Consider the following 56,677-nt stretch of genomic DNA (forward strand, 5'->3'; position numbering starts at 1 on the left):
GCAAGCGCCTGGCGCTGCCGAACGCGCGCATCCTGATCCACCAGCCCGCCGTGGGCGAGGCCGGCCACGGCCAGGCGTCGGACATCGAGATCCAGGCGGCCGAGATCCTGCGCATGCGCACGTGGCTCGAGGAGACGCTGTCGAAGCACTCCAACCGCTCGGTCGAGCAGGTCAACAAGGACATCGACCGCGACAAGATCCTCGGCGCGGTCGACGCGGTCGAGTACGGCCTCGTCGACCAGGTGCTCACGACCCGCAAGCGCCAGGCGATCGCCAAGTAGTCGCCGACCTCCGTCGGCCCGACGCCCCGGATCCCGCGTGGGATCCGGGGCGTCGTCGTATCTCCGCGGTAACGTCCTCGAAACCCCGGCCCGGGACCATGGGCCGCGACGGAGCGGATCGAAGGGGGGAGCATGACGAGCGTTCAGACCAGGGGCGGGCGCCGCGACGGCGTGTTCGTGAAGGCGATGGGATCGGTCGACGCGCTGTTCGTCGGCTTCGGCGCCATGATCGGCTTCGGCTGGATCACGCTGACCAGCGGCTGGCTCACCTCCGCGGGCACGTGGGGAGCCATGCTCGCGTTCATCGTCGGCGGGGCCATCATGGTCCTCGTCGGCCTGGTGTACTCGGAGCTCGTGTCGGCCATGCCGCACGCGGGCGGCGAGCACAACTACCTCATGCGGGGCATGGGACCGCGCTGGTCGATGCTCGGGTCGTGGGCCATCACGGGCGGCTACATCACGGTCATCCTGTTCGAGGCCGTCGCGACGCCGCGCACGTTCGACTACCTGTTCCCGGGCCTCGCCTCGCTCATGCCGATGTACACCGTCGCGGGCTTCGAGGTCGGGCTGCCGTGGGCGCTCGTCGGCGTCGTGGCCGCGGTCGTCGTGACGTGGATCAACATCCGCGGCGTGAAGATCACGTCGCTCGTGCAGACCTTCGTGGTGTCTTTCCTCCTCCTGGTCGCGGCGCTCCTGGTCTTCGGAGGGTTCGCGGGCGGCGACGTCGCCAACACCGAGCCGCACTTCGTCGGCGGCGTCGCGGGGTTCGCGATCGTGCTCGGCGCCGTGCCGTTCCTGTTCGTCGGCTTCGACGTGATCCCGCAGGCGGCCGAGGAGATCGACCTGCCGCCGAAACGGATCGGACGGGTGCTCATCCTGTCCGTCGCGATGGCCGTGGCGTTCTACCTCGTGGTGATCTACGTCACCTCGCTGGCCATGCCGGCGAGCGAGCTGGCCTCGTTCGACCTCGTGACCGCCGACGCGCTGGCCATCATGCTGGGCGCGGACTTCTGGGGACGGGTCGTGATCGCGGGGGGCCTGGCCGGCATCCTGACCTCGTGGATCGGCTTCCTGCTGGGAGCGTCGCGCCTGCTGTGGGCGATGTCGGTCTCGGGCATGATCCCGGAGTGGTTCGGGAAGGTGCACCCGAAGTACCGCACGCCGTCGAACGCGCTGCTCTTCATCGGCGCGCTGTCGGTGCTCGCCCCCTTCGGCGGCACCGCGGTGCTGGGCTGGGCCGTCGACGGCGGCTCGCCGATGATCGTGCTCGCGTACGCGCTCGTCGCGCTGTCGTTCTGCCTGCTGCGCGTCAAGGACCCGGGGATGTCGCGCCCGTTCCGCGTGGGGCGCGGGCGCACGACCGGGATGGTCGTGGGCGTCGCGGCGACCGTGCTGTGCGTGCTGCTGTTCCTGCTCTACATCCCCGGTCTCACACCCATCAGCATCACGCTCGCCTGGCAGTCGTACCTGATCTTCGCGGTCTGGATGGTCGTCGGCGTGGTGTTCGCGCTCCGGCTCCCGAGCGGCATCAAGGCCGGGCCCGACACCGAGGCGATCCTGATCGCGGAGATCGCCGCTCGCCGCGGGCGCTCGGCGAAGGGCTGACCCGAGTCCGTGCGACGGACCGTGACAGGACTGTCACCGAATACGTCGCGCGTCGCGGCCCGGTGTCGGCGGCAGCGGTTAGGCTCGTGGAAGCTCGAACGGAAAGGCCCGAGGAGGACACATGGCTCGCATCGGTGAGAGCGCCGACCTGTTCAAGTGCTCCTTCTGCGGGAAGAGCCAGAAGCAGGTCCAGCAGCTGATCGCCGGCCCCGGCGTCTACATCTGCGACGAGTGCGTCGAGCTCTGCAACGAGATCATCGAAGAGCGGATGGCCGAGTCCCAGGGCGGGGGAGAGGTCGCGGAGTTCGACTTGCCGAAGCCGCGCGAGATCTTCCAGTTCCTCGAGGAGTACGTCGTCGGCCAGGAGCCCGCCAAGCGCGCGCTCGCGGTCGCGGTCTACAACCACTACAAGCGCGTCCGCGCGCGCGGCGAGCTGAAGCCCGCCGACCAGAAGGCCGAGGACGTCGAGGTCGCCAAGAGCAACATCCTGATGCTCGGCCCGACCGGCTGCGGCAAGACCTATCTCGCCCAGACCCTCGCGAAGCGCCTGAACGTGCCGTTCGCCGTGGCCGACGCGACGGCCCTCACCGAGGCCGGGTACGTGGGCGAGGACGTCGAGAACATCCTGCTCAAGCTGCTCCAGGCCGCGGACTTCGACGTCAAGCGCGCCGAGACCGGCATCATCTACATCGACGAGGTCGACAAGATCGCCCGCAAGGCCGAGAACCCGTCGATCACGCGCGACGTCTCGGGCGAGGGCGTGCAGCAGGCGCTGCTGAAGATCCTCGAGGGCACGGTCGCCTCGGTGCCGCCGCAGGGCGGCCGCAAGCACCCGCACCAGGAGTTCATCCAGATCGACACGACGAACGTCCTGTTCATCGTCGCGGGGGCGTTCGCCGGACTCGAGGACATCATCTCGTCGCGCGTCGGCAAGCACGGCGTCGGCTTCGGCGCCCCGCTGCACGACAAGAGCGACGACAGCGCGCTGTTCGGCGAGGTGCTGCCGGAGGACCTGCACAAGTTCGGCCTGATCCCCGAGTTCATCGGACGCCTGCCCGTGATCGCCTCGGTGCAGCCGCTCGACCAGCACGCGCTCATGGAGATCCTGACCGCGCCGCGCAACGCGCTGGTCAAGCAGTACCAGCGCATGTTCGAGCTCGACGGCGTGCAGCTCGAGTTCGAGGAGGAGGCGCTCCGTGCGATCGCCGACCTCGCGGTGCTGCGCAAGACCGGCGCGCGCGGCCTGCGTGCGATCCTGGAGGACGTGCTCGGCCCGATCATGTTCGAGATCCCCTCGAGCGACGACGTGGCCAAGGTCGTCATCACGCGCGCCGCGGTCGAGGACGGCGCCGAGCCGACCCTCGTCCTGGCCCAGAAGAAGAAGAGCGCCTGACGCGTCAGGGCTTGCCGACGGCGAGCCGCGAGCGCACCTCGGCGTCCTCGTCGAGGAACTCCGGCTCGGCCTCCGCGCCGACCGCGTCGAAGTAGCGGCTCAGGAAGCATCGGAACGCGGCCGCGTACGCGATGTCGGCGATCTCGAGGTCGCTGAAGCCCACCTCACGCAGCCGCGTGATGTCGCTCTCGCGGATCCGGGAGGCGTCGACCGCGATCTGCTCCGCGTAGTCCAGCATCGCGACGTCCCGCTCGCTGAGGCCCGCGCTGCGGTGGTCCGCCTGGATGGCCAGGGCGCGATCGCGGCCGACGAAGCGCGTGAGGCCGCGGAAGTACACGTGGCTGCAGTAGCTGGACGGCACGTGCTTGGCGACCACCAGCGTGATCATGCGGAAGGCCTCCAGACCCAGCGAGAAGCCGTCGCGCATCTGGTGGAGGAGGCGCTCCACGGGAGCGATGAGGTCCGGTCTGGCCGAGAGGCTCCGGGTCGCGTTCATGACGGATCCCATGGCCTCCCGCTCCGCCGCGTAGACCTCCGCGATCTCTCCGTCCGCCTCTTCGTCAGACACGGTCCTCAGGTACATGGCGCCTCCCGTCGGCCCCCCTGCGCGAAGCGTAGACCCGGCGGGGGCGCCGCCGACAGGCCTCAGCCCGTGAGGCCCCGCCGCCTCAGCAGCGGCGCGATCTCGGCGTCTCGCCCGCGGAAGTCGCGGTAGGCCTCGAGCGGATCCTTCGAACCGCCGACGCCGAGCAGGCGCCGGCGGAACCGGTCGCCGCTCCCGCGCGCGAGGCCGCCGTTCTCGCGGAACCACTCGACCGTGTCAGCGTCGAGCACCTCGGCCCAGATGTACGAGTAGTAGCCGGCGCTGTACCCGCCCGAGAACACGTGGGCGAAGTACGTCGACGAGTAGCGCGGGGGGACCGCGGGGTCGTCCAGGCCGATCTCGGCCAGCGCCGCGGCCTCGAACGCCGCGACGTCGGTCACGGACTCGGCCTCCTCCGGCGACAGCGAGTGCCATGCCTGATCCAGCCAGGCGGCGGCGAGGTACTCGCTGGTCGCGAAGCCCTGGTTGAACGACTCCGTGGCCCGCAGCCTCTCGACCACGTCGCCAGGGAGCGGCTCCCCGGTCTCGTGGTGCACGGCGTAGTTCGCGAGCACCTCCGGCCAGAGGATCCACATCTCGTTGACCTGGCTGGGGAACTCGACGAAGTCGCGATGCACGGCCGTGGCCGCGAAGTGCGGGTAGGTCACGGTCGCGAACAGGCCGTGCAGCGCGTGCCCGAACTCGTGGAAGAGCGTGGTGACCTGATCCAGCGTCAGCAGCGTCGGCTCTCCGGGGGCGGGCTTGGGGACGTTGAGGTTGTTGACCACCACGGGCTGGGTGCCGCGCAGCCGGGACTGCTTCACGATCGAGTTCATCCATGCGCCGCCGTGCTTCGAGTCGCGCGTGTAGAGGTCGAGCACGTAGAGCCCGAGCGGCGAGCCGTCCTCGTTCACGACCTCGAACGTGCGCGCATCCGGGTGGTAGGCCGGGATGTCCGCCCGCTCGCGGAAGGTCACGCCGTACAGCAGGGTCGCGGCGTGGAACACGCCGTCGCGCAGCACGCGCTCTGCCTCGAACCACGGGCGCAGCGCGGTCGTGTCGAGGTCGTACTCGGCGGCCCGGACCCGCTCGGTCCAGAAGTCCCAGTCGTGCGCGGCGAGCTCATACGGCTCCGGCTCGGTCTCGTCGACCAGCCGCTGCAGCGCGGCCTTCTCTGCCCGCGCGTTGCGGGCCGCCGGCGCCGCGAGGTCGAGCAGCAGGCCGCGGACCGCCTCCGGTGTGCCGGCCGTCTGATCGGCGGTCACGTAGGCCGCGTGCGACGCGTAGCCGAGCAGCCGCGCGCGCTGCGCGCGCAGACGCACGATCTCGAGGAGCACGGGGCCGTTGTCATGCGCGTCGCCGCGCGAGCCGCGGGCGAGCGAGGCGGCCATGATCCGCTCGCGCGCCGCGCGGTCCGTGAGCTGCGCCAGGTAGGGGTGGCCGGAGAAGAGCGTGAGGGTGACCAGCAGCCGGCCGTCCAGACCGCGGTCGCGCGCCGCCTGCTTCGCGGCGGACAGCTCGCCCGGCGTCAGCCCGTCGAGCGCCGCGGCGTCGTCGAAGACGACCGCGAGGTCGTTGGTGTCGGCGAGCAGGTTCTTCTCGAACTGGTTGGTGAGCTCCGACAGGCGCCGGTTCAGCTCGGTGAGGCGCGCTTTCGTGTCGTCATCGAGCGCGGCTCCCGCGTGGGTCATCTCGCGGAAGTGCCGCTCGACCAGGCGGCGCTCCTCGGGCTCCAGGCCGAGCTCCTCGATGCGGTCGTGCAGGGCGCGGATGCGCGCGTACAGGCGGGCATCGAGCTCGATGGCGTCGGTGTGGGCCGACATCAGGGGCGCGAGCCGCTCGTCGACGTCCTGGATCGCGGGCGTCGCGTCGGCCGCGCTCACCGTGTAGAAGGCGAGCAGCACGCGCTCCAGCAGGGCGCCGGCCCGCTCCAGCGCGACCATCGTATTGTCGAACGTCGGCTCGTCCTCGCGGGTGGCGATCGCCTCGATCTCGGCGCGATGCTCGGCGAAGGCTGCCTCGAATGCCGGGAGGTAGTGCTCCGGCCGGATCGCGGCGTAGTCGGGCACCCCGTACGGCAGGGGCGAGGGGGCGAGCAGGGGGTTGAACTCGGGCGCCTCGGTCATGCGTCCCACCCTACGACGCGGTGCCGCCGAGTCTCTGCAAAGAAATGCTTGCAAAGAACGCTTTGCAACTGTACGGTCGATGCCATGGACGACAAGAGCGAGACCACCGAGGCGCGAGAGCATCGCGTGCTCGGCGTCGCCGCGCTGCGTGCGCTGGCCCATCCGCTGCGGATGCGGATCCTCGACATCCTGAGTCAGAACGGCCCCCAGACCTCCAGCACCCTCGCGGAGCTCACGGGCGAGTCGTCCGGCTCGACGAGCTACCACCTGCGGATCCTCGCGCGCCAGGACCTCATCCGCGAGATCCCCGAGCGCAGCACGGGGCGCGAGCGCTGGTGGGAGCGTCCGCACGAGTCGCTCGCGTTCGGCGACACGGAGGAGACCCGCTCGCCCGCCGGCCGCGCCGCGCTGCAGGCCGCGACCGCCGAGTTCCATCGCCGCCGCGCGCAGGAGCTGGAGGAGTTCTTCACGAGCCGCATCGATCGCGAGCCGGAGGCCTGGCGGGAGGTCAGCGCGTCGTTCACGACCACGACCCGGATGAACCCGGATCAGCTCGCGGCCCTGGGAAAGCAGATCGAGGAGCTCGTGCGCGAGGCCGGGGCGCGCTATCGGGATCAGCAGGGCGACGACGTGCGGGCCGTGAGCATCCGTGCCGACCTGTTCCCCCTGCCCGAGATCGGAGGCACCGCATGACCGCCGTCTCCTTCCCCAAGCCGACCGCCGCGATGCCCTCGCTGCGGATCACGACGGCGGAGCGCCTCGCCCTGCGTGCGGCCGACGCGCTGGCGGCGCACATCCACCGGCAGGCGATGCGCCGCGGCGCGCGGCTGATGGCCGACCTCGAGCGCGAGCGGCTGCTCGGCGAGGCGCGCATGGCCGCCGCGCACGCGTCGGCGCGCACGCTGCCGCGGCTTTGAGGGAGTGACGACGAAGGCGCCGCGGATCGATGATCCCCGGCGCCTTCGTCACGAGCGGTCTAGCGCTCCTCGTCGTCCATGCCGTCGATGTGGCCCACGACCGGCAGTCCCTGAGCGTCCAGCGTCACGGTGACGCCGGTGTCGAGCTCGGCGATCGGGCGGCCCTCCAGCCAGGTGAGCGTCCACCCGGGCTTCGGCCCCTCCGGCAGGTGCTGCTCGACCTGCGCGATCGTCTCGTGCAGGTCGGCCGGCACCGAGGCGGGCGGCGTCGATCCTGCGGTCCAACGGGTTCCCAGCTGCATCATGCCTCCGTCTCCGCGAGGTCGATCCGCGTCACCGCGAACTCCTCGCCCTCCGTGATCTCGAGCTCCGCGATCCGGCCCACGGCCTTGAGGTCGTCGGCGGCGAGACGCAGCGCGGAGGCCTTGTCCGCCGGCGCGGTGATGGCCGCGAAGGCGACGGGCGTCTTCTGGGATGCCTTGGCCTCTGTCTTGGCGCGGCGGACGCCGATCAGCGCCTCGCTCGCGGCCGCGAGCACGGCCGGGTCGCCCGCGGCGCCGGTGGCGGTCGGCCAGGGAGCGGTGTGGATCGAGCCCTCCTGGAACCAGCTCCACGACTCCTCGGTCGCGAACGTGAGGACCGGCGCGAGCAGGCGCAGCAGCGCCTCCAGCGCGGTGCGCAGCGCGACGGCCGCCGAGCGGCCGGCGTCGCCGCCCGCGTAGGCGCGCTCCTTGACCAGCTCGAGGTAGTCGTCGCAGAACGTCCAGAAGAACGACTCCGACAGCTCGAGCGCGCGGGCGTGGTCGTACGCCTCCAGCGCGTCGGTCGCCTTCGCGATCACGTCGTCGAGCGTCGCGAGCATCGACAGGTCGAGCGGCTCGGTGACCTCGGCGCCCGGCGCGCCCAGCGCACCCGGGGCCTCGAAGCCCAGCACGAACTTCGCGGCGTTGAGCACCTTGATCGCGAGGCGGCGGCCGATCTTGATCTGCGTCGGGTTCTGCGGGTCGAACGCCGCGTCGGTGCCGAGGCGGCTCGACGCCGCCCAGTACCGCACGGCGTCGGAGCCGTGCTGGTCGAGGATGTCCGCGGGCGTGACGACGTTGCCCTTCGACTTCGACATCTTCTTCCGGTCGGGGTCGACGATGAAGCCCGAGATGGCCGCGTTGGCCCACGGGGCGCGGTCGTCCTCGAGGGCGCTGCGCAGCAGCGTCGAGAACAGCCACGTGCGGATGATGTCCTGGCCCTGCGGGCGCACGTCGAACGGCGCGACGAGCTGCCACAGCTCCTCGTCGCGCTGCCAGCCGCCGGCCAGCTGCGGGGTGAGCGACGACGTGGCCCACGTGTCGAGCACGTCGGTCTCGGCGTCGAACCCGCCCGGCACGCCGCGCTGATCCTCGGTGAAGCCCGGCGGCACATCCGTCGACGGGTCGACCGGCAGCTGCGCGGCGTCCGGCACCAGCACACGGTCATAGTCACGCTCGCCGTTCTCGTCGAGCGCGTACCAGACGGGGATCGGCACGCCGAAGAAGCGCTGGCGCGAGACCAGCCAGTCGCCGGTGAGGCCGTTCACCCAGTTCTCGTAGCGCACGCGCATGAACTCGGGGTGCCACTCGATCTCGCGACCCAGCTCGAGCAGGCGGTCGCGGAGCTCCTCGTTGCGGGCGCCGTTGCGGATGTACCACTGGCGGGTCGACACGATCTCGAGCGGGCGGTCGCCCTTCTCGTAGAACTTCACGGGGTGCGTGAACGGGCGAGGCTCGCCGATCAGCTCGCCGGACTCGGCGAGCAGCTCGACGACGCGCTTCTTGGCGCTGAACACCGTCTTGCCGGCCAGCTCGGCGTAGTGCGCCTTGGCCTGCTCGGTCGCGATCACGTCGGGGGCGTCGGCCACGATGCGGCCGTCCTGGCCGATGATCGTGCGGTTCGGCAGATCCAGCTCGCGCCACCAGATGATGTCGGTCACGTCGCCGAACGTGCAGATCATGGCGATGCCCGATCCCTTGTCCGGCTGCGCGAGCGGGTGAGGCAGCACGGGCACCTCGACGTCGAACAGCGGCGTGCGCACGGTGGATCCGAACATCGGCTGGTAGCGCTCGTCGTCCGGGTGGGCGACCAGGGCCACGCACGCGGCGAGCAGCTCGGGACGGGTCGTCTCGATCTCGATGTCGCCCGATCCGTCGGACTTGTGGAACGCGAGACGGTGGAACGCCGCGGGCTGCTCGCGGTCCTCGAGCTCGGCCTGCGCGATCGCGGAGCGGAAGTCGATGTCCCACAGGGTCGGGGCGAGCGCCTGGAACGCCTCGCCGCGCTCGACGTTGCGCAGGAAGGCCAGCTGGCTCGAGCGGATGGTCTCGTCCGAGATCGTGCGGTAGGTCTGGGTCCAGTCCACCGACAGGCCGAGCTTGCGCCACAGGTCCTCGAACGACTTCTCGTCCTCGACCGTGAGCTTCTCGCACAGCTCGGTGAAGTTGCGGCGGCTGATCGGCACCTGGTCGGCGGCCTTGAGGTTCTTGGTCGTGCCCTCGAACGGCGGCGTGAAGTCCGGGTCGTACGGTAGCGACGGGTCGCAGCGCACGCCGTAGTAGTTCTGCACACGGCGCTCGGTCGGCAGGCCGTTGTCATCCCACCCGATCGGGTAGAACACGGTCTTGCCGCGCATGCGCTCGAAGCGCGCCTTCACGTCCGTGTGCGTGTAGGAGAACACGTGGCCGATGTGCAGCGATCCCGACGCGGTCGGCGGGGGAGTGTCGACCGAGAAGACGCCCGCGCGGCCCTGGCTCTGCGCGGCGGCGCGGTCGAACAGGTACGTGCCCTGCTGCTCCCACGCGGCGCCCCACTTGTCTTCGAGACCCTCGAGGGCGGGCTTGTCGGGGATGGCGGCCATAGAGGATCTCCTGAAGCTATATGCGGCACGGTGTCTGCGTGCCTGAGTGTGGGTTGCCCGGCCAGTCTACCGGGGACCGCAGCCGCGGTATCCCCGGACGCCCGCGTCCGCGTAGAATCGGAGGACCAGCATCGATCCGGCCATCACCGGGGAGCTCGCGGAAGAACAGGCCTCGGCCCCAGTAGAACCGCGCGGGGCAGGCCCGTCACAGCCGCAGTGAGAGTGGTGGCGTCCCGTCGGCGCCGCAACGCGGGGTGGTACCGCGGCCGCATGGTCGTCCTCGCAGTCCCATATCGGAGCTGCTGGAGAGACATGACCTACCCCAAGTCCTCGTTCGGACCCGCCGCCGACGCCGTCACGCCGAGCCCGCGCTTCCCCGACATCGAGCGCGAGATCCTCGACTTCTGGGCGCAGGACGACACCTTCCGTGCGTCGATCGCGCAGCGGGACGGCTCCGAGGAGTGGGTGTTCTACGACGGCCCGCCGTTCGCCAACGGCCTGCCGCACTACGGCCACCTGCTGACCGGCTATGCCAAGGACCTCTTCCCGCGCTTCCAGACCATGCGCGGCAAGAAGGTCGACCGCGTGTTCGGATGGGACACGCACGGCCTCCCGGCCGAGCTCGAGGCGATGAAGCAGCTCGGGATCACCGAGAAGAGCGAGATCGAGGAGATGGGCATCGCCGCGTTCAACGGCAAGGCCCGCGAGTCGGTGCTCGCCTACACGCGCGAGTGGCAGGACTACGTCACGCGCCAGGCCCGCTGGGTCGACTTCGAGAACGGGTACAAGACGCTCGACACCACGTTCATGGAGAGCGTGCTGTGGGCGTTCAAGACGCTCCACGACCGCGGACTCGCGTACGAGGGCTACCGCGTGCTCCCGTACTGCTGGCGCGACCAGACCCCGCTGTCCAACCACGAGCTGCGGATGGACGACGACGTCTACAAGAACCGCCAGGATCCGTCGGTGACGGTGAGCTTCCCGCTGGTCGGCGAGAAGGCCGCGGCGCTCGGCGTCGAGGGCGTGCGGGCGCTCGCCTGGACGACCACGCCCTGGACCCTGCCCACGAACATGTCGCTCGCGGTCGGCCCGCAGATCGTCTACGCGGTCGTCCCGGTCGGCCCGAACGGGCTGAAGGAGGGCGCGCAGGGGGACGAGTTCCTGCTCGCCGAGGACCTCCTGGGCGGCTACGCCAAGGACCTCGGCTACGAGTCGGCGGACGACGCGAAGGCCGCCGTCCGCGTGCGCGTCACGGGCGAGGACCTGCGCGACGTGCGCTTCGAGCGGCTGTTCGACTACTTCGCCGACACCGAGAAGTGGGGCACGCAGAACGCGTGGCGCATCCTCGTCGACGACTACGTCACGACCGGCGACGGCACCGGCATCGTCCACCAGGCCCCGGCCTACGGTGAGGACGACAAGCGCCTGAACGACGCCGCCGGCATCCCGACCATCGTGTCGCTCGGCGACGACGGCCGGTTCCTCGACATGGTGACCGACGTGGCGGGCGAGCTGTGGCTCGACGCGAACATGAAGCTCGTGCGCCTGCTGCGCGAGCACGGTCGCCTGCTGCGCCTGCAGTCCTACGAGCACTCGTACCCGCACTGCTGGCGCTGCCGGAACCCCCTGATCTACAAGGCCGTGTCGAGCTGGTTCGTGCGCGTCACGGAGTTCAAGGACCGTCTGCTCGAGCTGAACGAGCAGATCACGTGGGCGCCCGAGAACGTCAAGCACGGCCAGTTCGGCAAGTGGCTCGAGGGCGCGCGCGACTGGTCGATCAGCCGCAACCGGTTCTGGGGATCGCCGATCCCGGTGTGGAAGTCGGACGACCCGAACCACCCGCGCGTCGACGTGTACGGCTCGCTCGAGGAGCTCGAGCGCGACTTCGGCGCGCTGCCCCGCAACGAGCAGGGCGAGGTCGACCTGCACCGTCCGTACATCGACGACCTGACGCGCCCGAACCCCGACGACCCGACCGGCAAGAGCACGATGCGCCGCATCGAGGACGTCTTCGACGTCTGGTTCGACTCGGGCTCCATGCCGTTCGCGCAGGTGCACTACCCGTTCGAGAACCGCGACTGGTTCGACACGCACGCGCCCGCCGACTTCATCGTCGAGTACATCGGGCAGACGCGCGGCTGGTTCTACGTGATGCACGTGCTGTCGGGCGCGCTGTTCGACCGCCCGGCCTTCACGGGCGTCTCGTGCCACGGCATCGTGCTGGGCAACGACGGGCAGAAGATGTCCAAGTCGCTGCGCAACTACCCGGATGTCAGCGAGGTGTTCGAACGCGACGGCTCCGACGCCATGCGCTGGTTCCTGATGTCGTCGAGCGTGCTGCGCGGCGGCAACCTCATCGTGACCGAGGAGGGCATCCGCTCGGGCGTGCGCGAGTTCCTGCTGCCGCTGTGGAACTCGTGGTACTTCTTCTCGACCTATGCCAACGCGGCGGGCGGCCCCGACGGCGCCGGCTACGAGGCCACGTGGCGCACGGACTCGACGGATGTGCTCGACCGGTACATCCTGGCGCTCACGGGCGACCTGATCCGGGACGTGGCCGCCGACCTCGAGCAGCTGGACTCCACGACCGCGGCCGCGCGCCTGCGCGACTTCGCGGAGGTGCTGACCAACTGGTACATCCGCCGCTCGCGCGACCGGTTCTGGACGGGCGTGACGGAGGATCCGCGGTCCCGCGAGGCATTCGACACGCTGTACACGGTGCTCGAGACCGTCACGCGCGTCGCGGCGCCCCTCGTGCCGCTGATCGCGGAGCGGGTGTGGCAGGGCCTCACGGGCGGTCGCAGCGTGCACCTGACCGACTGGCCGGATGCCGCCGCCTTCGCCGACGCGGCGGACATCCGCGAGGCCATGGACGCCGTGCGCGAGGCCTCCAGCGTCGCGAACGCGCTGCGCAAGAAGGAGGGCCTGCGGGTGCGCCTTCCGCTCGCGAAGCTCACCGTCGTGACGGCGCACGCGGGCGCGCTGTCGCAGTTCGAGGACATCCTGCGCGACGAGCTGAACGTCAAGGCCGTCGAGCTGGTCGAGCTGGGCGAGGGCACCGCCGCCGAGTACGGCATCTCCCACCGCCTGACGATCAACGCGCGCGTGGCCGGACCGCGCCTGGGCAAGCAGGTGCAGCAGGCGATCCGCGCCGCGAAGGACGGCTTCTGGACCGAGCAGGACGGCGTTGTGACGGTCGACGGCCTGGCGCTCGAGCCGGGGGAGTACGAGCTGGTGCTCGAGACGACCGGCCGCCCGGAGGGCGAGGCGCTCGCGCTGCTGCCGGGCGGGGGCTTCGTGCTCCTCGACACGACCACGACCCCCGAGCTCGAGGCCGAGGGGCTGGCGCGCGACGTCATCCGCGCCGTGCAGGACACGCGCAAGGCCGCCGGCTTCGACGTCAGCGACCGCATCCGCCTGACGCTCGCGTTCGCGCACGCGGACGACGCCGCGGCGGTGGAGAGCGCGTTCGACGTGGCCGACATCGCCGGGGAGACCCTGGCCGTCGAGCACGCCCTCGTCAGCGGCTCGGACGCGGGCGAGGCCGAGCACTCGGCCGTGATCGGCAAGGGCACCTACGCCAACGCGGGCGACTTCGTCGTCGCGGTGAGCCGGATCGGAGCGGGACAGTGAGCGACGCAGACGACATCGTCGAGGGCACGCCGGAGGACCGGCGCCGCGCCGACGCCGTGTACGAGGCGCTGCTGCAGCGCGCCGGCGAGCGCTGGGTGCAGCCGCGCGTGGAGCGCACGCGGCGCGTGCTCGAGCTGCTGGACGACCCGCAGCGCACGTACCGCGTGATCCACGTCACGGGCACGAACGGCAAGACGTCGACGAGCCGGATCATCGAGAGCCTGGTCCGCGCGCACGGGCTGCGCACGGGGCTGTTCACGAGCCCGCACCTTGAGCGGTTCACGGAGCGGATCCTGATCGACGGCCGCCCGATCGCGGATGCGGCGGTCGCGGACGCGTGGGACGAGATCGAGCCGTTCGTCGACATCGTCGACGCGGAGCTCGAGGCGGGCGGCGAGGAGCCGCTGACGTTCTTCGAGCTGCTCACCGTCCTCGCATTCGTCGCCTGCGCCGACGCGCCGATCGACGTGCTCGTGCTCGAGGTCGGCATGGGCGGCGCCTGGGATTCGACCAACACGGCCGACGGCGACGTCGCGGTCTTCGCGCCGATCGACCTGGATCACGCCGACCGCCTCGGCGACACGATCGCCGAGATCGCGACCGTCAAGGCGGGGATCATCAAGGACGGCGCGCGCGTCGTCTCGGCCCGCCAGGCGCCCGATGCCGAGCGCGTGCTGCGCCGTGTGGCGGCCGAGAAGGGCGCCGAGATCGCGTTCGAGGGCGCGGAGTTCGCCCTCACGGACGACCGGCTCGCGGTGGGCGGCCAGCTCATCACGGTGAAGGGCCTGGCGGGGGAGTACCCCGAGGAGTACCTGCCGCTGTACGGCCGCCACCAGGGGGCCAACGCGGCGCTCGCGATCGCCGCGGTCGAGTCGCTCATCGGCGACGCGTCGCAGCCGATCGCCGGCGAGGTCCTCACGGAGGGGCTCGCGGAGGCGACCTCCCCCGGCCGCCTGCAGCTCGTGGGCGTCGAGCCGACCGTGGTCGTGGACGCCGCGCACAACCCGCACGGCGCCGCCGCGCTCGCGACCGCGCTGCGCGAGGCGTTCGACTTCGACGAATGGGGCCTCGTGCTGGGCGTGCTCGGCGACAAGGACGCGATCGGCATCCTGCGCGAGCTCGCGCCCATCGCCGCGCACGTGTTCGTCACGGCGCCCGACTCCGACCGCGCGACGGACCCCGACGGGCTCGCCGACCTGGCGGAGAGCGCCGGCCTGCGCGTGACCGTGCACCCGAACCTGCCCGAGGCGGCCGACGCCGCGCGCGAATGGGCCGCCTCGGCGGAGCGCCGCGCGGTCGCAATCGCCGGATCCGTGGTGCTGGCGGGTGAGGCCCTCACGCTGTCCGAGGCCGAGGACTGGAAGTCCGGATGGCGGAGCTGACCCCCGAGGGCGCGCCGCGCCGCGCGCCGCGCTACCGGTCGCTCCCCGAGAAGCTCGGCCAGGTCGTGCTGGGCTTCGAGGCGATCGTCGTTTTCCTCGCCGGCCTGGTGATCTACGGCCTGCGCGCGCTGCCCGAGGGCGTCGCCCCGTGGTGGGGCATCGTCGCCGGCGTGGTCGTGGCCGTGGCGATGCTGCTCACGACGGGGCTGCTGCGGCACTCGTGGGGCTTCGGCATCGGATGGGCCCTGCAGGCGGTGGTCGCTCTCGGCGCGTTCGCCGTGCCGGCCATCCTGGTCGTCGCGCTCGTCTTCGGCGGCATGTGGGCGTATGCGACGATCGGAGGGGCACGGATCGAGCAGCGAGTGATCGAGCAGCGTGTCCAGAGCGAACGAGACAGCAAGGGATAAGACATGGCCACCGAAGAGACCCTCGTCCTGATCAAGCCGGACGGCGTCGCGCGCGGACTGACCGGAGCGATCCTCGCCCGCATCGAGGCGAAGGGCTACTCGCTCGTCGACATCCGCCTCGTCGAGCCCAGCCGCGACCTGCTCGCGCAGCACTACGCCGAGCACGAGGGCAAGCCGTTCTACGAGCCGCTCCTCGAGTTCATGATGTCGGGCCCGGCCGTCGCGATCCGCGTCGCCGGCAACCGCGTGATCGAGGGCTTCCGCTCGCTCGCCGGCACGACCGACCCCACCACCGCGGCGCCCGGCACCATCCGCGGCGACTTCGGCCGCGACTGGGGGGTCGCCGTGCAGCAGAACCTCGTGCACGGCTCGGACTCGCCCGAGTCCGCGCAGCGCGAGCTCGGCATCTGGTTCCCCTGAGCCCCGGCATCGGAACGGCCCCGGAGCGATCCGGGGCCGTTCCGCGTCTCAGAACAGGGCGTCCAGCACCTCGAGCCGCAGCTCGGCCAGCACCGCGATCGCCGCATAGCTGAGCACGGCCATCAGCGGCAGCCAGCCCATCAGCCGGTCCGCCGCGGCGCGCATGCGCGCGGGTGCCGGGAGGGCGCCGATTCGCACCGCGTGCAGCAGCACCGCGTAGAAGGACGGGATGGTCACGACCCAGGTCACCATGCACCACGGGCACAGCGTGCCGAGCACGTACACGCTCTGACCGATCAGCCACACGACGAAGCCGAACGCGGACGCCATCCCGAGCAGGAACACGGCCCAGAACCACCGGGCGAAACGCGCCCCGGCCAGGATCGCCGCGCCGACGACGACCGGGGCGATCCATCCGGCCAGGCCGAGGATCGGGTTCGGGAAGCCGAAGACCGCTCCCTGCCAGGACTCCAGGTTGCGCCCGCACTGCACGAGCGGGCTGAAGTCGCACGACGCGGACGCGCCCGGGTTCTCGAGGAGGTGCAGGCGCTCCATCGTGAGCGAGAAGGCGGCCCACCATCCGACGGCGCCCGCGATCACGAGCCAGACGGCGAGGGCCACGGGACGGTTTCGCGGTGCGGTCATCGGCTCATTCTCACCCCGCCGGGCTGTGGGGCCGCCGACACGAGGCGCGGCCGGCGCCGCCGAATGCGCGATCCGGGCCCGTGGTGCGATAATGACTCCTGACGCACACCGCGGCCGCGCCGCGACCCGCGTCGAATGAAGACTTCGGGGCAAGGGATGCTCCGCGCGACCAGAGCCGAGAGCCGGTCGCAGGCCGAGTGAGAGTTCGCGGGGCCGCCCAGGGGCGGCGCCGCCAGAGATTTCCGGGCGACGCGCGGATGTCCGCCCGCAGGGAGTACGCCAGCGATGGCTGAACAGAACAATGAGCACAGCGACGACAGCACCTTCGACGAGCCCTCGAGCGCGATAGCGCCCGAGACGGCCGCGGAGGCCCCCGAGGCGGAGCCGGCCGAGCAGACGCCCACCGAGGAGACGCCCGCCGAGCAGGAGCAGCCGGCTGAGCAGCCCGCCGATGCGGAGGCGCCCGCCGAGCCGGAGGCGGCCGAGCAGCCTGCCGAGCAGGCCGCGCCCGCAGCCGAGGACGCCCCCGCCGATGAGCCCGCGGCGGAGCCGGCCCGCGCTGAGGACACCGCGCCCGAGGAGACCGCGCCCGCGCCCGAGGAGCCGGCCGAGCCGGAGCTCCCGACCGCCGTCAGCCTGGGCCTCCTGCCCGAGAACTTCGTGTCGCAGGTGTCGACCGCGCTGCACTTCCACGCACCCGACGTCCAGCCGCTTCCCGCGCTGCCGGAGCCGGAGGAGCCCGCCCTGAGCGGCCGCTCCTCGCGTCGCCGTCGCCGTCGCGGCGGCGGGGACGCCGGCGAGGAGCAGCAGCAGGCCGAGCCGCGCGCGGAGGAGCCGCGTCGTCGCCAGCGCGTGGTCGAGGTCATCACCGAGCCGCAGCGCATCAAGGGCTCCACGCGCCTGGAGGCCAAGAAGCAGCGCCGTCGTGACGGACGCGAGGCGGGCCGCCGTCGCCCCGTCGTGACCGAGGCGGAGTTCCTGGCCCGCCGCGAGGCCGTCGACCGCCAGATGATCGTCCGCTCCAAGAACGGCCGCGTGCAGATCGCGGTGCTCGAGGACAACGTGCTCGTCGAGCACTACGTCGCCCGCAGTCAGGACGCGTCGCTGATCGGCAACGTGTACCTCGGTCGCGTCCAGAACGTCCTGCCCAGCATGGAGGCCGCGTTCGTCGACATCGGCCGCGGTCGCAACGCCGTGCTGTACTCGGGCGAGGTGGACTGGGACTCGGTCGAGACCGGCAACCAGCCGCGCCGCATCGAGCTCGCGCTCAAGCCGGGCGACAAGGTGCTCGTCCAGGTCACCAAGGACCCCGTGGGCCACAAGGGTGCGCGTCTGACCAGCCAGATCTCCCTGCCCGGCCGCTACCTCGTCTACGTGCCCGGCGGCGCCATGAACGGCATCTCGCGCAAGCTGCCCGACACCGAGCGCGCGCGCCTGAAGAAGATCCTCAAGGAGGTGCTTCCCGAGTCGTCCGGCGTGATCGTGCGCACGGCCGCCGAGGGCGCCACGGAGGAGCAGCTGACGCGCGACGTGAACCGCCTCACGTCGCAGTGGGCCCACATCAACGCCATGGTCGAGAAGGGCAACGCGCCCAGCCTGCTTCACAGCGAGCCCGACCTGCTGGTCAAGATCGTCCGGGACGTCTTCAACGAGGACTTCTCGAAGATGCTGATCCAGGGCGACGACGCGCAGCAGACCATCACGAGCTACCTCGAGGGCGTGGCCCCCGACCTGCTCGACCGCATCGAGAAGTACGAGGGCGACCGCGACCCGTTCGACGCGTTCCGCATCACGGAGCAGATCGAGAAGGCCCTCGACCGCAAGGTCTGGCTGCCCTCCGGCGGCTCGCTCGTGATCGACCGCACCGAGGCCATGACCGTGGTCGACGTCAACACCGGCAAGTTCGTCGGATCGGGCGGCAACCTCGAGGAGACGGTCACCAAGAACAACCTCGAGGCCGCCGAGGAGATCGTCCGCCAGCTGCGCCTGCGCGACATCGGCGGCATCATCGTGGTCGACTTCATCGACATGGTGCTCGAGTCCAACCGCGACCTCGTGCTGCGCCGCCTGGTGGAGTGCCTGAGCCGCGACCGCACGAAGCACCAGGTCGCCGAGGTCACGTCGCTCGGCCTCGTGCAGATGACGCGCAAGAAGCTCGGCCTGGGCCTGCTTGAGACGTTCAGCGAGCCCTGCGAGGTGTGCGCGGGCCGCGGTGTCATCGTGCACCACGACCCGGTCGTCAAGCACCGCCCGGCCGGCGGCAACGGCGGCAGCGGGGGTGGATCCGGCTCGGGTCGGCGCTCGCGCGGCGGCAGCGGCTCGTCCGGCGGGGGCTCCGCGGCCTCCCAGGGCGGCGGCAGCCCGGCCGCGAGCAACGGCGGCACGCACGTCATCACCGAGGGCGTGAAGTCGGCGCTCGCGCAGATCGCCGCCTCGACGATCGCCCACCCGCCCGAGAAGGCCGAGCCGCAGCAGCCTCAGATCCAGATCGAGCTTCCCGAGGGGCCGCGCACTCCCGCCGCGCCCGAGGGCCAGCCCGACCGCCCGAAGAAGTCGCGCCGCAAGCGCGGCGGCGGCGAGGCCCCCGCGGCGCCGAAGACCGAGACCGAGCAGCTGCTCGACTCGGTGCTGAACGCGCTGCCCGAGCCGAAGGCGCCCGGACAGGGGCGCAGCCGCAGCCGCCGGGTCACGACCGCCGCCCTCACCGGCACGGCCGTCTCGGTCACGCCGGTGCAGGTCACCGAGGACTGACTCCCAGGTCATCCGTTCGCCGCCCGTGGGTCCGCCCGCGGGCGGCGAACCGCGTTCCGGGCCGCGCCGGGTTAGAGTCCGCGGCGCTCGCGCGCGGTGACGCGCAGGCCCGAGGCGATCAGCGCGCGCACGAGGTGCTTGCCGTCGACGTGGCGGGCGCCGCCGGCGACCAGCCGCGGGATCATGTCGGCGGGCACGTCGTAGTGGTCCCGGTCGAACGCCCGCGCGGGCACGTCGTGCGCGGCCGCGAAGGCGTGGAGCTCCTCGAGGTCGGCGTCGCTGACGAGGTGCGCCCACAGCCGGCCGTGCGCCGGCCAGATCGGGTCGTCGACGAGAATGGCCACGCGGTCGAGCCTAATGACCGGCTGCGGCGCAGGGCGCGGGAACGGCGGCGACGCGCCGGTCGCGTGCTTTTGCCGGATGCGTCCGGAATCGGGTAGAGTAGACCTTTGGTGCGTCCCCTGTGTCGCGCGCCCTCGACGGCGGCGCGGCGAAAGTCTTGCAGACGCCCCCCGCGGCCAGCGGCAGCAAGCGAAGTCTTTCCGTGAGATCCGGAAGCCCCGGGGCTTCCCCAATGAAAACAAGGTGTGAAGTGGTTTACGCAGTTGTGCGCGCCGGCGGCCGGCAGGAGAAGGTCGAGGTCGGCACCATCGTTCAGCTCGACCGTGTGCAGGCTGCCGCGGGCGAGACCATCGAGCTGCCCGCCGTGCTCTACGTCGACGGCGACACCGTGACGACCGACGCCGAGAAGCTCGCCAAGGTCAAGGTCACCGCCGAGGTCGTCGGCAACCTGCGCGGCCCGAAGATCGTCATCCAGAAGTTCAAGAACAAGACCGGCTACAAGAAGCGCCAGGGCCACCGTCAGGACCTCACGCGCGTCAAGATCACCGGCATCAAGTAAGCGCGGAGGGTTCACCGAAATGGCACACAAAAAGGGCGCAAGCTCCACTCGTAACGGTCGCGACTCCAACGCCCAGCGACTGGGCGTGAAGCGCTTCGGCGGCCAGGTCGTCAGCGCGGGCGAGATCCTCGTCCGTCAGCGCGGCACGCACTTCCACCCCGGCGCGAACGTCGGCCGCGGTGGCGACGACACGCTCTTCGCCCTCGCCGCCGGTGCGGTCGAGTTCGGCAACAAGGGCGGCCGCAAGGTCGTCAACATCGTCGCCGGCGAGTAACACTCCCGGTGGGCTTCACGGACGGGGCGGGCTTCGGCCCGCCCCGTCCTGTCATTTCCCGGATGCCCGGCATCCACATCCAGAAGAGCGGTAGGGATCATGGTCACGTTCGTCGATGAGGTGACGCTTCATCTGCGTGCCGGCAAGGGCGGCAACGGCTGCGTCTCGGTGCACCGCGAGAAGTTCAAGCCGCTCGGGGGCCCGGACGGCGGCAACGGCGGCAACGGCGGCGACATCGTGCTGGTCGCCGACCCGCAGACCACCACGCTGCTGAGCTACCACCACTCGCCCCACCGCTCCGCCGGCAACGGCGGCTTCGGCATGGGCGACCACCGCTCGGGCGCCGTCGGCGAGACCCTCGAGCTGCCCGTCCCCGTCGGCACCGTGGTGAAGGACCCCTCCGGCGAGGTGCTCGCCGACATGATCGAGCCCGGCATGCGCTTCGTCGCCGCGCCGGGCGGACGCGGCGGCCTCGGCAACGCCGCTCTCGCTTCGCCCAAGCGCAAGGCGCCCGGCTTCGCGCTGCTCGGCACCCCCGGCTGGGAGGGCGACGTCGTCCTCGAGCTCAAGACCGTCGCGGATGTGGCCCTCGTAGGCTTCCCGTCGGCCGGCAAGTCGAGCCTGATCGCGGCGATCTCGGCCGCGCGGCCCAAGATCGCGGACTACCCGTTCACGACCCTGCACCCCAACCTGGGCGTCGTGCAGGCCGGCGACGTGCGCTTCACGGTGGCCGACGTGCCCGGCCTGATCGAGGGCGCCAGCGAGGGGCGGGGCCTCGGCCTCGAGTTCCTCCGCCACGTGGAGCGCTGCACCGCGCTCGTGCACGTGCTCGACTGCGCCACGCTCGAGCCCGGCCGCGACCCGCTCAGCGACCTCGAGGTCATCCGCGCCGAGCTCGGCGCCTACCCCGTTCCCGAGGGTCAGGTGCCCCTTCTCGAGCGCCCGCAGATCGTCGTGCTGAACAAGATCGACGTGCCCGAGGCCGAGGAGCTCGCGTCGTTCGTGCGCCCCGACCTCGAGGCGCTCGGCTACCGCGTGTTCGAGATCTCGACCGTCGCCCGCCGCGGCCTCCGCGAGCTGACCTTCGCGCTCGGCGAGATCATCGAGGAGCACCGCAGGACGCAGCCGGTCGCCGCCCCCAAGGAGCGCATCATCATCCGCCCCAAGGGCTCCGAGAAGGAGTTCAGCGTGCGCGTCGAGGGCGGCACGTACGGCCCGGTGTACCGCATCCTGGGCGAGAAGCCCGTCCGGTGGGTGCAGCAGACCGACTTCCAGAACGAGGAGGCCGTGGGCTTCCTGGCGGACCGGCTGGAGAAGCTGGGCGTCGAGGACGAGCTGTTCCGCGCCGGTGCCGTTCCCGGATCGACCGTGGTGATCGGCGAGGGCGAGTCGATCGTCTTCGACTGGGAGCCGTCGATCAGCTCTGCCGGCGAGCTCATCCAGGCACCGCGCGGCACCGATCCGCGCCTGCTGCAGGACACGCGCCGCACGAACGTCGAGCGCCGCGCGAAGTACCGCGAGCGGATGGACGCCCGCGCGGCCGCCCGGGCCGAGGCCGAGGAGCTGCGTCGATCGCGTCGGGAGGACGTCGAGGAGGACGAGCTGCTGTGACCGCGCGCGACCGATCCGAGCTCGCCACCGCGCAGCGCATCGTCGTCAAGGTCGGCTCGTCGTCGATCAGCGGCGAGTCCTCGTGGCGCATCCCGATGCTCGTCAAGGCGCTCGCCGACGCGCACCGGCGCGGCGCCGAGGTGCTGCTGGTCTCGTCCGGCGCCATCGCGACGGGCATGCCGTTCCTGAACCTCGAGACGCGCCCCACCGACCTCGCCACGCAGCAGGCCGCCGCGGCCGTGGGGCAGAACGTGCTCGTGTTCCGGTACCAGGAGGCGCTGCGCCCGTTCGGCATCGTCGCGGGCCAGGTGCTGCTGACCGCGGGCGACTTCGACAACCACACGCACCGCAGCAACGCGCAGCGCGCGATCGAGCGCCTGCTCGGGCTGCGCATCCTGCCCATCGTGAACGAGAACGACACGGTCGCGACGCACGAGATCCGCTTCGGCGACAACGACCGGCTCGCGGCCCTCGTGGCGCAGCTCGTGGAGGCCGACGCCCTCGTGCTGCTCAGCGACATCGCCTCGCTGTACACGCGTCCGCCGAGCGAGCCCGGCGCCGAGCCGCTCGACGTGATCGCGCACGACGCGGACCTCAGCGATCTCGAGTTCGGATCCACGGTCGTCAACAGCGTCGGCACCGGGGGAGCGGCGACCAAGGTGTCGGCCGCGCGTCTCGCCGCGAGCGCCGGGATCGGCGTGCTCGTCACGAGCGCCGACCTCGTCTCCGAGGCGCTGTCGGGCGGCCCGGTCGGCACGTGGTTCGAGCCCTCGCCGTCCCCGACCGTGCGGCCGCTCGGTACACTCGCGGAATAGCCCCACCGCGTCTTCCGACCACCCTGGAGATCCCGAAATGAGCACCGTCGACGTCCCCGAGGTCACGATCGACACCCCCCAGGACCGGCTGCGTCTCGCGAAGGACGCCGCCCGCGTCACCGCGCGCCTGACGAGCGGTCAGAAGGCCGATGCGCTCCACGCGATCGCCGACGCCCTCCTCGCGCACGCGGACGAGATCAACGCCGCGAACGCGGACGACCTCGCCCGCGGAGAGCGCGACGGGATCGGCGCGGGGCTGCTGGACCGGCTGCGCCTCGACTCGGCGCGCGTGGAGGGCCTCGCGTCCGCGGTGCGCGACATCGCCGCGCTGCCGGATCCGGTCGGCCAGGTCGTGCGCGGGCACCGGATGCCCAACGGCGTGAACCTCGAGCAGGTCCGCGTGCCGTTCGGCGTGGTGGGCGCCATCTACGAGGCCCGGCCCAACGTGACGGTCGACATCGCCGCCCTGGCCCTGCGGTCGGGCAACGCGGTCGTGCTGCGCGGCGGCAGCGCCGCGGCGTCCTCCAACGCCGTGCTCGTCTCCGTGATGCGGGACGCGCTCGAGCAGCAGGGGATCGCGCCCGACGCCATCCAGACGGTCGATCCCTTCGGGCGCGACGGCGCCAAGGCGCTCATGCACGGTCGCGGCTTCATCGACGTGCTCGTTCCGCGCGGCAGCGCGGGACTCATCGAGGCGGTCGTGACGGAGTCGACCGTCCCGGTGATCGAGACCGGCGCGGGCAACGTCCACATCGTGCTGGACGAGAGCGCGCCCGACGAGTGGGCGCGCGACATCGTCGTGAACGCCAAGGTGCAGCGTCCCAGCGTGTGCAACGCGGTCGAGACGGTCCTCGTGGTCCGCGGCGCGGCGGAGCGCCTCGTGCCGCAGGTCGCGTCGGCGCTGCAGGAGCGCGGCGTGACCGTGCACGGCGACGACGACGTGCAGCGGCTGGCACCGGGCGCCGTGGCGGCGACCGAGGAGGACTGGGCGACCGAGTACGGCACGCTCGATGTCGCCTTCGGCGTCGTCGACAGCCTCGACGACGCGATCGCGCACATCCGCCGATACTCGACGGGTCACACCGAGTCGATCATCACGACCGACATGCGCAACGCCGAGCGCTTCCTGGCCGAGGTCGACTCGGCCGTCGTGCTCGTGAACGCGTCGACCCGCTTCACGGACGGCGGGGAGTTCGGCTTCGGCGCCGAGGTCGGCATCTCGACGCAGAAGCTCCACGCGCGCGGCCCGATGGGCCTTCCGGAGCTGACCAGCACGAAGTGGCTCGGCCGTGGCGCCGGGCAGGTGCGCGCCTGAGCGATAAGCTGTAACGACACGATCCACGACGCGTGTCACAACCCGAACGGAGCACGAATGGACTTCGCCGCAGCGCTTGCGGTCGCCGCCGCTGAGACCGAACATCACGGCAACCCGATGCTGACGACCCTGCCCTTCGGGATCACCGCGGCGGTCGTGTTCGCGCTCCTGGCGATCGTCACGGCGTCGTATCGGAACGTGTCCAACCGTCACGCCCACAAGGTCGAGGCGCACGTCGAGCACGAGACGGGTCACGGCCACTAGGTCGTCCGGGTGACGGTGCAGCCGAGGCCTCCGCGGATCGGGGTGATGGGCGGGACGTTCGATCCCATCCACCATGGTCACCTCGTGGCCGCGAGCGAGGTCGCGCAGTCCTTCGACCTCGACGAGGTCGTCTTCGTGCCGACGGGTCACCCGTGGCAGAAGGAGGACGTCTCGCCGGCCGAGAGCCGGTACGAGATGACCGTGATCGCGACCGCCTCGAACCCCCGGTTCACCGTCAGCCGCGTGGACGTCGACCGCGACGGCCCCACCTACACGGTCGACACGCTGCGCGACCTCAAGGCGCAGCGGCCGGACGCCGAGCTCTTCTTCATCACGGGCGCGGACGCCGTGGCGCAGATTCTCAGCTGGAGAGACCACGATGAGCTGTGGGATCTCGCCCATTTCGTCGCGGTCTCGCGTCCGGGGCACATCCTGGACATCGAGGGACTGCCGAGCACCGACGTGAGCCAGCTGGAGATCCCCGCGCTGGCGATCTCGTCGACCGACTGCCGCGACCGAGTGCGCCGCGGATTCCCCGTCTGGTACCTCGTGCCCGACGGCGTCGTGCAGTACATCGCGAAGCATCATCTGTATCGGAGCAAGGCATGAGCACACCGGACCAGCCTTCGCAGCCGCTCACTCGTCGCAGGCTGCGCGAGTTGAAGATGACCGGACAGACCCCGGTGATCACCCCCGAGGACATCGCGCGCGCCGCGGTGCAGCCGGAGCCCGAGGCTCCGGTCGCCGAGACCGCGCCCGCCGCCGAGGCTCCCGAGACCGCGGAGACGCCCGAGGCGGAGCCCGCGGACGCAGACAAGCCCTTCGCCCTGCCGGAGACGTCCGTCGAGTACCCGGTGCTCGCCGCCCAGGCGGACGAGCCCGTGGACCGGCCCGAGACCGCCAAGGCCGAGGAGGCCGCCGCGTTCGAGCGCGCCGCGCAGGAGTCGACCGCGCCGGGCACGGGCGGGCGGCCGCTCACGCGGCGGGAGATCCGCGAGCAGGAGCGCCTCCGCACCGCACAGCTCCAGGTCGTGCTGCCGCCCGTCGAGGGCGTGCCGGCCATCCCCGTGCAGGGACCCGAGGAGCGGCCCGCCGAGGACGCGACCCCCGAGCCCGAGGGTGCGGAAGCGCAGGAGGCGCAGCTCGCCGCGATCGAGACCGTCGTCGTCGGTGAGAACGAGACCTCCGTGGTGTACGAGGTCGTCGAGGTCCCGTTCGCCGACGAGCCGCGCGGCGACGGCGAGGTCACGCAGGACGAAGAGCCGGCCACCGCGGACGAGGTCCACGAGCTCGTCTACGAGGAAGAGGCTGACGAGCAGGATCGAGCCGAGGACCCGGACGGCGGCGACGTCGAGGCGGCCGAGCCGGCGCACCGGGCGGACGAGGAGTTCGCCGACCGCGCGGTCGAGACCGTGTTCGTCGTCGAGGACGCGCCGACCGGGGAGGTCCGCGCCGCCGAGGAGAAGCAGCAGGGGGCCGCGCCGACGTTCGGCCAGCGGCTGTTCGCTCCCGAGCCCCGTGAGGACCAGCCGGAGTCGTTCGAGCAGATCCTCACGCACGCGGCCGACTCGAGCGGCTCGTCCACGGCCGGCAGCACCCTCATCCTGGCATCCGACCCGAGCACGATCCCGCTCTCGGCGCCGATCACGGCGACCGGCGAGCTGATCGTCACGAGCTCGCACACGCTGCCCGAGGGCTTCGGCTCGCGCGGTCACGCGCAGGGCGCGCAGGACGGCAAGGAAGTGGATGTCGTGCTTCTCGACGGCGAGCTCCCGCTCGCGTCGTCGCCGATGCCGCTCTCCGCGAGTGACGCGGTGAGCACATCGAAGAGCCCGTCGGAGGTGATCCGCCCGCCGGCACCGGAGAAGACCCACCGCCTGACTCTGCTGCTCGGCATCACGGCGGGCGTCCTGGGCATCGCACTCACCGGCGTGGTGGTCGCCGCCTTCACGACGGGAGTTCTGGGCTGATGGCCTCTGCCGAATCGATCGACATGCTGAAGATCGCCGCGGACGCGGCGTCGTCGAAGGGCGGCGAGGACCTCGTCGCCCTCGACGTGTCGGAGCCGCTGCCGCTGGTGGACGTGTTCCTCCTCGTCACCGGCCGCAGCGAGCGCAACGTCGCCGCCATCGCGGACGAGATCGAGGACAAGCTGCACGAGGCCGGCGTCCGCCGCCTGCGCCGCGAGGGCCGCGCCGAGTCGCGCTGGGTGCTCCTCGACTTCGGCGACCTCGTCGTTCACGTGTTCCACCAGGAGGAGCGCGCCTTCTACGCGCTCGAGCGCCTGTGGAAGGACTGCCCGGTGCTGCCGGTCGAGGTCGACACGACGCGCCCGGCGGAGTGAGCCGATTTCACGTGCGCGTCGACGTGTTGTAAGCTGAATGAGTTGCCCGGGGCTTCTACCGGGCAGCATCTGGGCCTGTGGCGCAGCTGGTAGCGCACCTGCATGGCATGCAGGGGGTCAGGGGTTCGAGTCCCCTCAGGTCCACCAAGAACCCCCGGTCTTCCGGGGGTTTTTCGCATCCCCGGCCGACCCGGGGACCGTCCATCCCCCTCGCCTCCCCGGACTCCGCATGGCCTCCACTCTCACCACGGGCAGCCCGTGGCGCGTCATCCTGTCGTTCACCGTGCCCCTGCTGCTCGGAAACGTCGCGCAGCAGCTGTATCAGTTCGCCGACACCGTGGTGGTGGGGCGCTGGCTGGGTGTCGACGCGCTGGCCGCCGTCGGCGCGACCGGACCGCTGCTGTTCCTCCTGCTCGGCTTCGCATGGGGCCTCACGTCGGGGTTCGCGATCCCGACCGCCCAGGCGTATGGCGCGCGGGACGACGACGCCGTGCGACGGTCGGTCGCATCCGGTGCGATCCTCACCGGCATCGCGAGCGTCGTGATCACCCTGGTGGCCCCGCTCGTGGCGCGGCCCGGGCTGGAGCTGCTGCAGACGCCACCCGAGCTGCTGGAGGCCGCGACGGTGTTCACCCAGGTGAGCTTCCTCGGCGCGGGCGCGACGATGTTCTTCAACCAGCTGTCGGGCATCATCCGCGCGATCGGAGACAGCCGCACGCCGCTGCTGTTCCTCGCTCTCGCGTGCGGGCTCAACGTCGTGCTCGTGATCCTCATGGTCGGCCCGCTCGGGTGGGGCGTCGCCGGAGCGGCGCTCGCGACCGTGCTGTCGCAGGCCGTGTCGGTCGCGCTGTGCCTGCTGTACGTGTGGCGGCGCATGCCCGTGCTGATCGTGCGACGAGCGCAGTGGCGGGTCTCGCGTGCCGACCTCGCCGAGCACCTGCGGCTCGGACTGCCGATGGGCTTCCAGGCGTCGATCATCGCGATCGGCATCCTCACCGTGCAGGTCGCGCTGAACACGCTCGGGTCCGAGGCGGTGGCCGCGTACACGACCGCATCGCGCGTGGACAGCCTCGCTCTCGCGTTCCTGCAGTCGCTCGGCCTCGCGGTGTCGATGTACACGGCGCAGAACCTCGGCGGCGGGCGGCCCGACCGGATCCGCCGCGGCGTCGTGCAGGCCGTGCGGATGGCGCTCGTGGGATCCGTGCTGCTCGGCGTCGTGCTCGTCGCGTTCGGCGCCTCGATCATCCGGGTGTTCGTGGGCGACGGCGCAGACGAGGTCGTCGAGCTCGCGCACCTGATGCTCGTGATCAACGGGGTCACGTACTCGTTCCTCGGAGTGCTGTTCGTACTGCGCGGGGCCCTGCAGGGGCTGGGGCAGGCGATGGTGCCCACCGTGACCGGCGTGATCGAGCTCGTGGCGCGCATGTTCGCCGCGATCGCTCTCGGCGGGGTGCTCGGGTTCTTCGGCGTCGCGGCGAGCAACCCGCTGGCGTGGCTCGCGGCGCTGTTCATCCTCGTGCCGGCCTACGTGCGCGCGCACCGCCGCCTGGCGGCCATGCCGATCACCGCCGAGGTGACCACGGCCACGACGCCGATCGCCGTGATCGGCCCCACGGACGGGTCCATGGTCGTCGACGCCGTGCTCACCGCGCCGGTTCCGGTGGTCGTGCCGCGGCGGATGCCGTTCGCGCGGTCCGGGCGCTGAGCGGCTGATCTCGGGCTGACCGTCGGGTCAGACGGGCGTCTCCACCTCGCCGTCGCCCCGCTCTGCCGCGCGACGGCGCCGCGTCCGGTCCAGCACGGCCATCGCGGGAGTCGCCGCGACCCCGTGGATCAGGACCGATCCCAGGATGACGAGCGACACGACGGCCCACAGGCGCTCGGCTCCCGGGAACTCGCCGTTCTGCAGCGCATAGGCGATGTAGAACAGCGACCCCACGCCGCGCACGCCGAAGACGGCGATCACGCCGCGTTCGCGCGGACCGGTCTTGCCGGGGGTGAGGCCGAGCCACCCCGTGACGGGCCGGATCACCAGGAGGAGGACGGCGGCGAAGAGGACGTCGGGGACGGTGATCGACTCGAGCAGTCCGCGCGCCACGGCTCCGCTCAGCAGGATGAGCACGACGACCGTGAGCAGACGCTCGATCTGCTCCACGAACGTGTGGAGCACCGAGTGGAGACCGTGCGCGTGCTCGCCGGCCCGGATCGTGCAGGCGCATACGAACACGGCGATGAAGCCGTAGCCCTCCGCCACCTCGGCGACGCCATAGGCGAGGAACGTCGCGCCGAGCGCGATGAAGCCGTCGGCGCGATCCGCGAAGCCGAGGCGCTCGGAGATCGACGAGAAGAACATCCGCCGCAGCGCCCATCCGACCGCGAGGCCTGCCACGAGGCCGATGCCGATCCGCCAGACCACATCGATCAGCAGCCACTCGCCGAGCCAGCCCGAGGGCGCGAGGCCGGCCATGCTGACCGCGATCGCGGCGTAGGTGAAGGGGAACGCCAGCCCGTCGTTGAGGCCCGCCTCGGACGTGACGGCGAAGCGCGCCTCGTCGTCGTCGCTGCCCTCCTCGGTGAGGGGCTCGCTGACCTGCACCTCGCTCGCCAGCACCGGATCGGTCGGTGCGAGCGCCGCGGCCAGCAGCAGGGCGGCGGCCGCGCCCAGCCCGAGGCCCCACCAGCCGACGATGGCCACAGCGACGATCGAGAGGGGCACGTGATTCCCAGCAGCCGCCACGTGGTCGACCACGTGCGCCACGCGAATCTCCTGTTGATCGCCAGCCCGGCGCCCATCAGTGACACGATCACGCAGACCTCGGTGATGTGCAGCGCGAGCTCGGGGTGTGCGATCGGATCGGGGTCCGGAAGGCCGGGGAAGAGCGCGAAGGCGCCCATGCCGGCCGCGACGAACACCATGGGCATGGATACGGGCACCCTGCCCAGCAGGCGCGGCAGGAGCGCCGCCACCAAGGTCGCGATGCTCGCCGCGAGGTACAGCAGGCCCACCGGATCCAACGCCATCCCGCCATCCTCGTCGCGGTGGCGTGCAGGCGCGAGCACTGGCGACGTCGCCTGCGTGTGTGCTAGCCGGGTCGGGTTCGGACGGCTCGCATCCGCTCGAACGCTCCGGCGCGACCGACACAGCGCTGACAGATGTGAACGCATCGCGCTGACAGGCGTCACGCGCTCGGTGGTGACCAATCTCTCGGCCCCTGCGCGGGCTTGATCGGTTCGACCCAGCCCGCTTTCGAGAGACGAATGGCTGATCTCGGTTCGGACGGCCAGACGCCGCCGCGGTGCATATTCACACCAGACCGGGCGGCGGCGTGCGAATAATCGGATCGGGCCCGACGCTCATTCTGGCGCTCGGTCAGCCGCAGCACGATTTCCGCGTGATAGGCCAACCGTGCGTCGGGGCGGAGCCAGAGGAACGACTTCGCCCATTGCCGGTCCCAATCGGCCGCGCAGAGGCAGGCGAGCACGAGGGGCCCGAAGATCAGGGACAGTCGCACCTGCTGTTCAGCCTCGGGAGGAAATGCGCCCGCGATCGCATTGATGGTCAGGCTCAGCGCGTCCAAGGCGTTGCGAATAAATTCGACCATTTCCGCCATTTCCTCGATCGCGCAAGCCGTCCCGCACATTGTGGCACGAAGGTCGAAGCAGTTGGGAAGACAGTATGTGAGCCGCCCCCCCGAATTCACGTGGGTCCGAAAGGATTCGTACGTCGGCGTCGGCCTCGCCGGAATCGCATAGGCGCATCATGGTGTCGACGGTCACTGGGAGCATCGACGCCGGCTGCGCCGCCTCGCTCGTCCTGAGGGTCGACACGGCGACCGCGCCCGGCGCTGACGTCCTCTGGCAGCGGACCGGACGTCGGCGGTCCTCGTCTCAGTCGCTCATTGCCGTTCCCCACAGGCTGCGCGACATTCGAACGAATGTCCGAGGGTGGTGGGATGATGGGGGCATGCCACGGTTCACGGATGCGGATGCCTCGGGGTGGGAGTTCACGCCCGGTGAGTTGGCGCGGACGCGGGCGATCGTGGAGCGGTTGAAGGCGATCCGGGGGGAGCGGGCGGGGCTGGATGCCGAGGAGGCGGCGCTGCAGGCGGAGGCGATGGGCATCGCGATCGACCAGATGGGGCGGATGCCGGATGCGAGCGTGTACGAGTTCCCGGTCCGGTCCATGGCCGCCGAGCTCGCGCTGGCGACGAAGGAGTCGCCGCGGGCGATGCAGGGCCGGATGGACCGCGCGCACACGCTGGTGACCCGGTTCCCGGCGACGCACGCGGCGCTCGGGGAGGGACGGATCACCTCCCGGCACGCGCAGGTCATCGCAGAGGCCGGTGCGGACCTCGATGAGGATGCGGTGCGGGCGGCGTTCGAGTCGGAGATCCTCCCGCTGGCGGAGAAGGCGACCCCGTATCGCACCAAGGCGCTGGCTGCGCGGGTGGCGGAGAGGCATCAGCCGGTGTCGGCGACGGTGCGGCATGAGGAGGCGCGGGAGCGGCGGGGCGTGTGGGTGGAGGACCAGCCGGACGGGCAGGCGGTGCTGTGCATCAGCGGCCCCGCGTACGTGATCCACGCGGCCCATGATCGGCTGACCGCGCAGGCCCGGGTGGTGAAGCGCGCCCGTGGCGGGTCGGAGGATCCGGCGGTCGCGGCGGACGAGCGGGGCCTGAGGCGGCTGCGGGCGGATCTCGCACTGGACCTGCTGCTGTCGGGCATGCCGTCCGGTCACCCGGTCGAGGCGCACATCGCCGCGAGCATCGAGGTCACGATCCCGGTCACCACCCTCGCCGGTCTCGACGACGAGGCGGCGCTGCTGGCGGGGTATGGGCCGATCGATGCGGACACCGCCCGCCGCCTCGCGGCGGGTGCGGTGGGGTGGGAGCGGCTGTTCCTACACCCCGACACCGGGGCCCTCCTCACGGTCGATCACCGCACCCCGACGGCGGCGCAGCGGCGGTACCTGCTGGCGCGGGATGGGACGTGCCGGGTCCCGGGGTGCGCCACCAAGGCGAAGAACTGCGACATCGACCACACGATCCCGTGGTCCAAGGACGGCCCCACCAGCGTGGACAACACGGCCCACCTGTGCGAGCCGCATCACATGATGAAGCACTACTCGCCCTGGGACGTCGACCAGGTCGGGAGGGGGATCCTGCGGTACCGGTCCCCGGCCGGGTACGAGTACTACGACACCCCTTACCGCATCGAGTACGTCGGTGGCGGCGCACCACCCTTCTGACGTGCGGGGCGGCTGAGTGCCGAGCGTCAGCACCCAGTGCCGGCGGGCGCTCGGGCGCCTGACCGCCACCCGTCGCCGTCACGTCCACGGGTGGTCCCACCGTCCGTCCGCCTGCGCCGCCGCGACCTCGGCGAGCCCGCCGGGGCGCATCCGGCCGTCGGCGATCAGCCGCTCGACCTTCGAGATGTTGAGGCGGGACCCACTTCGACGCCGGGCGCCGCCGCGCGTATCGCTGCAGGTAGGTCTCCTCGTCGCCGCCGCGGCGGACGGCGGAGACCCATCCGAAGCAGAGCCCCACGTCCACCAGCTCGTCCGAGCTGAGCGAGGCGGGCACGACGCCCTTCCGCGTCAGCCGGAGCCACACGACCCGGGTCTCGGGCCCGGCCTGCTCCAAGAACGCCTCCACGTCGGCCACCGACGGGCGGTCGAGAACGGGTTCGCCGTCGATCTCCGTCATGGCGGCACGCTACTGCGCACATCGGACATCGCCGGGAGCGCGGCGGGCAGGATGGACGCATGAGCCTCCCCGAGCCGCTGTCGCGCAGCAAGCCGGTGTTCGCCGCCCCGATGGCGGGCGGCCCGAGCACGCCGGCGCTGGTGATCGCGGCGGCGCGCGCCGGCCACTTCGCGCAGCTCGCCGCCGGATACAAGGCCGTCGACGCGCTGCGCACGGACATCGGGGCGGTGCGCGAGGCGGGAGTCGACCTGTTCGGCGTGAACCTCTTCGTGCCGAACATCCATCGCATCGACGACGCGGCGTACGCCCGCTACTGGGAGCGCATCGCGCCGAGCGGGACGTCGATGCCCGCGAAGACCGAGGACGACGACGCCTGGGGCGCGAAGGTCGAGCTGCTGCTGGCCGACCCCGTGCCCGCCGTCAGCTTCACATTCGGCCTTCCCGAGCGCACGGTGATCGACGCCTTCCGCGACGCCGGCACGCTGGTCCTGCAGACCGTCACGTCGGCCGCCGAGGCGCGGAGCGCGATCGACGCCCGCATCGATGTGCTCGTCGTCCAGGGATACGGGGCCGGCGGCCACTCCGGCGTGTGGGAGGCCGGGGTGCTCCCGGCAGCGGTCCCGCTTGTCGACCTCGTGCGGGGCACCCGGGAGGCCGTGGCCGCTCCCATCGTCGCGACAGGAGCGGTGTCGCGCCGCGATCAGGTCGCCGAACTGCTCGATGGGGGCGCTGACGCCGTGGCGGTGGGCACGGCGCTGCTCCGGGCGCGCGAGAGCGGCACGTCGAGCGTGCACCGGTCCGCCCTCGCGGATCCCGCGTTCGCGCGCACCGAGCTCACCCGCGCGTTCACGGGGCGGCCCGCGCGGGCGCTCGTGAACCGATTCGCCGAGGCCCACTCGGCGCACGCGCCCTCGGGCTATCCTGCGATCCACCACCTGACCCGGGCGATGCGGGCGGACGCCGCGGCGCGCGGCGACAGCGGAGGGGTGCACCTGTGGGCGGGGGAGGGCTGGCGGGACGCCAGGGAAGCGCCTGCGGCGGAGATCCTCCGTGACCTGACGCCGTGAGCGGTGGCGCGATCGGCCGGCCGACGGGGCCGTCGATCGCGCCGCGCGCAGGGCCTACAGGGTCGCGGCGTCGATCACGAAGCGGTAGCGGACGTCGCTCGAGAGCACGCGCTCATACGCGTCGTTGATCTGCGTCGCCTCGATGAGCTCGATCTCGGGCGCGATCCCGTGCTCCGCGCAGAAGTCGAGCATCTGCTGCGTCTCGGCGATCGACCCGATCGTCGAGCCGGAGAACGAGCGGCGGTTCGCGAACAGCGTGAAGAGGGTGACGGGCAGCGGCTCCGGCGGGGCGCCCACGTTCACCATGGTGCCGTCGAGCGCGAGCAGCGACAGGTAGCGGTCGACGTCGAGGGGCGCGCTGACCGTGTTCACGATGAGGTCGAACCGGTTGGCGAGCCGCTCGAAGGTCTCGGGGTCCTCGGTCGCGAAGCACTCGGATGCGCCGAACGCGATCGCGTCGTCCTGCTTGGCGAGCGACCGGGACAGCACCGCGACTTCGGCGCCCATCGCCGCGGCGATCTTGACGGCCATGTGGCCGAGGCCGCCCAAGCCGACCACCGCGACGCGCTTGCCCGGTCCCGCGTTCCAGTGCGCGAGCGGCGAGTACGTGGTGATCCCCGCGCAGAGCAGGGGAGCGGCGGCCTCGTACGGGATCGCCTCCGGCACCTTCAGCACGAAGTCGGCGTCGACGACGATGTGCGTCGCGTAGCCGCCCTGCGTGATCGTGCCGTCGACGTCCATCCCCGCGTAGGTCTGGATGTTGCCCTTGAGGCAGTAGTTCTCCATGCCGGCCCGGCAGTTCTCGCACTCGCGGCACGAGTTGACCATGCAGCCGACGCCGACCCGGTCGCCGACTGCGTGCCGCGTGACCTCCGGGCCGACCTCGACGACCTCGCCCACGATCTCGTGCCCGACGACCTGCGGGTAGGCGATCGGCCCCCACTCGCCGCGGACCGTGTGGATGTCGCTGTGGCAGATTCCGGCGTAGCGGATGGCGATCAGCACGTCGTTCGCGCCGACGTCGCGCCGCTCGATCGTGATCGGCACGAGCGGCTCGGTGGCGGACGGGGCGGCATAGGCGTTCACGGTGAGCATGTGGTCCACGTTAGGCCGCTCATCGGGCCACGGGCTCCGATCGCGTCGGCATCGGCCCCGTGCCCCGGCATCAGCGGGGTTCGATCGCGAGGATCCGGTCGTCGCCCTCGGTCGGCGTGCCGCGGCCGTCCGTGTTGTTCGTCAGGATCCAGAGCTCGCCGGACGGCGCGACCGCGACGTCGCGCAGGCGGCCGTACTCGCCCGCGAAGAGCTCGGAGGAGGTCGACGGGTCGGCGACCGGCACCGTCCGCAGCACCGCGCCGCGGAGGTTCGCGATGTAGACCGTGCCGCCGGCGATCGCGATGCCGCTCGGGCTGGCCTCGGACGGGGCCCACTGCTGCACGGGGTCGACGAAGCGCTCGTCGCCGCCGATGCCCTCGACCTCGGGCCAGCCGTAGTTCGCGCCCGCCTCGATGACGTTGAGCTCGTCCCACGTGTCCTGGCCGAACTCCGACGCGAACATCGTCCCGTCGTCGGCCCACGCGATGCCCTGCGGGTTGCGGTGCCCGAAGCTGTAGACGAGGGAGCCGCCGAAGGGATTGTCGTCCGGGACGTCGCCGTCGGGCGTCATGCGGAGGATCTTGCCCGCGAGGCTCTCGAGATCCTGCGCGGCCGCGCGGTCGCCCGCGTCTCCGACCGTGGCGTAGAGCATGCCGTCGGGCCCGAACGCGATCCGGCCGCCCGAGTGGACGCTCGCGGAGGGCAGCCGGTCGACGATCGTCTCGCCCCCGCCGAGGCGCAGCGATCCCGGGTCGCCGTCGATCGCGTACCGCTGGATCCGGTTCCCGTCGGCGGCGGTGGAGTACACGTAGAGGCGGTCGCGGTCGTCGACCGCGACCCCCAGCAGCCCGGACTCGCCGAACGCGGTGACGTCATCGATCGTGCCCACGACCCGTGCGCCGGCGCCCGTCAGCTCCAGGATCTCGCCGGTGTCGCGGGCGCTGATGAGCGCCGTGTCTCCGAGGAACGCGATCGACCACGGGGCGTCGAGACCCTCGGCGATCACCCGCGGCGAGGCGGGCTCCGCCGGCGTCGTCGAGCCGCGAGGGACGGATGCGGTCGCCGACGGCGCCGGCGTCTTGGCTGCGTCGGGGCCGCACCCGGCGAGTGCGAGCGATGCGGCGACGCCGATCAGCGCCAGGAGCGCTCGTCGCGAGGTGCTCATGCCCCGACGCTAGGCGATCCGCGCGCCGGCGGCACCCGTCTCACGCCAACCGCCCGCGGCTCGCGTCCTGGGCGGCGAGCGGCCGCGCGCAGGACCCGCCCTCGGTGTCCGCTCCCGGGCGTAGCCTGCAGGGGTGACGACGGGGGCTGCGACCACGGATGACGGCACGCGCGTGCGCCGCCGGGTGCTCGCGATCGCGATCCTGGCCTCGTCCGTCGCGTTCCTCGACTCGAGCATCGTCAACGTCGCCCTGCCGGCGATTCGCGGGGAGCTGGGCGGGGGGCTCGCGGGACAGCAGTGGGTGGTCAACGCCTACCTGGTCACGCTCGGCGCGCTCATCCTGGTCGCCGGCTCGCTCAGCGACCTGTACGGGCGCCTGCCGGTCCTGCGCATCGGACTGATCGGGTTCCTCGTGGCATCGCTCGCGATCGCGGCGGCGCCGTCCATCGAGTTCCTCGTCGTGGCGCGCGCCGTGCAGGGCGTCGCCGGCGCCCTGCTCGTGCCGAGCTCGCTCGCGCTGATCACCTCCCAGTTCGACGAGGCGGCCCGGGGTCGCGCGATCGGCGCGTGGACGGCCGCCACCAGCGCCGCGATGCTCGTGGCGCCGCTCCTGGGCGGACTCTCGATCGACCTCGCCTCCTGGCGCTGGGCCTTCCTGATCAACGTGCTGCCGATCGGGGCGACGCTCTGGCTGCTCGCGGGGCTCCGGATCGCGGATACGCGGCGGCCCGGGGTGCGGGTCGACCTCGCCGCGTGCGCGCTGTGCGCGCTCGGGCTCGGCGGCATCGTGTTCGCCCTCATCGAGGGTCCGCGTCTCGGATGGGACCAGCCGGCGGTCCTCGCAGCGGCCGCCGCGGGCGTCGTTCTGTTCGCCGGCTTCCTGTTGCGGCAGGCGCGGGCGGCGCATCCGATCATGCCGCTCGCGCTGTTCCGCATCCGGAACTTCTCGGCCGGCAACCTCGCGACGACGTTCATCTACGCGGCGCTCGCGCTCAACGGGTTCGCGGTCGTCGTCTACCTCCAGGAGGGCGCGGGGCTGTCCGCCACGCTCGCGGGACTCGCGTCGCTGCCCGTGACCGTGATCATGGTGCTCGGCAGCTCCCACGTCGGCGGATGGTCCGCGCGCTGGGGCGCGCGCATCTTCATGACGGTCGGCCCGGCCGTCATGGCTGCCGGGGCGGCGCTGCTGCTGACGGTCGGCCGGCCCTTCGACTACTGGCTGCAGGTGCTGCCCGGGATCGTGCTGCTGGGGGTCGGGCTGACCCTGACCGTCGCCCCGCTGACGAGCGCGGTGCTCGGCTCGGTCGACGCGGAGCGCTCCGGCATCGCCTCGGCGGTCAACAACGCGGTCGCGCGGGTGGCCGGGCTGCTGGTGGTCGCGGTGATCGCGGTGATCGCCGGGGGAGACCTCGATCTGGCGGGCTTCCATCGGGTCGCGGTCGCGACCGCCGTGCTGTTCGCGGCCGGCGCTCTCGCGTCGTGGGCCGGCATCCGCGACCGTCGCGGAACCTGATCCTCCGCGAGGATGCCGGGTCAGCCCGCGTCGAGCACCGCGGAGATGCGGGCGAACGTCGCGGCGTCGTACGCCACGAGGCGGATGTCCTCGACGCCGGTGTCGGCGGAGCGGAGCGTATCGACCGCCGCGCGGATCGCGTCGTCCTTCGGCCACCCGTACACGCCGGCGCTGATGAGCGGGAACGCGATGGAGCGGACTCCGAGCTCGTCGGCGACCTCGAGCGAGCGCCGGTAGCAGCTCACGAGGAGGGCGCGGTCCCGCTGGCCCGCGGCGTGGTTCGGGCCGACGGTGTGGATCACCCAGCGTGCCGGGAGGTCGCCCGCCGTGGTCCAGCCTGCGTCCCCCGTGGCGAGGCCGTGCGGGAAGCGAGCGATGCAGTCGCGCAGGATGGCCGGGCCGCCCGCGCGGTGGATCGCGCCGTCGACGCCGCCTCCGCCGCGCATGGCGTTGTTCGCGGCGTTGACGATCGCGTCGACGGGCTGCGTGGTGATGTCCCCCTGCACGGCGGTGAGCTCGGCCATGACTCGATTGTGCTCCTGCGCGGGCGTCGCGCGGCGGTAGTGTCGCTCGCGAGAGGAGCGCGACATGGACGCTGGCTGGTTTCCGGATCCGACGGGGCACGCGGAGCTGAGGTGGTGGGACGGCACGGCGTGGACCGAGCACGTCTCGACCGGCGGCGTCGTCACGACCGCGCCGCTCACGCCCGCCCGGACGGCGCCGGCCGACGCCGGCGCGCCTGCCGCTCAGACCGGGCAGCCGGTGGGCCGCGGCGACGCGGGCATCACGGGGGACCTGATCTCGGGCACCCATGCCGAGGTGTCGGGCACCGGCTCCGCGAACCAGAACGAGAAGATGCTGCGGGTCGGGCTCGGCGAGCCGTTCCTGGCCCGTCAGGGATCGATGGTCGCCTACCAGGGCGAGGTCGACTTCGCGTATCAGGGCGGCGGCGTCGGCCGGTTCCTCAAATCGCAGCTGACGGGCGAGGGTCTGTCCCTCATGCGGGTGTCGGGGCGCGGCGACGTGTTCCTGGCGAACGAGCAGGCGGAGGTGCACATCCTGCACCTCGACGACTCGGGCATCTCGATCAACGGGCGCAACGTGCTGGCGTTCTCTGAGACGCTGCAGTGGAGCATCGAACGCGTCCAGGGCGCCGGCATGATGACCGGCGGCCTGTTCAACACGACCCTGCGCGGCACCGGGTGGGTCGCGATCACCACGGCCGGACCGCCCGTCGTGCTGAACGCCGCCGAGGCGCCCACGTACGCCGACACCGACGCGGTGGTCGCCTGGTCGGCGAGCCTCCAGACCACCCTGAAGTCGTCGTTCAAGGCCGGCGCGCTCATCGGCCGCGGGTCGGGCGAGGCCGTGCAGGTCGCCTTCGCCGGATACGGCTTCGTGATCGTGCAGCCGTCGGAGGGCGTCACGGCCGTCCCGGCGTCCTAGCGCCGGCGGCTCGGCCGGCCCTCCGCCACCGTAGACTGAACGCTGTTCAGGTGGCGGTCGACGGGAGCGGGGACGGATGAGGCTGGTGCCGATCCGCGGCGGTTCGCCCGCCGAGGTCGCAGCGCGCGTCGCGCGGGCGCGCGCCGACGGCGGCGCGCCCCTCGTCGGCGACGACCGCTGGTCACCCGAGCACTGGGAGCGGGTCACGGCCGCGGCTGCGGCGGTCGCGCCCCGTCCGGGGATCGCCTGGGCGGCCGTGACGAGCGGCAGCAGCGGAACGCCGCGCATCGTGCTCCGCACGCACGAGTCCTGGGCCGCGTCCTTCCCCGTGGTGTCGGAGCTGCTGCAGGCCGACCCGGAGGATGTCGTGGCCCTGCCCGCGCCGCCCGTGTCGTCCCTCACGCTGTTCTCGCTCGCCCACGCCGCGGAGGGCGGACCCCGCCCGGCCCTGCCGCGCAGGCACGCGGCCGTGCCCGGCGACTTCGCCGACGCCACGTGCTTCCACGGCACCCCGCAGGCGCTCCGGGCGCTGCTCGACGCCGGGGCGCCGCGGGGTCTGCGCGCCGCGCTCGTCGGAGGCTCCCACCTCGACCCCGCGCTCCGCGCCCGCGCGGCAGATCAGGGCATCCGCGTCGTGTCGTACTACGGCGCGGCCGAGCTGTCGTTCGTCGCGGCGGACGCGGGCGACGGGCTCGCCCCGCTGCCGGGCGTCGACCTCGACATCCGCGCCGGCGAGCTGTGGGTGCGGTCGCCGTATGTCGCGGCGTCGTACGCCGACGGCCCGCTCCGCACGGCCGGGGCCTGGGTGACCGCCGGGGACCGGGCGGAGCTGCGCGACGGACGCCTGCGCCTCCTCGGTCGGTCGGACGACGCGATCCTCTCGGCCTCCGCGACCGTCGTGCCGGAGGAGGTCGAGGCGCAGCTGCGCACCCTTCCGGGGGTGCGCGACGCCGTGGTCGTGGGTCTGCCGCACCCGGCGCTCGGCGCCATGGTCGCGGCCCTGATCGAGCCCGACGGCGATCTCGATGCGGACGGCCTGCGCGCCGCGGCCGCCGCGCAGCTCGCGCCCGCGCATCGCCCGCGCCGGTGGTTCGCGGGCGAGGCTCCGCGCACGGCGTCCGGCAAACCCGCGCGGTCGGTCCTCGTCGCGCGCATCCTCGCGGGGGAGGTGCGTCCGCTTGGGCGCTGACCCGGTGATCGTCGCCGCGCGCCGCACGCCGATCGCGACGCGGGGCCGGGGGCTCGCGGCCGTCGACGTGGCCGCCCTCGCCACGACGGCCGTGGCCGCGGCGCACGCCGACGCGCAGGCCGTGCTCGGCGCCGTGGACGTGGCCGACGTGGTGCTGGGGAACTGCATGGGCCCGGGCGGCAACCCCGCGCGGCACGCCGCACTCGCGGCCGGCCTCGGGGCGCACGTCCCCGGGGCCACGATCGACCGGCAGTGCGGCAGCGGGCTCGCGGCGATCGTGGACGCGGCGGTGGCCGTGCGGGTCGACCCTCGGGTCCGGATCGCGGGCGGTGCCGAGAGCGCCTCGACCGCGCCGGTCCGCTCCCTGAACGGGGTGCCGTACGCCCGCGCGCCGTTCGCCCCTTCCGGGTTCCCCGACCCCGACATGCTCGCCGCGGCGGAGGATCTCGCACGGCACGACGGCATCTCGCGGGAGCGGCAGGATGCGCATGCGGCCCGCAGCCACGCGAGGGCGCGCGCCGCGCGCGACTCGGGCCGGTTCGCCGACGAGCTCGCCGCGGTGGGTGCCGCGCGGGCCGACGACGGGATCGGCGCGAGGGAGCGGGTGCTCGCCCGGCTGACGCCGCTGTTCCCCGGAGGCTCGGTCACGGCGGGCAACTCCACACGCGTGAGCGATGGCGCCGCCGCCGTGGTGATCGCTCCGGCCGGCGTCGGCGCACCGGGCCTCGCGGTCCGCGCGCACGGGATCGTGGGCTGCGACCCGGCCCTGCCGGGGATCGGCGCGGCTCCGGCCGTGTCTGCCGCCCTGGCGTCCGCCGGCCTGTCGGAGGGCGACATCACGGCCTTCGAGATCGTGGAGGCGTTCGCGTCGCAGAGTCTCGCGGTGCTCGACCGGCTCGGAATCGCGGAGGACGACCCGCGCGTGTGCGCCCACGGCGGGGCGCTCGCGCTCGGCCACCCGTGGGGTGCCAGCGGCGCCGTCGCGGTCGTCCGGCTCTTCAGCAGGCTGGTGCGTGCGGGCGCCCCGCGCGGCGCGCTCGGCGTCGCCGCCGCATCGGTGGGCGGAGGGCTCGGCGTCGCGCTGGTGGTCGAGGCGGTCTGACCCCGGCCCCCGGCGACGGGGTTAGCATGGCGGCAGACCGAGGGAGAAGCCATGGCGACGAAGCCCCCCACGCACGACATCGACGAGTCCCGACTGACGGTCGAGGAACGCGAGGAGTACGCCGTCGGCGTCCCCGCCGTGCTGCACGCCCTCAAGATCTCGTTCGAGCAGATGGGCGTGCTGCGCAGCGCGCGGACGCTGCTGCGCGTCAACCAGAAGGACGGATTCGACTGCCCCGGCTGCGCGTGGCCCGAGGAGGACCGCCGGCACGCCGCGGAGTTCTGCGAGAACGGGGCCAAGGCCGTCGCCGAGGAGGCCACGCTGCGCCGGGTCGGCCCCGCGTTCTTCGCCCACCACAGCGTGGCCGAGCTGCGCGAGCACGACGACTGGTGGCTCGGTCAGCAGGGCCGCCTGACGCACCCGATGCTGCTCGAGGAGGGCGGCACGCACTACCGCCCGATCTCATGGGACGCGGCGCTCGGCGAGATCGCCACCGCGCTGCGCGAGCTCGACGACCCGGACGACGCCGTGTTCTACACGTCCGGCCGCACGTCCAACGAGGCCGCGTTCCTGTACCAGCTGCTCGTGCGGGGCCTGGGCACCAACAACCTGCCCGACTGCTCGAACATGTGCCACGAGTCGAGCGGATCCGCGCTCACCCAGACGATCGGCATCGGCAAGGGAACCGTCTCGATCGTCGACATCCACGACGCCGACCTGCTGATCGTCGCCGGTCAGAATCCGGGCACCAACCACCCGCGCATGCTCAGCGCGCTCGAGAAGGCCAAGGAGAAGGGCGCGACGATCATCGCGGTCAATCCGCTCCCCGAGGCGGGCCTGTTCCACTTCAAGAACCCGCAGACTCCCAAGGGCGTGCTGCTGGGCGGCACGAAGCTCGCCGACGACTTCGTCCAGATCCGGCTCGGCGGCGACCAGGCGCTCTTCCAGGCGATCGGCAAGCACCTGCTCGAGGTCGAGGGGCGCGAGGGCGGCGTGCTCGACCACGCGTTCATCCGCGAGCACACCGCCGGCTTCGACGACTACGCCGCTCATGTGGCGTCGGTCGGCTGGGAGCACCTGACCGAGGCGACCGGCATGAGCGAGGAGCGGCTGCGCGAGGTGGCCGAGCGCGTGCGCGCGTCGACCTCGACGATCGTGTGCTGGGCCATGGGGCTCACGCAGCACAAGCACTCGGTGGCGACGCTGCGCGACGTCGTCAACGTCCTGCTGCTGCAGGGCAACATCGGCCGGCCCGGTGCGGGCGTCTGCCCGGTGCGCGGACACTCCAACGTCCAGGGCGACCGCACGGTCGGCATCTACGAGAAGCCCTCCGAGGCGTTCCTCGCCGCGCTCGACCGGGAGTTCGCGTTCACGGCGCCGCGCGAGCACGGCTACGACACAGTGGAGGCCATCCGCGCGATGCGGGACGGCCGTGTGAAGGTGTTCATGGGCATGGGTGGAAACTTCGTCAGCGCGACGCCCGACACGCGGGTGGTCGAGGAGGGCATGTCGCGGGTGGGTCTCACCGTGCAGGTGTCGACCAAGCTGAACCGGTCGCACGTCGTGCACGGCCGGCGCGCGATCATCCTGCCGACGCTGGGCCGGACGGATCGCGACCGCCGCGGCGGCGTGGACCAGCGCGTCACCGTCGAGGACTCCATGGGCGCGGTGCACGGCTCGCGGGGCCGGCTCGCGCCGCCCAGCGACGACATGCTGAGCGAGGTGGCCATCCTGGCCCGGCTGTGCGAGCTCGTGTTCGCGGATCGCGCGGACGCCCCGCACGCCGACTGGCGCGCGCTCGAGACCGATTACGCGACGATCCGCGGGCACATCTCGCGCGTCATCCCCGGCTTCGAGGACTACGACCAGCGGATCGAGAAGGGGCGCACGTTCTTCCTGCCGAACGGCCCGCGCGACGAGCGGCGCTTCCCGACCCACAACGGCAAGGCGAACTTCACGGCGAACCCGCTCGAGTACCCCGTGATCCCCGAGGGCCGCCTGCTGCTGCAGACGCTGCGCTCGCACGACCAGTACAACACCACGATCTACGGCAAGGACGACCGCTACCGCGGCATCCACGACGGGCGCCGGGTGGTGCTCATCCACCCCGAGGACATCCGGGAGCTCGGGTTCGCCGAGGGCGAGCTGGTCGACCTCGTGTCCGAGTGGACGGGGCCGGGCGGCCTCGAGGAGCGCCGCGCGGAGGAGTTCCGGCTCGTGCCGTACGACACGCCGCGCCGCAACGCCGCCGCGTACTACCCCGAGACGAACGTGCTGGTGCCGCTGGACTCGACGGCCGATGTGAGCGGGACGCCGACCTCGAAGGCCGTGGTCGTCCGGCTCGAGAAGCGCCCCTAGGAGAGCCATGGGACGCATCACGCAGCGCCGGCCGGTCATGAGGATCTCCCTGTCCGGCGCCACGACGCGACGGCCCGACACGCTCGCCGTCGAGGAGCCGCTCGAGATCCGCGTCGCCGGCGAGCCGCTCGCCGTCACGATGCGCACGCCCGGGCACGACGTGGAGCTCGCCGCCGGGTTCCTCGTCTCGGAGGGAGTGGTGCGCTCCGGCGCGGACTTCCGCTCCGCGATCCACTGCGGCGGGCCGGGCACGGGCGGGATGGAGAACACGTACAACGTGCTCGACGTCGCCCTCGCGCCGGGCGTCGAGCCGCCGAGCACCGACCTGGCGCGCAACTTCTACACGACGAGCTCGTGCGGCATGTGCGGCAAGGCGAGCATCGAGGCAGTCGCGACGGTGTCGGCGTACGACCTGGCGCAGGACGACGTGCGGGTCGCGGCCGAGACGCTCGCGAGCCTGCCGGATGCGCTGCGCGCGCACCAGGACGTCTTCGACAAGACCGGCGGACTGCACGCCGCCGGCCTGTTCGACGCCGCGACGGGGGAGCTCGTCGTGCTGCGCGAGGACGTCGGCCGGCACAACGCCGTCGACAAGGTCGTGGGGTGGGCGGTCATGAACGACCGGCTGCCGTTGCGACGGCACGTCCTCATGGTCTCGGGACGGGCCAGCTTCGAGCTCGCGCAGAAGGCGGTGATGGCGGGCATCCCTGTGCTCGCGGCGGTGTCCGCGCCGTCGTCGCTCGCCGTCGAGCTCGCGACCGAGCAGGGCCTGACGCTCGTGGGCTTCCTGCGGGGCGACCACATGAACGTGTACGCGGGAGCGGAGCGCGTGGTCGTGCCGGTGCCGGCCGCCGGCTGAGCCGGCTCAGACGAACGGGCGCGCCGCGTCGACGATGCGGCGCAGGCACACCGCCGCCGTCAGGTCCGGCGCGACGTGCGACGGAGCCGGCGCGGTCGACTCGTCGACGGCCGCCGTGTAGCGATCCAGCGCCGCGACGGCGGCCTCGAGCTCGTCCTGCGCGTCGGCCTCGACCGGCGGCTGCGCGACGAGGTCCGCGACGCGATGGATCGCCTCGGCGAGCAGATCGGGCGGGCCCTCCGTGGGCCGTTCGTCGTGCTCCTCCTGCCCGCGTGCGAGCACATCGCCCAGGTCTCGCGTCGAGAAGACCGTGCGCTCCAGGGCGCGCAGCCGGCGTCGGTTGAGCTCCGCATCCTCGCGGTGGCGCAGCGCGCGCGGGTTCGCCCGCATGCTCTCGTCGGCATCCCGCACCGCTTCCGAGACCTCGCGCGACGTCTCGCTCAGCTCGCGCGCCGCGCGGTCCAGGTCGTCGGGGGAGACGTCGCCCGACGCGACCGCATCGGCCATGTCGTGCAGGTGCCCCGCGACCGCGTCGCGCAGGGCCGTGAGCCGCGACCCCGCCTTGCGCAGGTACAGGGGAGGGAACAGCACGAGGTTCGCGACCAGCCCGACGAGCACGCCGAACGCGGTGGTCACGAGGTACGACATCGAGAACTCCTCGGGCGAGGCGCCGCCGAGCAGGAGCACGAACAGCCCCGCCATCGCGACCCAGTCGGCCCCCACGCCCAAAGCGCGGATCCCACCCAGCACGACCCCGACTCCGACGACGAGCGCGACGATCAGCGCGCCCGGCACCTCGAGCAGGAGCACGAGCCCCACGCCCGCGAAGCCGAGGGCGATGCCGAGCCCCAGACCCGCGATGGTCTGCGCGCCCGACTTCGCCGAGCGCGCGAGGGTCGGGTACATGCTGACCAGGACGCCGAGCGGCGCGTAGTACGAGTACTCCGCGTCGGCGAGCGGCACGTAGGGCGCGAGCCACCACGCGACCGCCGCCGCGACCGCCGTGCGCGCCGCGAGCGCCAGGCGCTCCGGATCCCCGGGGCCGCGCAGCGACCGGGGGAGGGAGAACCTGAAGCGCGGGGTCACGCGGCCGCCTTCGTCAGACCGCCAGCTCGGCCCGCCAGGCGGAGAGATAGCCCGCCGTGATGTCGTCCTCCGCGTGGCCCTCCGCGAAGGTCGGGATCTCCCGGAGCACCCGGTACGCGGTCTCGAACGCCGTGCCCGACGGGCGCACGTCCAGGTGGGTGGCCTCGAAGCCGTTGTCGTGCAGCCACGTGGCCATGTCGTAGTCGCCGTTCGAGTCCCCGGCCGTGAACCAGCGGCGCGGCACGGTCGTGCGCTCGCCGACCAGGGCGACGGCGCGCTCGGCGCCGAGCGCCTTGCCGGCCTCGCGGTGCTCGAGGTCGATCGAGATGATCGTCGGCACCGTGTGGAAGCGGTCCGCCGCCCCCGTGTCGGCGATGGCGCGGTCGAGCTCGGCCGTCACCTCCGGCTGGCGCGCCAGGTAGGTCGCGTTGTCGACGTCGAGGTTCTGCTCGAGGGACACCATGGTGCGCTTCGTGTCGTCCCAGAACATCAGATCGGCGTGGCGGTCGGCGATCTCCCGGCACGCCGCGGCCAGCTCGGCCGAGACCGAGAGCCGCTCGTCGGTGTGGAGCTCGCCGATGCGCCCGTCCGCCACGGCGAACCAGGTGGCGCCCTTCTCGCCGATGCCCCAGACCGGCGCATCCGCGGCGAGACCGGCGGCCACGAGCGGCGGGATGACCTGGTCGGCGAGGAACCCGTCGGACCGTCCCGTGTTGAACACGACGGGGCATCCTGCATTCGCGATCGCGACCAGGTCGTCGGCGATGGACGGGATGCGCAGAGAGCGCGTGACGGTGCTCGCGAGGGGTCCGTCGACGTCGAGCAGGAGGCCGAAGGCGGGGGTGGTCATGAGGCCCATCCTCCCGGATCGCGCGCGCGGCGTCACATCCGCGTCGTCACATGTCCGCGGGCGCGGTCGCTCAGGTGTCGAGCGCGGAGCGCGCCTCGGCCAGGGCGCGCTCGGCGTCGACGTGCTGTCGATCCGCCGCCGCGGCGCGCTCCTCAAGGTCGGCGGACTCGGCCGTGGCCCGCTCCAGATCGCGTTCCACCCGCGCCAGTTCGGCGCGCAGCTCGTCGCGGCGGCGCGTCAGCTCCGAGGCGCGGCGGGTGTTCTCCGCGACGGCGGCGCGGGCGTCCGCGAGCGTGCGGCGGGAGCGCTCCAGGGCCTCCTCGGCCTCGCGTGCGGCCTTCTCCGCCGCCCGGCGGGCACGCCGCGCCGCGAGCTCGTCCGGCGGGGAGGTGCGGGCGGGCGCGGATCCGTCCGGAGCAGGACCGGCCACCGCGCCGTCCAGGTCGACGGGATCGAAGCCCACCACCTCGAGCGCGCGGATCAGGCGCCCCGAGGTCACGGCATCCGCCGCCGCCGCGTCGGCCATGGCGGCCTGCAGCGTCTGCGACACCTCGTCGAGCGTCGCGGCGGGGGCGTTCACGCCGTGCGCGGCCGCGAGCGCCGCGCCCTCCTTCGCGAGCGCGGCGGTCAGCGCCCGCCGGTCGCGCGTCAGCTGGGAGAGCGCCGACGCGTCCAGGTCCTGCTGCGCCTCGCGCAGCTCGGCGCCGAGCTCCAGCACTTGGGCGAGACGGTCCGCCCGGTGCCGCACCAGCTGGCCGACGATCCACGCCGCGGGCGAGGGCCGCCGCAGCTCCGCCACGCGCTTGGCGACGTCCGGCGCGTCGGACCTCAGCTCCTTCGCCCGGGCGTTGCGGGCCGCCGTGAACTCCGACGGCGGGAGGTCGTAGAGCTCCCACGCGACGTCGACGAGCGGATCCGAGGACATGACACGATCCTGCCGCACGGGCGACGGGCGGGCGAGGCTTCGCCGCGCCCGTCCGTCGATCCGGCGGTCTCCGCTCAGCCACGCGCGGCGCGGCGCGCGGCCTGCTCGACCGGGTCGGGCACGGGCAGGGAGGCCAGCAGGCGACGGGTGTAGTCGTCCTGGGGGTCTCCGAGCACCTGCGCCGTCGGGCCCTGCTCGGCGATCTCCCCGCGGTGGAGCACGGCGACGCGGTGCGCGAGCAGGTCCACGACCGCGAGGTCGTGCGTGATGAACAGCGCCGCGAACCCGAACCGCTCCTGCAGGTCGACGAACAGCTCCAGCACGCGCGCCTGCACCGACACGTCCAGCGCGCTTGTGGGCTCGTCGGCGATCAGCAGCTCCGGGTTCAGGGCCAGGGCCCGCGCGAGGCTGGCGCGCTGGCGCTGACCGCCCGAGAGCTCATGCGGGTAGCGGTCGCCGAAGTGCCCCGGCAGCTGCACCGCATCCAGCAGCTCGTCCACGCGGTCGCGCGCGTCCGCGGGACTCGACGCCTCGCCGTGCACGATGAGCGGCTCGGCGACGCACTCGGCGATCGTCAGCAGCGGGTTGAAGCTCGAGGCCGGGTCCTGGAAGACGAAGCCGAGCCGGCGGCGGGAGGCGCGGAAGTCGCGCTCCCGCATGCCGTTCATCTCGGTGCCGAGCACGCGCAGCGACCCGCCCGTGACGGGCGCGAGGCCGGCCATGGCGCGGCCGATCGTGGTCTTGCCCGAGCCCGACTCGCCCACCAGGCCGAGGATCTCGCCGGGCCGGATCGAGAGGTCGACGCCGTTCACGGCGCGGAACGGCTTGCGGCCGAACCGGCCGGGGTACTCGATCTCGAGGCCTCGGGCCTCGACCACCGGACTCGCGTCGGGATCCCCGCCGTACTGCCGGTCGGCGACCTCGAGCCGCGGCACGGCGGCGAGCAGTCGCTGCGTGTACTCGTGGCGCGGATGCGCGAACAGCTCCCGCACCGAGGCGGTCTCCACGATCTCGCCCTGGTACATCACGGCGACGCGGTCGGCCAGGTCGGCGACCACGCCCATGTTGTGCGTGATCAGGACGATCGCGGTGCCGAACTCGCTGCGGGCGCGCCGCAGCAGGTCGAGGATCTCGGCCTGCACCGTGACGTCCAGTGCCGTCGTGGGCTCGTCCGCGATGATCACCGACGGGTTCAGCGCGAGCGCCTGCGCGATCACGATGCGCTGCTTCTGGCCGCCCGAGAACTGGTGCGGGTAGTGGTCCACGCGCACCTCGGGATCCGGGATCCCGACCTTGCCGAGGATGTCGATCGCGCGCCTGCGGGCCTCCTTGGCGGACACCTCCCCGTGCGCGCGCAGGCCCTCCGCGATCTGCCAGCCCACCGTGAAGACGGGGTTGAGCGCCGTCATGGGCTCCTGGAAGATCATCGCCGCATCGGGCCCGCGCAGGGCCCGGATGCGGTCGTGCGACAGCCCGACGACGTCCGTGCCGTTCAGCACGACCGCGCCGCCCAGGCGGGCGGTCTCCGGCAGCAGGCCGAGGATGGTCCGGGCCGTGACGGTCTTGCCGGATCCCGACTCGCCCACGATCGCGAGCACCTCGCCGGGCAGGACGTCCAGCGTGATGCCGCGCACGGCCTGCACGTCGCCGCCGTCCGTCGCGAACGTGATGGTCAGGTCGCGGATCTCGACCGCGTGGTCTGCTGCGGTGCTCATTCGACCTCTCCGAGCTCGGTGCGGGCGACGGGGGTGGACGCCGCGGCCGCGTCGGCCGGGGTGTCCGCGGCGCGCCGGCGGGTGCGCAGGCGCGGGTCGGCGAGGTCGTTCAGGCTCTCGCCGACGAGCGTCATGCCCATCACGACGAGCACGATGGCCACGCCGGGGAAGACCGCCGTCCACCAGCGGCCGGCCGTGACGTCCTCGATCGCGCGGTTGAGGTCGTAGCCCCACTCCGCCGCGGCGCTGGGCTCGATGCCGAAGCCGAGGAAGCCCAGGCCGGCGAGCGTCAGGATCGCCTCCGACGCGTTGAGCGTGAAGATCAGCGGCAGCGTGCGCGTGGCATTGCGCAGCACGTGGCGGAACATCACGCGCCACGTCGAGGCGCCCATCACGAGCGCCGCCTCCACGAAGGCCTCGGACTTGACGCGCACGGTCTCGGCGCGGATCACCCGGAAGTACTGCGGGATGAACACGACCGTGATCGAGATCGAGGTGGCCAGGATGCCGCCCCACATGCTCGACTGGCCGCCCGAGATGATGATCGCGCTCACGATCGCGAGCAGCAGGGACGGGAACGCGTAGACCGCGTCGCAGATCACCACGAGCACGCGGTCGATCCAGCCGCCGATGTAGCCGGACACCAGGCCGAGCAGGATGCCCAGGAACATCGACATCACGACCGACACGACGATCACCAGGACCGCCGTGCGGGCGCCCCACAGCACGCGCGAGAACACGTCGTAGCCCGCGATCGTGGTGCCCCAGATGTGCTCGGCGCTGGGGGCCTGGCGCGGCGTGAACGTGTCGCCCGCGGCGTCCCGGAGCTGGTTGAACTCGTACGGCGCGATCAGCGGGGCGAACACGGCCGTCAGCAGGAACAGCGCGCAGATCGCGAGACCCGCGGTCAGCATGCCGCGCTGCAGCCCGACCGACTGGCGGTACTGGTGCACGATCGGCAGCTTCTTCCAGAGCGAAGCGCGTGCCATGTCAGTACCTCACCCTCGGGTCGATGAACGCCGCGATGATGTCGACGATGAAGTTGGTCAGCGCCACGATCACCGCGAGCAGGGCGACGATCCCCTGCACCGCGACGAAGTCGCGCGCCTTCAGGTACTCGCTCAGCTGGTAGCCCAGGCCCATCCACTCGAACGTGGTCTCGGTCAGGACCGCGCCGCCGAGCAGCAGCGCGATCTGCAGGCCGATCACGGTGATGATCGGGATGAGCGCGGGCTTGTACGCGTGGGTGCGGACGAGTCGGAACTCGCTGATGCCCCGCGAGCGCGCGGCGTCGATGTACGGCATCGCGAGCGTGCCGATCACGTTCGTCCGCACGAGGCGCAGGAACACGCCCGCGGTGAGCAGGCCGAGCGCGACGCCCGGCATGATCGCGTGCTCGAGCACGTCCACCAGATAGGCGGGGTTGCCGGTGCGGATCGCGTCGATCGTGTAGATCCCGGTGGGGTTATCGACGCGGCCGATCATGAGCTCGACGCGCGGCGAGGCGCGGCCCGAGCTCGGCAGCACGCCGAGCCACACCGAGAAGACGAGCTTGAGGAGCAGGCCGGCGAAGAACACGGGCGTCGCGTAGCAGAGGATCGCGAACACGCGCAGGACGGCGTCGCCCCAGCGGTCGCGGATCGCGGCGGCGAGCATGCCGAGCGGGATGCCGACCAGGAAGGCGACGATCAGCGCGTAGAAGGCGAGCTCCAGCGTCGCGCCGCCGTAGCGCAGGAGCACGCCGGTGACGGGCTGGCCGTCGATCGTGGTGCCGAAGTCGCCGCGCGCGATCGCGCCGAGGTACTCGAGGTACTGCACGATGAGCGGCCGGTTGTAGCCGGCGGCCTCGATGCGCTCCGCGAGCTGCGCGGGGGAGAGCTGGCCGCCGAGCGCGGCCGTGATCGGGTCTCCCGTCACGCGCATCATCAGGAAGACGGTCGTGACGAGGATGAAGATCGTCGGGAAGATCAGGAGGAAGCGGATGAGCACGTAGCGCCACAGCGTGGTCCCGCCGCGCGCGCCCTTGCGGGCGGCGGCGGGGAGGGCTGCGGGCGGTGCCGTTGCGGTGTCTGCCACGGGTGGGGTCCTTGAGGGCGAGGGGAGGGGGCGGCCCGGCCGGAGCCGGGACCGCCCCCTCACGTGAGCGTCGATCAGCGGGTGATCGAGGCCATGCGCAGCTTGAACGACGCGTCGAGGACAATGCCCTCGACGTCGGCCGCGCCGACGGCGACCTGGGCGCCCTGCAGGTACGGCACGGTCGACAGGTCCTCGGCCACCTTGCGCTGGATCTCCTCGATCAGCGCCTGGCGCTCGGCCGGCTCCGGCGTCGACGCCTGCTGCAGGATCAGCTCGTCCACCTCCGGGTCGGAGTAGTGGTTGACCAGGAAGTTCTCCGTCAGGAAGAACGGCGTCAGGTAGTTGTCGGCGTCCGAGTAGTCCGGGAACCAGCCGAGCTGGTACGCCGGGTAGACGTCGTTGACGCGGTCATCCGAGTACTGCACCCACTCCGTGCCCGCGAGGGTCACGTCGAACAGGCCGTCCGCCTCGAGCTGCTGCTCGATCATGGCGTACTCGTCGGCCGAGCTCGGGCCGTAGTGGTCCGGGCTGTACTGCAGCGAGAGCTCGACCGGCGTCTCGACGCCCGCGGCCTCCAGGAGCTCCGCGGCCTTCTCGGCCGAGGGGCCGCCCTGACCGTCGCCGTACATCTCCTTGAGCGGCTCGATCGCGCCGGCGAAGCCCTCCGGCACGTAAGAGTACAGCGGCGTGTAGGTGCCGTCGTAGACGTCCTGGCTGAGCTGCTCGCGGTCGATCAGCGACGCCACCGCCTGACGCACGGCGAGGGCCTTGGCCTCGTCGGCCTCCTCGGTCGTGGCGCCGTACGGCTGCGTGTTGAAGTTGAACACGATGTAGCGGATCTCGCCGCCGGGGCCGTCGTGCACCGCGAGGTTCTCGTCGGTCGACAGGTCGGCCACGTCGCTGGCCGACAGGCTGCGGTACGCGACGTCGACCTCGCCCTCCTGGACGGCGAGCTTCAGGTTCGACGACTCGGCGTAGTAGTTGATGATGACGCCGTCGTTCGCGGCGGGCTCGATCAGACCCTGGTAGCTCTCGTTCGGGGTCAGCTCGACCAGCTCGTTGAACGTGTAGTCGGTGATGGCGTACGGGCCGCCGAACGCGTTGCCCTCGACGATGTCCTCGTCGGGGGTGACCGCGTCGGCCGAGAAGACGTCCTCGTCGACGATCGCGCCGGGGAAGCTCGTCAGGATGAACGGGAACACCTGGTCGTTCTCGCTCTTGAGGTGGAAGACGACCGTGGTGTCGTCGGGAGCCTCGACCGACTCGAGGTTGTACAGCAGCGACGACGGGCCGTTCGGGTCCGCGATCGCCAGCTGGCGGTCGAACGTGAACTTCACGTCGCTCGAGGTGAGGTCGTTGCCGTTGGACCAGGTCAGGCCCTCGGGGAGCGTGACGGTGTACTCGGTGGGGCCGGTGAACTCGGCCGACTCGGCGAGGTCCGGGACGACCTCGGTGCTGCCGGGCGCGGTGTTCACGAGGTACGGGAACACCTGGGTCTGGAGCGTGAGCGATCCGTTGTCGTAGCTGCCGGCCGGGTCGAGGTGCGTGACGGTGTCGGTCGTGCCGACGAGGATCACGTTGTCGCCGGCGGGAGCCTCGCCGCCGCCCTCGTTCGAGCCGCCGGCCGCGCAGCCCGCGAGGGCCAGCACGGCGACGGTGGGAAGGGCGACGGCGACGGCGCGTGAGCGCGCCTGGGTGGGGAGTGCCATTCGATGCCACTTTCTGGTTGACGACTGTGTCTTGGTGCATCCGCGTCCGGGGGCGCGGCGATGCGCCTGGGGAGGCGCGTGATTCCGCGATCCTCGCACACACCCAGCGATCTGACGACTCTCACCCTCCGGGAAGGGCGATGTGTTTACACAGTTGCAATCTCGGCGGGCGATGTGAACAGCCCGCGCGAGGCGACCGGCGGCGGGTCAGGCGGCCGCGGGGTCCCACGCCTCGAGGATGCGGCGGCGCAGCGCGTTGCCGCGCTCGGCGAACTCCCGCTGGCGCCGCACGTACTCGGCCTTGCCCTCGGGCGTCTCGATGCGCACCGGGGCGAACCCCCACGACGACAGGTCGTACGGGGCTGCCTCCATGTCGAGTCGGCGGATGTCGCGCGCCAGCTCGAACGTGTCCAGCAGGACTTCGCCCGGCATGAGCGGTCCGAGCTTGACGGCCCACTTGTAGACGTCCATCCCGGCGTGCAGACATCCGGGCTGGTCCAGAACCGGCTGGGTGTCGCGGGTCGGGGCGTGGTGATTGAGCGGCGCGGCGTCGGGCGTGAAGAACCGGAACGCGTCGTAGTGCGTGCAGCGCAGCTCGTGCGCGTCGACCACCGCGTCCGTGCCGTCCTGGCCGAGGCGGAGCGGCACCGGGTGGCGGTGCTCGCGCTGCCGGTACACCATCGCCCACTCGTGCAGGCCGAAGCAGCCGAACCGACCCGGCCGCTCCGCCGTCCGCCTCAGCATCATCTCGATCAGCCGCGCGAGCGAGCCCTTCTCGGCCGCGAAGCCGGCGCGGTCGACCGCCAGCGAGCCGGGCGCGGATCCGGCGACGTACCAGCGCCATCCGGCCCGCGGCTCGCCCGCGGCGTCCGCGAGCTCGACGCCCGCGCTGGGGTGCCAGCGCCGCAGGACGGCGGGCTTGTACGAGTAGTACGTGAACAGGAAGTCCCACACAGGGTGCATCTCGCCCCGCGCGGCGCGCTCGCGGTGCTCCGCCGTGAGCGCGTCGGCCCGCGCCTCGTGCGCCGCCTCGCGCGCACGCCACTCGTCGCGCGCGAGGCGCGTGACGGTGGCGGTGTCGAGGGCGGCCGACATGCTCAGCGGGCGAGCACCGCCGCCATCGCGCGGGACAGGTACCACGGGTCGACGACCGCCGTCAGCTCGCGCGCGGAGTGCATCGACAGGATCGGCACGCCGACGTCGACCGTGCGGATGCCCAGGCGCGTCGCGGCGATCGGGCCGATGGTCGATCCGCACGGCACCGCGTTGTTCGACACGAACTCCTGGGTCGGCACGCCGGCCGACTCGCACGCGGCGTTCCACGCCGCCGCGCCGTGCGCATCGGTGGCGTAGCGCTGGTTCGCGTTGATCTTCAGGATGGGGCCGCCGCCCGCCTCGGGGCGGTTCGCGGGATCGTGCTTCTCGGGGTAGTTCGGGTGCACGGCGTGGCCCACGTCGCTCGAGATGTGCAGCGACGCGGCGAACGCCTGCGCCCGCTCCTCGGGCCCCGCGTCCAGCGCGGCCGAGATGCGCGCGAGCACGTCCTCGAGGAACGGACCGGCGGCTCCCGAGCGCGACGCGCTGCCGATCTCCTCGTGGTCGAACGCGGCGTACATCGCGATGGAGCCCTGCGGCGCGGTCGCGAGCTGCGCGACGAGCGCGGCGTGCGCGGAAAGGAGGTTGTCGAGGCGCGCCGAGGCGAACAGCTCCTGCGCGTGGCCGAATGTGCGCGGCTCCTGCGTGTCGGCCGCGACGATGTCGTAGCCGCCGATCTCGGCCGCGTCGACCCCGGCGCGCGCCGCGAGCGCCTGCAGGATGTCGGCGCTCTCGGCGTCGCCGAGGCCCCAGACGGGCTGGGTGTGGCGCTGCTTGTCGAGCTTGAGGCCCTCCGTGTTCACGCCGCGGTCGAGGTGCACGGCGAGCTGCGGGATGCGCAGCAGCGAGCCGGTGCGCACGAGGTGCTCCGTGCCGTCGAGCGTGACGATCCGGCCCGCGAGCTCGAGCTCGCGGTCGAGCCACGAGTTCAGCAGCGGTCCGCCGTACACCTCCAGGCCCAGCTGCCACCAGCCGCCCGCGCCCTGCATGGTCGGCTTCGGCTTGAGTTTGAAGCCGGGGGAGTCGGTGTGCGCGCCGATGATGGTGAACGGCGTGATGGCGCCGGCGTCCTCGGGCAGCGCGAAGGCGATGACCGAGCCGTCGCGGAGCACGACGTAGCGGCCGCCGGGCTCGATCGACCAGGCGTCGGCCTCGTCGAGTCGCTCGTAGCCCGCGGCCTCGGCGCGCGATGCCGCCTCGGCGGCGGCGTGATAGGACGACGGCGACGCCGTCACGAACGCGGCGAGGTCCTCGATGTGGTCACGGGCATCTGCGGGAACTCGGTCGGCGATCATCGTCCCATTATCGCCCGGGGCCGTGACGGCCCGGGCGCCCGGGGTCAGGCCGCCGGGCGCGGCTCGATGAGCTCCGGGCCGTTGTTGCGGACGTTGCCGACCTCCTTGGCCACCGGGTGGTAGACGAGGGTCTCGGCGACGTACGGCGCCGCGTCGACGGCCGCGTCGAGCACGTCGCGCGGGTAGTCGACCGTCGGGTCGAGCCAGGCGTCGGCGTGGTCCGCGTCGAGGAACACGGGCATCCGGTCGTGGATCGAGCCGAGAGCGCCGATCGCGTCGCGGGTCAGGATCGTGAAGCTCAGCACCCACCGGTCCGGGTCGTCGTCCGCCTTCGCCGGGTCCTTCCACCACTCGTACAGGCCCGCGAACAGCAGGGGCGAGCCGTCCTCCGGGTGGATGAAGTGGGGCACCTTCTCGCCGCCGATCAGCTTCCACTCGTAGTAGCCGCTGGAGGGGATGATCGCGCGCCGCTTCTGCAGCGCGTTCTGGAACATCCGCTTCTCCTCGAGCTCCTCCGAGCGCGCGTTGAAGGCGCGGGCGCCGATCTTGACGTCCTTCGCCCACGAGGGGATCAGGCCCCAGCGCGCCACCTCGAGGCGGCGCGTGGGCGGCTCGGTCTTGGCCGAGTCGAGCACGATCGCGACCGGATCCGTCGGCGCGACGTTGTACGACGGCGGCGGCAGCTCGTCGGCCACCAGGTCCACGCGCAGCTCGCCCACGAGCTCGTTCCCCGCCTTCGCCACCACGAACCGTCCGCACATGCCGTCAGACTATGCCGGGCCGCCGGCACCCGTCCCGAAGACCGGATGGGTGCAAGCGGGTGCTACCTGTCGTGCGCGAGCAGGCCGACGGCCTCGAGGCGCTCGGCGAGGCCGGCGCCGTCATCGGCGGTGACCCACGGCACGGCCGCGGCCGAGTGGTCGTTGACGGCCGTGCGGCCACCCGCGAGCACGGCCTCGGCGGGGGACAGGCGGCGGATCGCCACGCCCGCGACCGACGACGGGTACTCGCTCGTGAAGCGGGTGTAGATCTCGTCGTCGTGCTGACCGTCGTCGCCGATCAGCAGCCAGCGCACATCCGGGAACTCCTCGGCGAGCCGGCGCAGGTTGGTCGCCTTGTGCTCCGAGCCGCTGCGGAACCAGCGGTCGTGCGTGGGGCCCCAGTCCGTCAGCAGCAGCGATCCGGCCGGGTAGAGGTGCCGCTGCAGGAAGCGGGTGAGCGTCGGCGCGACGTTCCAGGCTCCCGTCGACAGGTAGATCATGGGCATGCCCGGCTCCTGTCGCGTGAGGCGGCCGAGCAGCACGGCCATGCCTGGCACGGGCTGGCGCGCGTGCTCGGCGACCACGAACGAGTTCCAGGCCGCCAGCAGCGGGCGCGGCAGGGCGGTGACCATCACGGTGTCGTCGATGTCGCACACGACGCCCGTGCGGACGTCGGGCCCGACGATCTGAACGGGCGACTCGCCGGGCTCGCCGTTCTCGACCGACATCCGCACGATCTGCCAGCCGGGCTCGAGGTGGGCCTCGATCCGCGCGTCGATCACGCCGCCGCGGTCGGCCACGACCTCGTGCACCTCGTCGCCGATCGTGATCCGGACGGTCGCATAGCCGACCGGGATCCCGAGGAAGCTCCGCCAGCCGCGAACGCGCGCGAGCTGCCCGTTCGCGTCCCGCTTGGTCGGCGGCACGATCAGCACGCGGCCGAGGACGCGCACCCACCCGTCGCCGCCGTAGCCGGGGAACACGAGCACGGTCGGCTTGCGTCCGCGCCGTCGGGCGCGTCGCTCGCGCCACGCGTGGATGCGGCGCTCGAGCCGGGCGATCCAGTGGATCCTGTCGCGGGGCGTGGCAGAGGACATCCCGCACAGTCTTTCATG

50 protein-coding genes and 1 tRNA gene (1 of these 51 running past the window's edge) are annotated in these 56,677 nt (G+C 72.1%); 29 read left to right on the plus strand and 22 right to left on the minus strand.

Features of this window, described 5'->3' with window-relative positions; all coding sequences use genetic code 11:
* From B5M43_RS07885 to clpX, 3 genes are all read left to right on the plus strand, one after another.
* On the plus strand, window positions 1-281 hold the end of the coding sequence (locus B5M43_RS07885) for an ATP-dependent Clp protease proteolytic subunit (RefSeq protein WP_055991367.1). 385 nt of this gene lie to the left of the window's left edge; 281 of the gene's 666 nt are visible here — the last part of the coding sequence; its start codon lies off the left edge, out of view; its stop codon occupies window positions 279-281.
* A gap of 132 nt (window positions 282-413) precedes the next feature.
* Window positions 414-1,886, plus strand: coding sequence for an APC family permease (locus B5M43_RS07890; protein WP_055991370.1), 1,473 nt, complete (start codon window positions 414-416; stop codon window positions 1,884-1,886).
* A gap of 121 nt (window positions 1,887-2,007) precedes the next feature.
* On the plus strand, window positions 2,008-3,279 hold the full coding sequence (clpX, locus tag B5M43_RS07895; protein ID WP_134745499.1) for an ATP-dependent Clp protease ATP-binding subunit ClpX: 1,272 nt from the start codon (window positions 2,008-2,010) through the stop codon (window positions 3,277-3,279).
* Window positions 3,280-3,283: 4 nt separating this feature from the next.
* Here the strand turns inward: clpX and B5M43_RS07900 are convergent, their stop codons facing one another.
* Both B5M43_RS07900 and B5M43_RS07905 read right to left on the minus strand, forming a co-directional pair.
* Window positions 3,284-3,847: a hypothetical protein gene (locus tag B5M43_RS07900; protein ID WP_200941094.1), complete on the minus strand. Its 564-nt coding sequence runs from the start codon at window positions 3,845-3,847 to the stop codon at window positions 3,284-3,286.
* A 77-nt stretch (window positions 3,848-3,924) separates the two neighbouring features.
* Entirely contained in the window at window positions 3,925-5,988 is a 2,064-nt protein-coding gene (locus B5M43_RS07905; RefSeq protein WP_134745500.1) for a M3 family metallopeptidase, read from the minus strand.
* Between the two features lie 84 nt (window positions 5,989-6,072).
* On the opposite strand from B5M43_RS07905, the gene B5M43_RS07910 reads away from it, so the two are divergent.
* Together B5M43_RS07910 and B5M43_RS07915 are read left to right on the plus strand one after the other, a co-directional pair.
* The gene (locus B5M43_RS07910; protein ID WP_055991382.1) at window positions 6,073-6,681 is read left to right on the plus strand and encodes a transcriptional regulator; all 609 of its coding nucleotides are present in this window, start codon (window positions 6,073-6,075) and stop codon (window positions 6,679-6,681) included.
* Complete coding sequence (locus B5M43_RS07915; protein WP_055991385.1) at window positions 6,678-6,905, plus strand: hypothetical protein; 228 nt, start codon at window positions 6,678-6,680, stop codon at window positions 6,903-6,905. The genes B5M43_RS07910 and B5M43_RS07915 overlap by 4 nt, the downstream gene beginning before the upstream one ends.
* 59 nt (window positions 6,906-6,964) lie before the next feature.
* On the opposite strand, the gene B5M43_RS07920 is transcribed toward B5M43_RS07915, so the two are convergent.
* Entirely contained in the window at window positions 6,965-7,210 is a 246-nt protein-coding gene (locus B5M43_RS07920) for a hypothetical protein (RefSeq protein ID WP_308068132.1), read from the minus strand.
* A complete protein-coding gene (valS, locus tag B5M43_RS07925) occupies window positions 7,207-9,789 on the minus strand; it encodes a valine--tRNA ligase (RefSeq protein ID WP_055991388.1) in 2,583 nt (860 codons plus the stop codon). The genes B5M43_RS07920 and valS overlap by 4 nt, the downstream gene beginning before the upstream one ends.
* 312 nt (window positions 9,790-10,101) lie before the next feature.
* On the opposite strand from valS, the gene ileS reads away from it, so the two are divergent.
* From ileS to ndk, 4 genes are read left to right on the plus strand one after another with little or no spacing between them, the layout of a single operon-like run.
* A complete protein-coding gene (ileS, locus tag B5M43_RS07930; RefSeq protein ID WP_134745501.1) occupies window positions 10,102-13,422 on the plus strand; it encodes an isoleucine--tRNA ligase in 3,321 nt (1,106 codons plus the stop codon).
* Entirely contained in the window at window positions 13,419-14,804 is a 1,386-nt protein-coding gene (locus tag B5M43_RS07935; protein WP_230667802.1) for a folylpolyglutamate synthase/dihydrofolate synthase family protein, read from the plus strand. The genes ileS and B5M43_RS07935 overlap by 4 nt, the downstream gene beginning before the upstream one ends.
* Entirely contained in the window at window positions 14,792-15,211 is a 420-nt protein-coding gene (locus B5M43_RS07940; protein WP_134745502.1) for a DUF4233 domain-containing protein, read from the plus strand. The genes B5M43_RS07935 and B5M43_RS07940 overlap by 13 nt, the downstream gene beginning before the upstream one ends.
* Before the next feature lie 3 nt (window positions 15,212-15,214).
* Window positions 15,215-15,631 carry a nucleoside-diphosphate kinase gene (gene ndk / locus B5M43_RS07945; protein WP_055991397.1) on the plus strand — a complete coding sequence of 139 codons (417 nt, stop codon included), beginning with the start codon at window positions 15,215-15,217 and terminating at the stop codon, window positions 15,629-15,631.
* Between the two features lie 48 nt (window positions 15,632-15,679).
* On the opposite strand, the gene B5M43_RS07950 is transcribed toward ndk, so the two are convergent.
* Complete coding sequence (locus tag B5M43_RS07950) at window positions 15,680-16,276, minus strand: vitamin K epoxide reductase family protein (RefSeq protein WP_134745503.1); 597 nt, start codon at window positions 16,274-16,276, stop codon at window positions 15,680-15,682.
* A gap of 285 nt (window positions 16,277-16,561) precedes the next feature.
* Here B5M43_RS07950 and B5M43_RS07955 point away from each other — a divergent pair, with 285 nt between their 5' ends.
* The gene (locus tag B5M43_RS07955; RefSeq protein ID WP_134745504.1) at window positions 16,562-19,027 is read left to right on the plus strand and encodes an Rne/Rng family ribonuclease; all 2,466 of its coding nucleotides are present in this window, start codon (window positions 16,562-16,564) and stop codon (window positions 19,025-19,027) included.
* Between the two features lie 71 nt (window positions 19,028-19,098).
* Here B5M43_RS07955 and B5M43_RS07960 read toward each other — a convergent pair whose 3' ends face one another.
* Window positions 19,099-19,371, minus strand: a complete 273-nt coding sequence (locus B5M43_RS07960) for a DUF4031 domain-containing protein (RefSeq protein WP_055991406.1) — start codon at window positions 19,369-19,371, stop codon at window positions 19,099-19,101.
* A gap of 248 nt (window positions 19,372-19,619) precedes the next feature.
* On the opposite strand from B5M43_RS07960, the gene rplU reads away from it, so the two are divergent.
* The 11 genes from rplU (at window position 19,620) to B5M43_RS08015 (ending at window position 28,256) form a co-directional block, all read left to right on the plus strand.
* Window positions 19,620-19,928 carry a 50S ribosomal protein L21 gene (gene rplU / locus B5M43_RS07965; protein ID WP_055991409.1) on the plus strand — a complete coding sequence of 103 codons (309 nt, stop codon included), beginning with the start codon at window positions 19,620-19,622 and terminating at the stop codon, window positions 19,926-19,928.
* A 19-nt stretch (window positions 19,929-19,947) separates the two neighbouring features.
* The gene (gene rpmA / locus B5M43_RS07970; protein ID WP_055991412.1) at window positions 19,948-20,202 is read left to right on the plus strand and encodes a 50S ribosomal protein L27; all 255 of its coding nucleotides are present in this window, start codon (window positions 19,948-19,950) and stop codon (window positions 20,200-20,202) included.
* A gap of 99 nt (window positions 20,203-20,301) precedes the next feature.
* Window positions 20,302-21,813 (plus strand): GTPase ObgE, encoded by a 1,512-nt coding sequence (gene obgE, locus B5M43_RS07975; RefSeq protein WP_134745505.1) that lies wholly within the window; start codon window positions 20,302-20,304, stop codon window positions 21,811-21,813.
* Complete coding sequence (proB, locus tag B5M43_RS07980) at window positions 21,810-22,628, plus strand: glutamate 5-kinase (RefSeq protein WP_055991418.1); 819 nt, start codon at window positions 21,810-21,812, stop codon at window positions 22,626-22,628. Before obgE ends, proB begins: the two co-directional genes overlap by 4 nt.
* 37 nt (window positions 22,629-22,665) lie before the next feature.
* Entirely contained in the window at window positions 22,666-23,943 is a 1,278-nt protein-coding gene (locus B5M43_RS07985) for a glutamate-5-semialdehyde dehydrogenase (RefSeq protein WP_134745506.1), read from the plus strand.
* Window positions 23,944-24,000: 57 nt separating this feature from the next.
* On the plus strand, window positions 24,001-24,207 hold the full coding sequence (locus B5M43_RS07990) for a hypothetical protein (RefSeq protein ID WP_055991425.1): 207 nt from the start codon (window positions 24,001-24,003) through the stop codon (window positions 24,205-24,207).
* Between the two features lie 9 nt (window positions 24,208-24,216).
* On the plus strand, window positions 24,217-24,816 hold the full coding sequence (gene nadD / locus B5M43_RS07995; protein WP_308068133.1) for a nicotinate-nucleotide adenylyltransferase: 600 nt from the start codon (window positions 24,217-24,219) through the stop codon (window positions 24,814-24,816).
* A complete protein-coding gene (locus B5M43_RS08000; protein ID WP_230667804.1) occupies window positions 24,813-26,177 on the plus strand; it encodes a hypothetical protein in 1,365 nt (454 codons plus the stop codon). Before nadD ends, B5M43_RS08000 begins: the two co-directional genes overlap by 4 nt.
* Complete coding sequence (gene rsfS / locus B5M43_RS08005; RefSeq protein ID WP_374198160.1) at window positions 26,177-26,551, plus strand: ribosome silencing factor; 375 nt, start codon at window positions 26,177-26,179, stop codon at window positions 26,549-26,551. Before B5M43_RS08000 ends, rsfS begins: the two co-directional genes overlap by 1 nt.
* A gap of 71 nt (window positions 26,552-26,622) precedes the next feature.
* Window positions 26,623-26,698: transfer RNA gene (locus B5M43_RS08010), tRNA-Ala, on the plus strand.
* An 82-nt stretch (window positions 26,699-26,780) separates the two neighbouring features.
* The gene (locus B5M43_RS08015; RefSeq protein ID WP_134745510.1) at window positions 26,781-28,256 is read left to right on the plus strand and encodes an MATE family efflux transporter; all 1,476 of its coding nucleotides are present in this window, start codon (window positions 26,781-26,783) and stop codon (window positions 28,254-28,256) included.
* A gap of 27 nt (window positions 28,257-28,283) precedes the next feature.
* Here the strand turns inward: B5M43_RS08015 and B5M43_RS08020 are convergent, their stop codons facing one another.
* Entirely contained in the window at window positions 28,284-29,309 is a 1,026-nt protein-coding gene (locus tag B5M43_RS08020) for a cation:proton antiporter (protein ID WP_308068134.1), read from the minus strand.
* A 421-nt stretch (window positions 29,310-29,730) separates the two neighbouring features.
* Entirely contained in the window at window positions 29,731-30,162 is a 432-nt protein-coding gene (locus B5M43_RS08025; RefSeq protein WP_134745511.1) for a hypothetical protein, read from the minus strand.
* Window positions 30,163-30,515: 353 nt separating this feature from the next.
* On the opposite strand from B5M43_RS08025, the gene B5M43_RS08030 reads away from it, so the two are divergent.
* Both B5M43_RS08030 and B5M43_RS08035 read left to right on the plus strand, forming a co-directional pair.
* The gene (locus B5M43_RS08030; protein WP_230667806.1) at window positions 30,516-31,799 is read left to right on the plus strand and encodes an HNH endonuclease signature motif containing protein; all 1,284 of its coding nucleotides are present in this window, start codon (window positions 30,516-30,518) and stop codon (window positions 31,797-31,799) included.
* Between the two features lie 516 nt (window positions 31,800-32,315).
* Complete coding sequence (locus B5M43_RS08035) at window positions 32,316-33,323, plus strand: nitronate monooxygenase (RefSeq protein WP_134746213.1); 1,008 nt, start codon at window positions 32,316-32,318, stop codon at window positions 33,321-33,323.
* Between the two features lie 54 nt (window positions 33,324-33,377).
* Here the strand turns inward: B5M43_RS08035 and B5M43_RS08040 are convergent, their stop codons facing one another.
* Both B5M43_RS08040 and B5M43_RS08045 read right to left on the minus strand, forming a co-directional pair.
* Window positions 33,378-34,418, minus strand: a complete 1,041-nt coding sequence (locus B5M43_RS08040; protein ID WP_134746214.1) for an NAD(P)-dependent alcohol dehydrogenase — start codon at window positions 34,416-34,418, stop codon at window positions 33,378-33,380.
* 70 nt (window positions 34,419-34,488) lie between these two features.
* The gene (locus B5M43_RS08045; protein ID WP_134746215.1) at window positions 34,489-35,583 is read right to left on the minus strand and encodes a sorbosone dehydrogenase family protein; all 1,095 of its coding nucleotides are present in this window, start codon (window positions 35,581-35,583) and stop codon (window positions 34,489-34,491) included.
* A gap of 133 nt (window positions 35,584-35,716) precedes the next feature.
* On the opposite strand from B5M43_RS08045, the gene B5M43_RS08050 reads away from it, so the two are divergent.
* On the plus strand, window positions 35,717-37,096 hold the full coding sequence (locus B5M43_RS08050) for an MFS transporter (RefSeq protein WP_134746216.1): 1,380 nt from the start codon (window positions 35,717-35,719) through the stop codon (window positions 37,094-37,096).
* A gap of 20 nt (window positions 37,097-37,116) precedes the next feature.
* Here B5M43_RS08050 and B5M43_RS08055 read toward each other — a convergent pair whose 3' ends face one another.
* Entirely contained in the window at window positions 37,117-37,620 is a 504-nt protein-coding gene (locus B5M43_RS08055) for an O-acetyl-ADP-ribose deacetylase (protein ID WP_134746217.1), read from the minus strand.
* A 64-nt stretch (window positions 37,621-37,684) separates the two neighbouring features.
* Between B5M43_RS08055 and B5M43_RS08060 the strand changes: the two genes are divergently transcribed.
* The 5 genes from B5M43_RS08060 to fdhD all read left to right on the plus strand — a co-directional run bounded on the left by B5M43_RS08060 (window position 37,685) and on the right by fdhD (window position 44,050).
* Window positions 37,685-38,542, plus strand: a complete 858-nt coding sequence (locus B5M43_RS08060; protein ID WP_134746218.1) for an AIM24 family protein — start codon at window positions 37,685-37,687, stop codon at window positions 38,540-38,542.
* 76 nt (window positions 38,543-38,618) lie between these two features.
* Window positions 38,619-39,731, plus strand: a complete 1,113-nt coding sequence (locus B5M43_RS08065) for a class I adenylate-forming enzyme family protein (protein WP_134746219.1) — start codon at window positions 38,619-38,621, stop codon at window positions 39,729-39,731.
* Complete coding sequence (locus tag B5M43_RS08070) at window positions 39,721-40,833, plus strand: acetyl-CoA C-acyltransferase (RefSeq protein ID WP_230667808.1); 1,113 nt, start codon at window positions 39,721-39,723, stop codon at window positions 40,831-40,833. Before B5M43_RS08065 ends, B5M43_RS08070 begins: the two co-directional genes overlap by 11 nt.
* A gap of 51 nt (window positions 40,834-40,884) precedes the next feature.
* Window positions 40,885-43,191: an FdhF/YdeP family oxidoreductase gene (locus tag B5M43_RS08075; protein WP_134746220.1), complete on the plus strand. Its 2,307-nt coding sequence runs from the start codon at window positions 40,885-40,887 to the stop codon at window positions 43,189-43,191.
* Between the two features lie 7 nt (window positions 43,192-43,198).
* Window positions 43,199-44,050, plus strand: coding sequence for a formate dehydrogenase accessory sulfurtransferase FdhD (gene fdhD, locus B5M43_RS08080; RefSeq protein ID WP_134746221.1), 852 nt, complete (start codon window positions 43,199-43,201; stop codon window positions 44,048-44,050).
* Window positions 44,051-44,056: 6 nt separating this feature from the next.
* On the opposite strand, the gene B5M43_RS08085 is transcribed toward fdhD, so the two are convergent.
* The 11 genes from B5M43_RS08085 to B5M43_RS08135 form a co-directional block, all read right to left on the minus strand.
* The gene (locus B5M43_RS08085; RefSeq protein ID WP_230667810.1) at window positions 44,057-45,136 is read right to left on the minus strand and encodes an aromatic acid exporter family protein; all 1,080 of its coding nucleotides are present in this window, start codon (window positions 45,134-45,136) and stop codon (window positions 44,057-44,059) included.
* 13 nt (window positions 45,137-45,149) lie between these two features.
* Window positions 45,150-45,986, minus strand: coding sequence for a hypothetical protein (locus tag B5M43_RS08090; protein WP_230667812.1), 837 nt, complete (start codon window positions 45,984-45,986; stop codon window positions 45,150-45,152).
* Between the two features lie 70 nt (window positions 45,987-46,056).
* A complete protein-coding gene (locus B5M43_RS08095; RefSeq protein WP_134746223.1) occupies window positions 46,057-46,911 on the minus strand; it encodes a transposase in 855 nt (284 codons plus the stop codon).
* A gap of 74 nt (window positions 46,912-46,985) precedes the next feature.
* Window positions 46,986-48,626: an ABC transporter ATP-binding protein gene (locus B5M43_RS08100; protein ID WP_134746224.1), complete on the minus strand. Its 1,641-nt coding sequence runs from the start codon at window positions 48,624-48,626 to the stop codon at window positions 46,986-46,988.
* Window positions 48,623-49,615 carry an ABC transporter permease gene (locus tag B5M43_RS08105; protein ID WP_134746225.1) on the minus strand — a complete coding sequence of 331 codons (993 nt, stop codon included), beginning with the start codon at window positions 49,613-49,615 and terminating at the stop codon, window positions 48,623-48,625. The genes B5M43_RS08100 and B5M43_RS08105 overlap by 4 nt, the downstream gene beginning before the upstream one ends.
* Window position 49,616: 1 nt before the next feature.
* Entirely contained in the window at window positions 49,617-50,702 is a 1,086-nt protein-coding gene (locus tag B5M43_RS08110) for an ABC transporter permease (RefSeq protein ID WP_230667814.1), read from the minus strand.
* A gap of 74 nt (window positions 50,703-50,776) precedes the next feature.
* On the minus strand, window positions 50,777-52,411 hold the full coding sequence (locus B5M43_RS08115; protein WP_134746226.1) for an ABC transporter substrate-binding protein: 1,635 nt from the start codon (window positions 52,409-52,411) through the stop codon (window positions 50,777-50,779).
* 207 nt (window positions 52,412-52,618) lie between these two features.
* Window positions 52,619-53,506, minus strand: a complete 888-nt coding sequence (locus B5M43_RS08120) for a 3-methyladenine DNA glycosylase (RefSeq protein WP_134746227.1) — start codon at window positions 53,504-53,506, stop codon at window positions 52,619-52,621.
* Window positions 53,507-53,508: 2 nt separating this feature from the next.
* On the minus strand, window positions 53,509-54,801 hold the full coding sequence (locus tag B5M43_RS08125; protein WP_134746228.1) for a M18 family aminopeptidase: 1,293 nt from the start codon (window positions 54,799-54,801) through the stop codon (window positions 53,509-53,511).
* 44 nt (window positions 54,802-54,845) lie between these two features.
* Complete coding sequence (locus B5M43_RS08130; RefSeq protein ID WP_134746229.1) at window positions 54,846-55,562, minus strand: SOS response-associated peptidase; 717 nt, start codon at window positions 55,560-55,562, stop codon at window positions 54,846-54,848.
* 62 nt (window positions 55,563-55,624) lie between these two features.
* A complete protein-coding gene (locus tag B5M43_RS08135) occupies window positions 55,625-56,659 on the minus strand; it encodes an App1 family protein (protein WP_134746230.1) in 1,035 nt (344 codons plus the stop codon).
* Window positions 56,660-56,677 lie beyond the last annotated feature (18 nt).

The organism is Microbacterium sp. MEC084, assembly GCF_004514465.2.
In the GTDB taxonomy this organism is placed as follows: Bacteria; Actinomycetota; Actinomycetes; order Actinomycetales; family Microbacteriaceae; genus Microbacterium.

Coding starts and splice junctions, on each gene's coding strand:
- B5M43_RS07890 (WP_055991370.1), top strand. CDS start 414: ATGACGAGCGTTCAGACCAGGGGCGGGCGCCGCGACGGCGTGTTCGTG.
- clpX (WP_134745499.1), top strand. CDS start 2,008: ATGGCTCGCATCGGTGAGAGCGCCGACCTGTTCAAGTGCTCCTTCTGC.
- B5M43_RS07905 (WP_134745500.1), bottom strand. CDS start 5,988: ATGACCGAGGCGCCCGAGTTCAACCCCCTGCTCGCCCCCTCGCCCCTG.
- B5M43_RS07910 (WP_055991382.1), top strand. CDS start 6,073: ATGGACGACAAGAGCGAGACCACCGAGGCGCGAGAGCATCGCGTGCTC.
- B5M43_RS07915 (WP_055991385.1), top strand. CDS start 6,678: ATGACCGCCGTCTCCTTCCCCAAGCCGACCGCCGCGATGCCCTCGCTG.
- B5M43_RS07920 (WP_308068132.1), bottom strand. CDS start 7,210: ATGATGCAGCTGGGAACCCGTTGGACCGCAGGATCGACGCCGCCCGCC.
- valS (WP_055991388.1), bottom strand. CDS start 9,789: ATGGCCGCCATCCCCGACAAGCCCGCCCTCGAGGGTCTCGAAGACAAG.
- ileS (WP_134745501.1), top strand. CDS start 10,102: ATGACCTACCCCAAGTCCTCGTTCGGACCCGCCGCCGACGCCGTCACG.
- B5M43_RS07940 (WP_134745502.1), top strand. CDS start 14,792: ATGGCGGAGCTGACCCCCGAGGGCGCGCCGCGCCGCGCGCCGCGCTAC.
- ndk (WP_055991397.1), top strand. CDS start 15,215: ATGGCCACCGAAGAGACCCTCGTCCTGATCAAGCCGGACGGCGTCGCG.
- B5M43_RS07950 (WP_134745503.1), bottom strand. CDS start 16,276: ATGACCGCACCGCGAAACCGTCCCGTGGCCCTCGCCGTCTGGCTCGTG.
- B5M43_RS07955 (WP_134745504.1), top strand. CDS start 16,562: ATGGCTGAACAGAACAATGAGCACAGCGACGACAGCACCTTCGACGAG.
- rpmA (WP_055991412.1), top strand. CDS start 19,948: ATGGCACACAAAAAGGGCGCAAGCTCCACTCGTAACGGTCGCGACTCC.
- obgE (WP_134745505.1), top strand. CDS start 20,302: ATGGTCACGTTCGTCGATGAGGTGACGCTTCATCTGCGTGCCGGCAAG.
- B5M43_RS07985 (WP_134745506.1), top strand. CDS start 22,666: ATGAGCACCGTCGACGTCCCCGAGGTCACGATCGACACCCCCCAGGAC.
- B5M43_RS07990 (WP_055991425.1), top strand. CDS start 24,001: ATGGACTTCGCCGCAGCGCTTGCGGTCGCCGCCGCTGAGACCGAACAT.
- B5M43_RS08000 (WP_230667804.1), top strand. CDS start 24,813: ATGAGCACACCGGACCAGCCTTCGCAGCCGCTCACTCGTCGCAGGCTG.
- rsfS (WP_374198160.1), top strand. CDS start 26,177: ATGGCCTCTGCCGAATCGATCGACATGCTGAAGATCGCCGCGGACGCG.
- B5M43_RS08015 (WP_134745510.1), top strand. CDS start 26,781: ATGGCCTCCACTCTCACCACGGGCAGCCCGTGGCGCGTCATCCTGTCG.
- B5M43_RS08025 (WP_134745511.1), bottom strand. CDS start 30,162: ATGGCGGAAATGGTCGAATTTATTCGCAACGCCTTGGACGCGCTGAGC.
- B5M43_RS08030 (WP_230667806.1), top strand. CDS start 30,516: ATGCCACGGTTCACGGATGCGGATGCCTCGGGGTGGGAGTTCACGCCC.
- B5M43_RS08035 (WP_134746213.1), top strand. CDS start 32,316: ATGAGCCTCCCCGAGCCGCTGTCGCGCAGCAAGCCGGTGTTCGCCGCC.
- B5M43_RS08040 (WP_134746214.1), bottom strand. CDS start 34,418: ATGCTCACCGTGAACGCCTATGCCGCCCCGTCCGCCACCGAGCCGCTC.
- B5M43_RS08045 (WP_134746215.1), bottom strand. CDS start 35,583: ATGAGCACCTCGCGACGAGCGCTCCTGGCGCTGATCGGCGTCGCCGCA.
- B5M43_RS08055 (WP_134746217.1), bottom strand. CDS start 37,620: ATGGCCGAGCTCACCGCCGTGCAGGGGGACATCACCACGCAGCCCGTC.
- B5M43_RS08060 (WP_134746218.1), top strand. CDS start 37,685: ATGGACGCTGGCTGGTTTCCGGATCCGACGGGGCACGCGGAGCTGAGG.
- B5M43_RS08065 (WP_134746219.1), top strand. CDS start 38,619: ATGAGGCTGGTGCCGATCCGCGGCGGTTCGCCCGCCGAGGTCGCAGCG.
- B5M43_RS08075 (WP_134746220.1), top strand. CDS start 40,885: ATGGCGACGAAGCCCCCCACGCACGACATCGACGAGTCCCGACTGACG.
- fdhD (WP_134746221.1), top strand. CDS start 43,199: ATGGGACGCATCACGCAGCGCCGGCCGGTCATGAGGATCTCCCTGTCC.
- B5M43_RS08090 (WP_230667812.1), bottom strand. CDS start 45,986: ATGACCACCCCCGCCTTCGGCCTCCTGCTCGACGTCGACGGACCCCTC.
- B5M43_RS08095 (WP_134746223.1), bottom strand. CDS start 46,911: ATGTCCTCGGATCCGCTCGTCGACGTCGCGTGGGAGCTCTACGACCTC.
- B5M43_RS08100 (WP_134746224.1), bottom strand. CDS start 48,626: ATGAGCACCGCAGCAGACCACGCGGTCGAGATCCGCGACCTGACCATC.
- B5M43_RS08105 (WP_134746225.1), bottom strand. CDS start 49,615: ATGGCACGCGCTTCGCTCTGGAAGAAGCTGCCGATCGTGCACCAGTAC.
- B5M43_RS08115 (WP_134746226.1), bottom strand. CDS start 52,411: ATGGCACTCCCCACCCAGGCGCGCTCACGCGCCGTCGCCGTCGCCCTT.
- B5M43_RS08120 (WP_134746227.1), bottom strand. CDS start 53,506: ATGTCGGCCGCCCTCGACACCGCCACCGTCACGCGCCTCGCGCGCGAC.
- B5M43_RS08125 (WP_134746228.1), bottom strand. CDS start 54,801: ATGATCGCCGACCGAGTTCCCGCAGATGCCCGTGACCACATCGAGGAC.
- B5M43_RS08130 (WP_134746229.1), bottom strand. CDS start 55,562: ATGTGCGGACGGTTCGTGGTGGCGAAGGCGGGGAACGAGCTCGTGGGC.
- B5M43_RS08135 (WP_134746230.1), bottom strand. CDS start 56,659: ATGTCCTCTGCCACGCCCCGCGACAGGATCCACTGGATCGCCCGGCTC.